We start from the raw sequence: 56,555 nt of genomic DNA on the forward strand, positions 1-56,555 counted from the left end.
CGCGTACGCAGGTACTCGGCGTCCGCGACGATCGAATCGGCCCGGAAGCACGCCAGGTACGCCGCGCCGTCCGCCGCCGGCATCGATGCCATCCGGCGCGCGCTGACCGGCGTACTGCGACCGGTGCCGCGCTGATCCATCAGCACGACGCGATGTGTCTTGAGCGCATGGCCGACCCAGCCGACCGGCCCGAGCGGCCGCGGGCCTTTTCCACCCGGACCGCCCTGCAGGAACAGCAAGCACGGCAGATCCTCGTCCTTGCGGGCCGGATCAACGAGCTCCCGCGCGAACACCGTGATCGTCTCGGCCGGATTCGCCCAGTCCAGCGGCACCTCCGCGGTGTGCTCACGGACGTGCATGCCGGGGATGGTGTAGCTGATCATTCGGGCCTCTCTTCTGTCGGCGTTCGGCGTCTGTCAGAGGCGTGGGTCGATGGGTTCGGATTCCAGGGCCAGTACGGCGAAGACGCATTCGTGGATACGCCACAGAGGTTCGCCTCGGGCCGCTCGCTCAAGGGACTCCATGCCCAGCGCGTACTCGCGCAGCGCCAGGGACCGTTTGTGACCGAGGTTCCGGTCCCGGAGCCGGCTGAAGTTGGCCGGGTCGGTGTAGTCCGGGCCGTAGATCAGCCGCAGGTACTCCTGCCCGCGAACCTTCAACCCGGGCTGTGCCAACCCCTTCGCCGTACGGACCAGGTTGGCGGCCGGCTTCACCACCATGCCCTCTCCCCCGGCGCCGGTGAGCTCTTCCCACCAGGCGATCCCGGCATCCCAGTTGCCCGCGTCAACGAACAACCGTCGCGTCGGCGTCACCACCTCGGGGCCCGAGGCAACCATCCGGTCGGCGATCCCAAGATGCCAAGCATGCGGGCGATCCTGGTACGTAGCCCCCTCGGACGCCAGCACCTGGAACGGCGCCAGCCGCACCCCGTCCAGCCCGTCGGTCGGCCAGCAATACCGCCGGTACGCGTCGGTGAACCGCTCCGCATTGGCCAACCGCTGCTCCACCGAACCCAGCAGATCACCTACGTCCAGACCGGCATCAGCCGCCGACCGCAACGCAGCAGTTGCTGCAGGCAACGACATACGAGCGGCCGCTCCGACCGCGGCGTACTGGTTCCGCAGCAGGTCCTCCGCCTTCGCGCTCCACGGCAGCAGCTCGGCATCAAGCAGCACCCACGACGTGTCCAACTCATCGAACACCCCCGCCCGCTCAGCCACCGACCGCAGGCGAAGCAGCAGCTCGTCGGTCAACGACGCGTCGAAGAACGATCGCCCCGTACGCGTGTGGACGGCCCCGCGACCGGCCAGCCCGAACCGCTTCTCCGCGACATCGTCGTCCCGCGTCAGCAGCACGACCGCGCGCGAACCCATGTGCTTCTCCTCGCACACCAGCTCCGTCACGCCCTGCGCCCGGTACGCCTCGAACGCCTGCCGCGGGTGCTCCAGCAACCCCGGCTCCGGCGAGGTGGCGACCGGACTCATCGTCGGCGGCAGGTACAGCAGGAACCGCGGATCGATCGCGAACCGGCTCATCACCTCCAGCGCCGCGCCGGCCTGTTCGGCCCGGATGCTCAGCCGGCCGTGCGACGTCGTCTCGACCACCCGCCGGCCGGTCACGTCGGTCAGTTCGAGTACGTCCGGTTCGCGTGCCGGGGCGGTTGCCACATGCAACGGTTTCGCCGGCGCGTAGTACTCCTCCGCCGCCTGTACGGCGACCAGCTCGCGCTCCGGATAGCGCAGCGCGGTCAGCGATCCGCCGAACACGCAACCGGTGTCCAGACAGATCGTGTTGTTGATCCACTCCGGCTCGGGCGTCGGCGTGTGGCCGTACACGACCATGGCGCGACCGCGGTAGTCGTTCGCCCACGGGTAACGTACCGGCAGCCCGAACTCATCGGTCTCACCGGTCGTTTCGCCGTACAAGCAGAACGACCGGACGCGCCCCGACGTACGCCCGTGCATGCGCTCGACCAGGCCGGCGTGCGAAACCACCAGCTTGGCGTCGTCGAACACATAGTGCGAGATCAGGCCGTCGATGAACGTCATCACCTGCTCGCGGAACTCGGACGACTCCATCGCGAGCTGTTCGAGCGTGGTCTCCAGACCGTGGCTGATCTTCACGTTCTTCCCGCGAAGCGCCCGCAGCAGCTTGTCCTCGTGGTTGCCCGGCACGCAGTACGCATGCCCGTTCGCCACCATCCCCATCACCAGCCGCAGTACGCCCGGGCTGTCCGGGCCGCGGTCGACCAGGTCACCGACGAAGATCGCCTGCCGCGCCGGGTGTACGGCATCAATCGGCCGCCCGGCGTCGTCGCGAGTGAACGTGTACCCGAGCTCGGTGAGCAGCCGCTCCAGCTCCGGCCGGCATCCGTGGACGTCGCCGATCACGTCGAACGGGCCGGTCCGGTCGGTGAGATCGTTGTACAGCCGGGTCCGTTCGATGCTCACGGCATCGATCTCGTCGACGCCGGACAGCACGTGGACGTTGCGGAATCCCTCGCGCTTCAGACTGCGCAACCCGCGCTTCAGCTGCGACCGCTGCCGGACGATCACCTTCGACCCGAACTGCCGGTCCGCCCGCTGCGCGTTGCGTTCGACGCAAACCCGCTCCGGCGGATCGAGCACGATCGCCACCGGCAGCACGTCGTACTCCCGAGCCAGATTCACCAGTTCCTTGCGGGCGTCCGGCTGCACGTTGGTCGCGTCGATGACCGTCAGCCGCCCGGCCGCGAGCCGCTTCCCGGCGATGAAGTTGAGCACCTCGAAGGCGTCCTTGGTCGCCGCCTGATCGTTCTCGTCGTCAGACACCAGCCCACGGCAGAAGTCGCTGGAGATCACCTCGGTGCCGAGGAAGTGCTTCCGCGCGAATGTGGACTTCCCGGAGCCGCTCGCTCCGACCAGCACGATCAGCGACAGGGCGGGTACGTCGATCTTCGTCATCGTGCCTCCTCCGTACGAAACAGGGCCAGCTGGGTCGGCGCGCCGTACGCCGGGTCGACCGCACCGACGGGACGGAACTCGACCGTGTACCCGTACGTCGAGGCGACCCCGCGCGCCCACTCCTCGAACTCCGCCCGAGTCCACTCGAACCGGTGATCGGGATGCCGGAACTTCCCGGCCGGCAAGGACGGAAAGAGCACGTTGTACTCGCTGTTCGGCGTGGTCATCACCACGGCAGCAGGATGCGCCGCCTGGAACACCGACCTCGCCAACGCCGGCAGGCGCGGCGGATCGACGTGCTCGACGACCTCCATCAGTACGACCGCGTCCAGGCCCGCGAGCCGTTCGTCGGAGTACGTCACCGAGGACTGCAGGAACCGGAGCCGATCGCGTTGCCGGTCAGGCAGATCGTCGTAGCGCAGTCGCCGCTTCGCCGAGATCAGCGCCCGGGCCGACACGTCGGTCGCGATCAGTTCGCCGATCATCGGGTCCTTCAGCAGCTCACCGGCGAGTGCGCCCTCACCACAGCCGATGTCGGCGATCCGGCGGGCGCCCAGCTCGCGCAGTACGCCCGCTACCGCCGTACGCCGCTCGACCGCGAGCGACACCGAGCCTTCCTCGGCCGATTCCTCGGCAAGCTCCTGACCGTCCACTTCGGCCAGTCGCTCCAGCGCGGCATCGGCCAGGTACCGGCGGTGGGCCAGGTAGCGCCGCGAGATCAGGTCCTTCTCGGGATGCGCGCCCAGCCAGCCTTCGCCGGCCTTCACCAGCTTGTCGACCTCGTCCGATCCGACCCAGTAGTGCTTCGCGTCATCCAGTACGGGCAGCATCACGTACAGGTGGTTGAGCCCGTCGGCCAACCGAAGTACACCGGTCAGCCGCAGGTCCACGTACCGGGAATCGCCCCACGCCGGGATCTCCGGATCGAGCGGGACCGGTCGCGCGTCGACGGTCCAGCCGAGCGGCGCGAAGAACCGCTCGGCCAGGTCGGCACCGCCGTTGCACGGGAGCGCGGGGACGTGGATCTCCAGCGGCAGCGGGCGCGCCGCGAGCTCGGGGCGCGCGTCGCAGCGGCCGTTCATCGCGGTCCGGAACAGCTTGCCGAGCGCGACCGCGAGCAGGCTGGACGCGGCGTACGGGCGGTCGTTCACGTACTGCCCGAGGGTGAATCCCTCCGCGGCCTTGCCACGCCCGGAGCGGACCAGGCCGATCGGGTCGATCTCCAGCAGCACGGCCGCCGTACACCGCTCGCCGGTCGCCTCGGGGTAGAACACATGGGCCGATCCCCCGGTGATACCGATCGTCTGCGGTCGCGCCGGGTTCTTGTGCAACAGGAACCCGAAGTCGCTCGCGGGAACATCCAGTCCGGCCAGATCGGTACCAAGCGTGAGGAACACCGGAGTATTCGATCACGAACCGCAGCCACCCGACACATCGATTACCCAGGTCAGTGGCCGAATCGGGCGACCCGCGGTCAGGGACTGGCGCGTCCGGGCCCTTTGGCTCTAGCTTGGGTCAAGAAGATCAGTCGCTACAGACCGTCCTTCCCCGCTGACAGTCGGTAATTGTCCCCGGTTTGTGGCGTGACCCAGCCACGTACTACGGGGAAAGGATCATGGCCGAACTCTCTCGCCACCCGGGGTGCCGCCGGTGAAACCCCAGACGTTCGAACTCGTCCGCTACACCGACATCAGCGGGGTCTCCGGGACCGGCATCGTCGCCGAAGGATGCGTCTTCACCGACGGCTCGGTCGCGCTCCGCTGGCACGGCGCCAACCCGTCGACGGCCGTCTGGCCGGACCTCGACTCCATCCTCGCCGTCCACGGCCACCGCGGCGCCACCGTGGTCCGCTGGCTCCAGGTCTCGGCAGCCGCCTCCGCCTGACCCACCTGCGAACCCTCCACCCGAGGGGTCATCACCGCGACTGGAGGGTTGCCCCTTCGTAATTCGAGGGGGCAACCCCGCGGTTCAGGGGGCAAGGCCGGTGAGGGCGAAGAACTCGGCGCGGGAGCTGGGGTTCTGGCGCAGGGTGCCGTGCAGGGAGGACGTGACCGTACGGGAGCCGGCCGCGCGGACGCCACGCAGTGACATGCACTGGTGTTCGGCCTCGATCACCACGCCGACGCCCTTCGGGTCGAGATGATCCTGGAGCCAGTCGGCGACCTGCTTGGTCAGTCGCTCCTGCACCTGGAAGTCGCGCGCGAACAGCTCCACCACGCGGGCCAGCTTGGACAGGCCGAGGATGCGGTCACCCGGCAGGTACCCGACGTGGGCGACGCCCTGGAACGGGAGCAGGTGGTGTTCGCACAGTGACTGCACCGGGATGTCCTTGGCCAGGACCAGCTCGTCGTACCCTTCGTCGTTCGGGAAGGTGGTGAGCTCGAACTCGCGCGGCGTGAGCATCTCGGCGTACGCGTTCGCGACCCGGCGCGGGGTGTCCGCGAGATGGGCACTGTGCGGGTCGCGCCCGAGCGCGGTGAGCAGGTCCGCGACCGCACGCTGCGCGGCCGGAAGGTCGATCTCCTCCCGGCGGGCGACGATGTGAAGCGGGACGGACTCGAGGTCGGCCGAGATCGCCATCTGCAACTCCCTGAGGTTTCAGCGAAGAACCATCATACTGTTTCACCAACCCGAGTTGTCGATAGAATCATTCCGTGGACATCTCCCGGCACGCCGACGTCCAGGCGGTCGCGGTACTCGAGGAGCCGACCCGGCGCCGGCTCTACGAGTACGTGGTCGCGCACGCCGAGCCGATCAGCCGGGACGACGCCGCGAGCGCGCTCGGGATTCCGCGGACGACGGCCGCCTTCCATCTCGATCGGCTGACCGAGGAGGGCCTGCTCGAGACCTGCTACGAGCGCCGGACCGGGCGTACGGGGCCGGGCGCGGGCCGTCCCGCGAAGCTGTATCACCGCTCCGATCGGGAAATCGAGATCAGCCTGCCGGAGCGTCAGTACGCGATCGCGGGACAGCTGCTCGCGGCCGCGATCCAGGACGCGGAGGCGTACGGCATCTCGCCCCGTGAAGCCGTCAATCGAAGAGCGCGGGAGTACGGCGAGACGATCGGCCGTACCGCCGGGAAGCAGTCGGTGGAGCAGGTGCTGGCGGCACATGGATTCGAGCCGCGCGCGGAAGCGGACGGGATCGTGCTGGCGAACTGCCCGTTCCGGCGGCTGGCGAAAGAACACCCGCAACTGGTCTGCGGTATGAACCTGCACCTGATCGCCGGATTGTTGACAAGCCTCGACACCCCGCTACAGGCCGAGCTCGCGCCGACCGCGGGTCACTGTTGTGTCCGCATCACTGGCCGACCACCGGCGGACCAAGGTGACGCACTAAGGTCGGAGCGTGGCGAAGGCTAGGCAGGGCACTCCGGCGACCGTGGCGCTGGCGAAGGCGAACATCGAGTTCAGTACACATGCGTACGAGCACGATCCGGCCGCGAAGTCGTACGGACTGGAGGCGGCCGAGGCGCTCGGCCTGACGCCGGAGCAGGTGTTCAAGACCCTGCTCGTCGAGGTGGACGGCAAGCTCACGGTCGGCGTCGTACCGGTCGCGAAACAGCTTGATCTGAAGGCGATCGCGGCCGCGGCCGGCGGTAAGAAAGCGGTGATGGCCGACCCGGCCGCCGCCGAACGGGCCACCGGTTACGTCCTCGGCGGGATCAGCCCGATCGGCCAGAAGCGCGCGCTGCCCACGGTTGTCGACAACACCGCGACCGGCCACCCGACCGTGTACGTGTCGGGTGGCCGGCGCGGTTTCGACATCGGCCTCGCCCCCGCCGATCTGATCACCATCACCAAGGCACGAACGGCGGACATCGCCCGCTGAGCCTTCGGGCCGACGGATCGGCCGGCGCCGGCGCTAGCCCGTGATGCCCGGCTTTCCGGTCTCCAGGTGACCCGACAAGCGCCGCCGGTACGTGGGGTCGTTCGGCGTCGTCACCTCGACGTCGTACCAGCCGTGATCGGTCGGCCAGAAGACCGGCCGGGTCTGCTTGCCGCGCAGCTCGACGGTCACGGTCTTGCCGGCGTAACCGCGCGACTTCAGCTTCACGGTCAGCGGCTTCCGGGTGGTGTTGACGAGGTCGAGCTCCAGGGAGCCGGCCCGGTTCCCGATCCGGACGTCCAGCCCGGCCGCGGTGCCGTCGGCCGTACCGGCCACTTCGGCCCAGAACCGGTTCGGGCCCTGGATCGCGAGCTCGAACGGACCGTCGACCGGGATCGCGAGCGCGGTCGGCGTCGTGCCCGCGCCCGTGTCCCGGCCGGGGTGATGGACGTCGACATGTGTCGGCGCGGGCAGTTCCCCACCGTACGGGTAGACGGTGAAATGTGCCGACTGTGAGCCATTGTTGCTGAGGGCCAGCATCAGCTTGCCGTCAGCAACAACGCCGGAAACCTTCGGCTGGTAAGGCAACGCGCGAGCCGGGCGGCGGCCGGACTCCTGGACCGGGATCGCCTGGTCGGCCGGCGGCGCCGGGTGCCAGCGGTCGATCGGCGCTGGTACCGGTCCGGGCTGGTCCACCGATGGTTGCCGGTAGCCACGTTCGAAGTCGAACGTCGTGGTCAGGTCACCGCACACCGTCCGGCGCCAGGCACTGATGTTCGGTTCGCGGATGCCGGTCCACAGTTCGAGGAACCGCAGTACCGAGGTGTGGTCGAAGACCTGCGAGTTCACGTGACCGCCGACCGTCCACGGCGACACGACGGTCATCGGGACGCGCGGTCCGAGACCGATCGGCTTGCCCGCGTACCAGTCGTCTCCCTCACCCGACGCGGGCCGCGGCGCGACCGGCGGTGGGACATGGTCGAAGTACCCGTCGTTCTCGTCGAAGTTGATCAGCAGCACCGTCTTCGACCAGGTGTCCGGATCGGAGGCGATCGCGTCCAGTACGTCGTAGATCAGGTTCGCGCTGGCGACCGGCGTCGACGAGCTGGGGTGCTCGGAGTCGACCGAGGACGGAACGAGCCAGCTCACCTTCGGCAGCGTGCCCGCCTTGATGTCGGCGCGCAGCCGCGGCACCAGCGACTCCGGCTCGGAGCGGTACATCGCCTTGCGGAACAGCTTCTGGTCCTTGATCGGCAGCGTCTCGACCGCCGCGTCGAGCTGCTTCAGCGCGACCGCGCGATCCGCGTCGGACTTCGCGAAGAGCTTGTCGTAGAACTCCTCGGTGGTGCGATAGCCGCCCGGGACTCCTGCCAGGATGCGGCGCCCGATGTCCTTGAACGTCTTGAAGTACTCGACCGCGTTGTCGGTGAAGTTGTCCCACTCCTGGTAGATCTGCCAGGAAACACCGGCCTTCTCCAGCCGCTCCGGGTACGCGGTCCAGTCGTAGCCGGCGTGGTTGTAGTCGTACGCCGCGTTCGTGACGGCGCGTTGCTTCGTACCAGGTTCGTACCCGGTGGTGCCGGACCACAGGTAGTTGCGGTTCGGGTTGGTCGAACCGTTGACCGAGCAGTGGTACGCGTCGCAGATCGTGAACGTGTCGGCGAGCTCGTACTGCAGCGGGATGTCGCGGCGCTCGTAATGCGTCATCGAGGCGGCCGTCTTGGCCTGCACCCAGTCGTCGTTCCAGCCGCCGGCCCACGCCTGGGTGGCATCGCCGTACCCGTGCGCCAGCGCGCCCAGGTACTGGATGTCATCCAGTTTCCGGCCAGCGGCGGCAGCGGCCTTGCGGAGCGAGAACGGGAGCACCTCGCCACCACCGGTTTTCGGCTGGTGGAAGATGCTCTTGCCGTTCCGCAACCGCAGCGGCAGCCGGTCGCCGTACCCGCGGACGCCGCGCAGCGTACCGAAGTAGTGGTCGAACGATCGGTTCTCCTGCATCAGCACGATCACATGCTCGATCGCGCGCAGACCACCACGCCGGACAGGTTGCGCCATCGCGCTGTGCAGCGACGGCGGGAGCAGCGACACCGCTGCCCCACCCGCCACCGAACCGAGCACCAGACGCCGGGAGATCTCAGTCATGGTCGGGACCTTAGGGCCAGGTCTTGACCGCGGCTAGACCTCCAGATGAACAGCTATCCCCCGTCGATATCCCCGCCGCTATCCCCGGCGCGTGATCGCCGCGTCGCGGAGCTTCTCCAGTGTTTCCACGGTCGTTTCCCAACCCATGCAGGCGTCCGTGATCGACTGGCCGTACGTCAGCTCGCGCGTCGGGTCCAGCTCCTGACGCCCGGCCTGCAGGAACGACTCCAGCATCACGCCGACGATCGCCTTGTTCCCGGCCGCGACCTGCGCGCCGATCTCCGCTGCCACCACCGGCTGCCGAAGGTGATCCTTCCGGCTGTTCCCATGGCTCGCGTCGATGATCACGCGCTCCGGAAGACCAGCCGTACGCAGCAGGTCGACCGCACCGGCGACGGATTCCGCGTCGTAGTTCGGCCCGCTGTCAGACCCACGCAGTACGAGGTGACAATCCGGGTTGCCGCGCGTATGCAGGATCGCGGGCGCGCCGTCGTGGTCAATTCCGGTGAACACGTGCGGCACCGCGGCGGCCTTGATCGCGTCCACAGCGGTCCCGATCGAACCATCGGGACGGTTCTTCATCCCGATCGGCATCGACAAACCGGACGACAGCTGACGATGCACCTGGCTCTCGACGGTCCGCGCGCCGATCGCACCCCACCCGACCGTGTCGGCGATGTACTGCGGCGTGATCGGGTCCAGGAACTCACACCCGACCGGCAGGCCGAGCTCGGTCACCTGCACGAGCAGCTGCCGCGCGATCCGCAGACCACGGTTCACGTCACCGGACCCGTCCAGTCCCGGGTCGTTGATCAGGCCCTTCCAGCCCAGCGTCGAACGCGGCTTCTCGAAGTACACCCGCATCACCACGAGCAGGCCGTCGGACAGTCGCTCGGCCACCGGCGCGAGCCGTTCGGCGTACTCGAGGGCGGCCTTCGCGTCATGCACCGAACACGGGCCGACCACGACCACGAGGCGATCGTCGGCACCGTTCAGTACGTCGACGACCGCCTGCCGGCCGGATGCGACGGTCCGGGCCGCGGCGTCGCCGAGCGGGAACTCGTCGTGCAGCGCGAGCGGGGTGACCAGCGGGACGGTCTTTTCGATCCGTCGATCGACGACCGTGGATTGTTCGGTCGGTTTCGGGAGGGTGTTCATCGGGGGACCTTTCCGCCGGCCCGCCACGAAGCGCTGACAGCCGGCTGAAGATACGAGAAAAGGCAAGGACGATGTCCTTGCCTTCGAGCCGGCTCTGGTGTCTGCGGTTGGGCGTCAGCGATCGGCTGAGTCGCCCGGCACCAAGGCCGGCCACTCAAAAAATCGCCAATAGCAACGCTTCACGATCCCGAGAATAGCACCCACCGGCACTCGTACCGGACCTGGCCAGTAACCGGAAGCGGTCCGGGATCGTTGAGGGCTGCAAGTGCCGGTCGACGACGGGGAGTACAGCAAGGTGAGGCCGCGGACCTTCGAGCTGGTTCGGTATCGGGATCCGAGTGGGGTGTCAGGGACCGGCGTGGTGGCAGAGGGCTGTCAGTTCACCGACGGCTCGGTGGCGTTGCGCTGGCGGGGTGACAACCCGGCGACCGCGGTCTGGCCGAACGTCGAGTCCGTGCTCGCCGTACACGGCCACCAGGGCGCGACCGAGGTGCGCTGGATCGAGCCGGCCGGCACCCGGGCCGAGCCGCCGGAGCTCCGGGCCGGCCTCGACAACCTCTTCGACGAACTGCATCAGGTCCGCGCGCCGTCGTCCCTGTCCGAACCGCTCTCGCCGCCGCCCGGCCACCCGCGTGGATGGGCGGGGGCGCGGCATCTCCGGTAGAACATGGGCGTGATCCAGATCTACCTCGTCCGGCACGGTGAGCCGGACTACGAGCCGATCGACTCCCGGGGCTGGCCCGGGACCGCGGCCGACTCCGCCCCACTCACCGCGGTCGGGATGAAACAGGCCGAGCAGCTCGCCGACCTGCTCAGCGGTATCGGCGCGACGTACCTGGTCAGCTCGCCGTTCACCCGCGCCCTGCACAGCGCCGCGATCATCGGCCACCGGCTCGCGCTCGGCGTGAAGGTCGACCACGACCTGCGCGACTGGCTGCCGGACCACACCGGCCTGTGGCGCAGCGCCGCCGACGTCCGGGCCGCCCAGGCCGAGCTCGAGGCGTACGACGGGGAATGGCCGGAAGGCATCCAACGGCCCTGGGAACCACTGTCCCGCGTCCGCGAACGCGCCCGCGCCGCCCTGGACCGGCACACCGCCGGCACCGACGGCCCCGTACTCGCCATTACCCACGCGACCGTCATCCGCGCCCTCACCGGCATCACGGACGTAGCGCACGGCGCCCACGAGTACTACCGCTACGAGCCCCAGGCCTGACCTGCCGCGTCGAACGGAGGGTTCGTCACGCGGGGTTGGGTAAACGTTGTAAACGGGGGTGAAACGACGCCTGAGCGTCTGCACGTGCAGACGCATTTGCATCGTGAAAGTGACTCATGTCACATCAAGTGATGACGTGAACACGCTCGCCGCCTGAAAACCGCCGATCACAGGCCGCGACTGCCTGCGGTGATAACGAATGGCTCGAACTTCGAGACAACAAGGGTTGAACTCGCTGTGAGATGAGCATAGTTTTCACCGAGCGCCCGTCCGCGCTTACGGTGAGTCAAGGAGGTTGCCATGTCGAGAGGGATGCCTCGCCTACCCCGCCCGCTCATGGATCTGTGGGACTGGCAGTCACAAGCCGCATGCCGGGATGTGAACCCGGAGCTCTTCTTCTCACCCGAGTCGGAGCGTGGCGTTCGCAAACGCGCCCGCGAGATGGTGGCCAAGTCGCTGTGCGGGACCTGCCCGGTCCAGCCCGAGTGCCGGCAGCACGCGCTCTCCGTCGGCGAGCCGTACGGCGTCTGGGGCGGCACCACCGAGTCCGAACGCGACAACGACACCATCCTCCCCGAACACCGCAAGTCCGCCTGACCGCACGCCGGTCGGGCCGCCGGAAGCCGGCCGCGCTGCCGCACGTCGGTCGGGCCGCCGCACGTCGGTCGGGCCGCCGCATGTCCGACGTGGTCGCGGCGGTCTCCGCGCGGTGCGGCTCGACGACAAGGCCGAAGCTTTCGGCTCAGGCCTTGCCGTCGTCGGTTTCGTCCGGGGTGCCGGTGTCCTTCGGCTTGCGGGGGGCGTCGGTCGGTTCGTCCGGTTCCGGCGGGCGCATGGTCGTCCGCGGGTCCCGGTAGCGGTCCAGCGACTTGAGGAAGTCCGGATCGTCGTCAGGCGCCAGCGGCCGGCTGAGCGGCTGCGCCGACGGGCGTACCGGGCTGTCCTCGCGGGCGCCGCTGGATCGCGACATCAGCAGCCAGACGAGCGGCCCCGCGAACGGGACGAACACGATCAGGATGATCCACACCAGCTTCGGCAGGTGCGGTACGTCCTCGTCGGGTGTCTGGATGACGGAGAACAGCGCGTACACGGTGAGTACCAGGCTGATCAGGAACGGCAGGAATCGGACCACGTCCCAACAGTACGGCGCGGACCCACTCAGCGGGCGGACGTGGTGAGTCCGCGAGCTCGCAACACGCTGTTCTCGAGCGGCCGGAAGACCAGCAGCTCGATGCCGACGCCGACCACGAAGATCAGCACGATGCCGGCGAACACCATCGAGATGTCCGACAGCGACATGCCGTTGTGCAGGAACTGACCGAGGCCTTCGCCCAGCTCCGGTGAGGTCGCGATCAGCTCGGCAGCCATCAGCGATCGCCAGGAGAACGCCCAGCCCTGCTTGAGCCCGCCGAGGAAGCCCGGCAGCGCGGCCGGCAGCAGGATGTACCGGATGCCGCTGAGCCGGCCGGCGCCGAGTGCCTTGCCGACCCGCGGCAGGATCGGCGGCACCTGGTCGAGTCCGGACACCAGGCCGTTCGCGATCGACGGCACCGCGCCGAGCAGCACCACCCAGTAGATCGCGCGATCGTTCAGCCCGAACCACAGGATCGCGGCCGGTACCCAAGCGACCGACGGCAGGCTCTGCAGACCTGACACGAGCGGCCCGATCCCCCGGCGGACGAGCTTGCTGTTCGCGATCGCGAGCCCGAGCGGTACCGCGATCAGCAGCGAGATCGCGAACCCGATCACCGCTCGATGCACCGACACCCAGAACAACTCGGCGATCTGGCCGCTCGTCACCAGCTGCCAGATCTGCCCCCACACGTCGACCGGCGCGGGCAGCTTGAACTCGGGCCAGAACGCGGCCGCCCACAACGCCTGCCAGATCGCGACCAGGATGACGATCGCGCCGATCGGCGGGAGGACGCGCGCGCCGATCCGGCGCAGCCGCGAGCCGTCGGGCTCGATCACCGGTGTATCGAGCGCGTCCAGACCGGCTTCGACCGAGCCGGCGTCCTGAACCTCAACCGGCGGCATGGCTACTGATCACCTTCCGCAACGCGGTGTTGATCTCGTCGACGGCGCCGGGCGCGTCCCGTACGTCCCACTCCTGGACGACCCGTCCGGGCCGCGACGACAGCAGTACGACCCGCTGCCCGAGGCGCACCGCCTCGCGGACGTCGTGCGTGACGAAGAGGATCGCCGTACCGGTCGCCTGCCAGATGCGCAGCAGTTCACCTTGCAGTGCGTCGCGGGTGATCGCGTCGAGCGCGGAGAACGGCTCGTCCATCAACAACAGCGACGGCTTACCCGCATCCGTACTGTCCGTGGTGGACGCCAGCGCCCGGGCGAGCGCGACGCGCTGGCGCATGCCACCGGACAGTTCGTGCGGGCGCTTGTCACCAAGCCCGGCGAGGCGGACGAGCTCCAAGAGTTCCGCCGCCTTCGCCCGGCGCTGCGCCTTCGGTACGCCGGCCATACGCAACGGCAGCTCGACATTTCCGGCAGCCGTCAGCCACGGCATCAGCGCGGCCTCCTGGAACACCACCGCCGGACGCGACGAGTTCAGCTCGATCCGGCCACTGGTCGGCCGGTCCAGGCCGGCTACCAGGTTGAGCAGCGTGGTCTTGCCGCAGCCGGACGCGCCGAGCAGGCAGACGAACTCACCGGCACTGACCTCCAGGTCGACCCCGTCCAGCGCGACCACCGACTTCCGGCCACTCCCGAAAGCCTTGCCCACTTGGTGAAACCGGACCGGACTGATCACCTCCGGCCGGACTCGATCGGTCTCGACGATCGCGGTCATCCGTCCCCTCCTCCATCGAATCCAGCCCTGCTACCTACCTAGCCACCCGCTACCCGGCGCTGTTTCACGCCGCCCACTTCACGCCACCTACTTCGTGGCCGGTGGCGCTTTTCGTCCGGCGCTACTTGGCGTCGAGCCCAGCGGCGTCGACGGCCGGTTTGCCTGCCTTGGCGAGTACCTCGTTCAGCGGGCCGAGGTCGGCGAACCCGGCCACCGCCGGCGCGGTCTTCGCGATCCCCGCCGTGACCTGGTCCTTCGCCAGCTGCGGGAACGTCGCCGCGATCGGGTCCGCGGTGATCTGAATGTGCTCGAAGGCCCGATCGATCACAGCCGGCTTCAGCGCCTTCCCGGTCGCCTGCTTCAGCTGGTCGTTCACCACGGTCTTCGCGTCCGCGGTGTTCGAGTTGCTGAAGTCGATCGCCGCCACCAACCCGGTGAGCAGCGCCTTCACCGTCTCCGGGTGTTCCTGCAGGAACTGGGTCCGCACGATCAGCACAGTGGTCGGGAACTTCCCGCCCGGCCACAGCGATGCCTCGTCGAGCAGCACCTTCGCGCCCGCGTCCAGCACCAGCCGCGACGACCACGGCTCGGGCAGCCAGGCCGCGTCCACGTCACCCTTCTTGAAGGCGTCGAGGGTCTGCGCGTTCTCCAGGTTGGTGACCTTGACCTTGCCGGTCAGGTTCTTCTCGGCCAGCCACTTCTTCAGCGACACGTCCTGCGTGTTGCCGAGCTGCGGTGTCACGACGGTCTTGCCGATCAGGTCCTCCGGCTTGCTGATCGTTGGCTTCACCACCAATTGCGCGCCGCCGGAGGTCGCCCGGCGATCAGCCGAACCGCTTCACCATTGGATTTCGCGTACGCGTTGATCGCCGGCCCGGAACCGATGAACGACGCATCGAGCGATCCACCGAGCAGCGCGCCGACCGCTTCCGGGCCGGCGTTGAACTTGGTCGGCACCAGTTTCGTACTGCCGAGCTCCTTGCTGAACAGGTCCTTGCCGAGCCCGACCAGCGCGGCGGCATGCGTGACGTTCGGGAAGTAGCCGAGCCGCAGCTCGGTGGCCGGGCCTTTGCCGGTGGCCGCGGCGGCCTGGGTGTCGTTGCGGTCGGCGCGCGAGCAGCCCGCGGCGGCGACGGTCAGCGCGAGGGTCGCGGCGAGGAAGCGGGCAGGACGGAAGGCGGAGAGACGCACTGGAACACCTTTGTCAGAAGGAGAAAGTCAGGAAGCTGGTTCGAGTTCGCGGTCCGGCTGCTCGGCGACCGTGCGGCGGGCCGCGGCGCGGATGCCGTACGCGACGATGCCGGCCCAGCCGAGGACGAGGCCGGCGTACGCGACGTACCGCAGGCTGGTGGTGACGTCGAGACCGTTCAGCAGGGTGCGGGCGTTGGTCAGGATCAGCACCAGACCGACGCCGACGCCGAGCCAGCGGGTCGCGAGCCGCGACACCAGCCAGGCGGCCAGCGGTGCCGCGAGGACACCGCCCACCAGCAGTGCGGCGACGATGCCGAACGGCAGGTGCTTTCCACCGAGCCCGAACAGGAAGCCGATGCTCGCGGCGACCGACACCAGGAACTCGGCCGCGTTGACCGAACCGACCGCGCGCCGGGGCGCCAGCTTGCCGCTGGTCAGCAACGCGGAGTTCGCGACCGGGCCCCAGCCGCCACCGCCGGTGGCGTCGATGAAGCCGGCCACCAGACCGAGCGGGCCGAGGAACTTCCCGGCCGGGCGGCCCTCGATCACCGCCCGGACCTTCCCGGTCCCGAACCGGACCAGGATGTAGACACCGAGCAGGAGCAGCAGACCGGCGACCCAGACCGAGGCCGATTCGGTCGACAGGCTGGACAGGAACGTCGCGCCGGCGAACGCGCCGACCGCACCCGGTGCCCCGATCAGCGCGACCACGCGCCAGTCGACGTTGCCGAAGCGCCAGTGCGACAGGCCCGAAGCGAGCGTGGTGCCGACCTCGGCGAGATGCACCGAGGCGGAGGCGACGGCCGGGGTGATCCCGGTGATCAGCAGGGCGGTACTGGCGGTGACGCCGTACGCCATACCGAGGGTGCCGTCGACGAGCTGGGCGATCGAGCCGAGCAGCGCGATCAGGATGAGACGACGCACAGGACTGCTCCTACGGGTGGCCGAGGTGGCACGGAGACGGGCGGAGGAGGTACGCCGGCCGTCAACACCCCGCGGAGTTCACGCGCAGCAGATCCACGTGCCGGCGCCGGGTGAGGACCTCACCGGGTGCGTTCGCGACGATCTGCATACGTCTATGAAAGCGGACAAAGTCAAGCAAGATGCTCAGGTTTCACGATGTGGACCGGTGACCGGTAGTGGTCAGGGTGTTGCTGGGGCTCGGACCGGTTACCTAGGGTCGGGCGAGGTGTGTCCAGCTTGTCTGCCCAGACCTAGGAGCTGCCTGATGCCAGTACTGCCGGACGGTTGGACGCCTGGTGGTCCGCTGATCCCCCGATCGCTGCAGACCGAGTACGCCGCCCGGCCGCTCGGTGTCGACGTGGCGCGGCCGCGGTTCAGCTGGATCGCGGCGGCTCCTGGGTACGGCGCGACGCAGTCGGCGTACCGGGTCCTGGTCGCGTCCGCGCCCGAGCTGTTGACGCCCGACGCCGCGGATGTGTGGGACTCCGGGAAGGTCGAGTCGGCGCGGACCTTCGGCGTCGAGTACGAAGGGCCGTCGGCCGCCCGCACGCGGTACCACTGGACCGTACAACTCTGGGACGGGCTCGATCGCGAAGGTGTGTGGGCCGAACCGGAATGGTTCGAGACCGGTCTGCTCGGCGAGGGCTTCGGCGCGGCGCGATGGATCGGCGGCCGGACCGACAGCGCTCCCCTGCTCCGGCGCGCGTTCACGATCGACGGAACGGTCCGGCGCGCCCGCCTGTACGCGAGCGGTCTCGGCTACGCGGACCTCCGGCTGAACGGGCAGCCGGTCACGGACGCCGTGCTCGATCCCGGCTTCACCGCGTACGACCATACCGTACTGTATGGTACGCACGATGTGACCGTGCTCCTCGCGACCGGGGAGAACGTGGTCGGCGCCGAGCTCGGGCGCGGCTTCTTCGGGCTGACCACGGCGAACATCTGGCGCTGGCACGAAGCACCGTGGACCGCCGATCCGCGACTGATCGCACGGCTGGTGGTCGAGTACGACGATGGCCGGATCACGGAGATCGGCACGGACGAGTCGTGGCGGATCACCGGCGGCCCGACGCTGTCCGACTCCCTGTACGCCGGCGAGACGTACGACGGCCGGCGCGCGCTGCCCGGCTGGGACTCGGCCGGCTTCGACGCCTCGTCCTGGACCACTGCCGCGATTGCCGAAGCACCGAAGGGCAAGCTGACCGCCCAGGCGCACGAGCCGATCCGGGTCATCGAGACCGTCGATCCGGTCGAGGTCACCGAGGTCCGGCCGGGCGTGTGGATCGCCGACTTCGGGCGTACGGTCGCCGGCTGGACGCGGTTGTCGGTGACCGCGCCGGCCGGTACGACGATCAGCCTGACCCACGGCGAAACGGTTGCCAACGGCAACGTCGAGGCGAAGAACATCCATGTCGAAGGCGATCGCATCCAGCGCGACGAGTACATCGCCGCCGGGCACGGCGCCGAGACCTGGGAACCACGGTTCTCCTACAAGGGCTTCCGGTACGTACAGATCGAGGGCGCGCGAGCCGACGTACAGCTCCGGGTCGCGAACTCCGATGTCCGCGGCGTCACCCGGTTCACGTCGACGCAGTCCGCGTACGAACAGTACGAGCGCGCGATGCGCCGGACCGTACTGAGCAACCTGCACGGGATTCCCACCGACACCCCGTGCTACGAGAAGAACGGCTGGACCGGTGACGCGCAGGTCGGCGCGCCGACGATGCTCGCGACACTCGACCTGGCCCGGTTCTTCACCAAGTGGCTCGGCGACATCCGGGACAGTCAGGCGGACTCCGGTCAGCTGCCGGTGATCGTACCGTCGAGTGGATGGGGTTTCACCGAGCTCTCCCCCGCCACCGAGTGGCCGACCGTGTACCCGATCCTGCTCCGCGAAATGTATCGCTGGTACGGCGACGAGCGGCTGCTCCGCGAGCACTGGGAATCGCTCGACCGTTACCTGGCCTGGGAGCTCGGCCGGGTCGAGGACGGCCTGTCGGTGAGTGTCCTCGGCGACTGGCTGCCGCCCGGGTACAGCGAGGGCCCGGCACCGGAGGACCGGCGACTGACCGGCACGGCGTACTTGTACCGTGCCGTCCTCGCCGCCGCCGAGATCGGCGAACTGATTGGCGCGCCCAACGACTACGCCAAGGCCGCGGCCGACCTCGCGGACGGGCTGAACCGGGCCTTCCTCGATCGTGACGCGGCCCGGTACCGGTCGGCCGACGACCCGGACTACCGGCAGACCTCGAACGCCGTACCGCTTGCCTTCGGCATCGTTCCGGCGGACCTGGTCGAGCGGGTCGCGGCCGGGCTGGCGGCGGATGTCGAAGCGCGCGGCTTCCATCTCAACACCGGCTGCCTCGGCGTCGGTGTCCTGCTGCCGGTGCTGACCGCACACGGATACGGTGACGTGGCAACGAAGGTCGCGCTGCAACGGGACTACCCGAGCTGGGGGTACTGGTTCGGCCTCGGCGCGGACACGATGTGGGAGATGTGGGAAGAGAACTCGCGATCCCGCAACCACTACTTCCAGGGCACGGTCGTGCAGTGGATCTTCGAGAACGTCGCCGGACTGCGCGTACTCGGCGCGGGCTGCGAGCAGATCCTGGTCCGGCCGGACGCGCGTACGGAGGTGGACTCGGCGAGCATCCGGACCGAGACGATCCGCGGGCGGGTGGCGGTCAGCTGGATGAAGACCAGCCGGGTGCTGTCGCTGGAAGTGCAGGTGCCGGTGGGTACGACGGCCGAGGTGCAGGTGCCGTCGGCGGCGGCCGCGGACGTGACCGCCGTACCGCATGCGTTCGCGGGCGAACCGACGTACGCCGGCGGGTACACGATCTACACCGTGCCGGCCGGGCAGTGGCACTTCACGAGCCGGTCGGCATGACCTTCGGAGCCGGCGTCGGCGTGACCTTCGTGTAGATGAGGTCGCGGACCTCGCGGCCTTCGGCTTGCGCCCGGGACTCGAACTTGGTGACCGGGCGCCATTCGGGTCGCGGGGCCCAGCCGTCGTACTGGTTGCGCAGTGCCGGCTCCGCCTCGCAGACCGCCAGCATCCGCTCGGCGTAGTGCTCCCAGTCCGTTGCCAAGTGCAACGTACCGCCCGGCTGCAGGCGGGCCGCGATCAGCCCGACGAACGGCGGCGTGATCAGCCGGCGCTTGTGGTGCCGCTTCTTCGGCCACGGGTCCGGGAAGAAGACGCGGACGCCGGCCAGCGCGTCCGGCGCGACGTTGTCCCGGAGGAAGTCCAGCGCGTCGCCCTGGAACAGGCGGACGTTCGCCAGATCGTACTTCTCCACCCACAACATCAGTTGCCCAAGGCCCGCCGGATAGACCTCGGCGGCAAGGTGGTTCACCTCGGGCGCGGCGACGGCGAGTTGCGCGGTCGCCTCGCCCATCCCGGAGCCGATCTCCAGCACGGTCGGCGCCGTCCGCCCGAACCACTCGGCGAGGTCGAGCTCGCCCGCGGGCAGTTCCTCCTGCGTACGCCCGAGCTCGGACCAGCGCGTCTCCCAGACCCGCTTCTGCCCGACCGTCATCCGTACGCTCCGGCGAACGGTGCTGAACACACCCGTCTGCCGCACCTGATCCGTCGCTCCCACCAGGTCAATTGTATTAGTCGTCCCAGAAGAGGTGGGCGACGGTGTTGTGGGCACGGCGGGTGGTGCGGAGGTAGTCGTCGGCGAAGCGGCCGGACTCGCCTTGTGGGTAGCCGCAGATCTGGGCGACCGCGGCCAGGTCGCGGGGGTCCTGCGGCAGCGAGTCGCCCGGCCGGCCGCGGACCAGCATGATCGCGTTCCGGATCCGGCTGGCCAGCTCCCACGCGGCGCTCAGCGTGTCCGCCTCGGTCGGGTCGACGAGATGAGCGTCCACGGCGGCCCGCAACGCCGTGAGCGTACGCGTCGTCCGCAGGCTCGGGATGCGATGCGCCTCGCGCAACTGGATCAGCTGGACGGTCCACTCGATGTCGGCCAGCCCGCCACGACCAAGCTTCGTGTGCGTACTCGGGTCAGCGCCGCGCGGCAACCGCTCCGCGTCGACGCGCGCCTTGATCCGGCGAATCTCCATCACTTCGCGCTCACTGACCCCGTTCTCCGGGTAACGCAGCGGGTCGATCAGATCCCGGAACGACTGACAAAGGTCGGCGTCGCCGCAGAGCGGATCGGCCCGCAGCAGCGCTTGCGCTTCCCACACCGCCGACCACCGCGCGTAGTACGACGCGTACGACGCCAGCGTCCGTACGAGCGGTCCTTGCCGTCCTTCCGGCCGCAGGTCCGCGTCGATTGCGACCGCGGGATCTGCACCCGGCAGCGACAGCAACCGCCGTAGCTCGGTCGCCGCCTGGGTCGCGAAGTCGGTCGCCTTCTTCTCGTCCGCGCCCGGCAGCGGGTCGTGGACGAACATCACGTCGGCGTCGCTGCCGTACCCGAGCTCGTGACCGCCGAAGCGGCCCATCGCGACGATCGCCATCCGCGTCGGCTCCGGCTCGCCCTTCGCGACCGCTCGGCGCGCGACCTCGAGCGCGGCCGTCAACGTCCCGGCCGCGATCGTGGTGAGCGCCTCACCGACGGCCTCCACGTCCAGCACGCCGGACAGGTCGGCGGCCGCGATCCGGAACAGCTCGCGCCGCCGAACCGCCCGGATCGCGGCGACCGCGGCCTCGGGTACGTCCTGCCGGCGCGCGGCCGCGAACATCTCGGTCAGGAGCGCCTCCGGCGTACGCGGTGCCAGCTCCCGCTCGTCGGCCAGCATCGCGGTCGCTTCGGGCGCGCGCTGCAACAGATCGACGGCGTACCGTCCGCTGGCCAGCAGATGCGCCAGCCGCTGCGCCGACGCACCCTCGTCGCGCAGCTGGCGCAAGTACCAGGGCGTGGAGCCGAGCGCGTCCGAGATGGTCCGGAACGCGAGCAGCCCGGCGTCCGGGGCAGGCGACTCGGCGAACCACCCGAGCATCGCCGGCAGCAGCGCCTTCTGGATCGACGACCGCCGCGAAACACCTCCGGACAGTGCCTCGATGTGGCGCAGCGCGGACGCCGGGTCGACGTACCCGAGTGCCGTCAGCCGTTGCTTCGCTGCCTCTGGCGTCAGTCGTACCTCGTCGCCAGGGATCCGCGCGACCGCGGCGAGCAGCGGACGGTAGAACAGCTTCTCGTGCAGCCGGCGCACTTCGAGCGCATGCTTCTTCCAGGCCGCGGTCAGGTCCGTGACCGGGTTCTTGGTGAAGCCGAGCGAGCGGCCGAGGCGGCGCAGATCCGCCTCGTCGTCCGGGACCTGATGCGTACGCCGGAGGCGGTACAGCTGGATGCGGTGCTCCATCGAGCGGAGAAACCGGTACGCGTCCGCAAGCACGGCACCGTCCGTACGCCCGACGTACCCGTTCGTCGTCAGCTCCTCCAGCGCGACCAGCGTCGTCCCGGAGCGAACCGTTTCGTCACTGCGGCCGTGTACGAGCTGCAGCAACTGCACGGCGAACTCGACGTCCCGCAAACCACCAGGACCGAGTTTGAGCTGCCGATCCACGTCCGCCGCCGGAATGTGGTCGATGACGCGCCGGCGCATCGCCTGCACGTCGTTGACGAAGCCCTCCCGATCAGCCGCCGACCACGCCAGCTGACCGACCTTCTCGGTGTACTCGCGGCCGAGCTCCGCGTCACCCGCGACCGGACGCGCCTTGAGCAGTGCCTGGAACTCCCACGTCTTCGCCCAGCGCTGGTAGTACGCGAGATGGCTGTCGAGCGTACGGACCAGCGGACCGGACTTGCCCTCCGGGCGGAGCGCCGCGTCGACCGGCCAGAGCGTGCCTTCGCCGGTGTGCGCCGAACAGATCCGCATCGCCGCGGCCGCGAGGTTCGTCGCGGTCTTCAGGGCCGGTGCCTCGGGTTCACCGTCGAGTGGTTCGGCGACGAAGAGGACGTCCACATCGCTGACATAGTTGAGCTCCCGGCCGCCACACTTGCCCATGGCAATCACCGCGAGGCGGCAGCCGGCCGCGCCCGGGTGCGCCGCGAAGTACTCGTTGCGGGCGATGTGCAGCGCGGTTTCCAGCGCGCCGCCGGCCAGGTCCGCGAGTACCGCGGCGACCTCGTCGACGAGCAGTCCTTCGGCCAGGTCACGGGCCGCGAGCCGGATCAGCAGCCGCCGGTACTCGATCCGCAACGCGTCGACCGGGTTCTCCGCGTCGACCGCGGTCGCGAGCTTCGCCGCGACGTCCTCCACCGAGGGCCGCGATCCGGCCAGCGCCGGGTCGGCGAGGTCGTACCAGTGCCGCGGGTGGACGGCGAGATGGCGGCCGAGCGCCTCGCTCGCCCCGAGCACGAACACCAGCCGGCGGCGGAAGTCGGCGTCCAGCTCCAGCGTCCGCGCGAACGCGGCCAGATCGTAGTCATGCCGATGCAGCGACTCGGCCATCCCGCACAGACTCAGCAGCGCGAGATCCGGATCGGCGGACTCCGACAGCGTCGTGATCAGTTGCTCGGTCGCCAGCGGACTGTGCGAGTCCAGCGCGTCCAGTCCCTCGAGCATCCCTGCCGCCCGCCGCGGATCCTCGAACCCAAGCCGAACCAGCCGCCCCTCCCACGACCCTCTCCGCCCATCAGCCACCCCCGCAGGCTACCCAAACCCCGACCTTGAGAAGCCACCGCGTACTCTTCGGGCGCCGGAACGCGCGGTGGGTTCACAAAGTTGCGGCTGGATCGCGGGGAGCGCGCGCGGGGCGCGCGGTGGGAGCGCGGGGAGGTTGCGGTGGGTACGCGGTGTCGTGTGGCGGATTCGGTGCGTAGTCGGCATGATGGGGGTTCATGGTGATGATGACGGGGTCGCTCGCCGTGCACGGCACGGTGCTCTGGCTGACACCCCAGCAGGGCGGGCGCGTGTCCGGGCCGCCGGATCCGGATTACGACTACGACTACACGGCGACCGCTTATCTGCCGCCGCGGACCCCGGAGGACGGTCAGGCCGGTCTCGCGCTGCGGCGGTTCGCGCCGGGTGCGTGGCGGACGCCGGCGGAGGGGATTCTCGTACCCGGGCAGGGGAATCGGGCCCAGCAGGTCGTACCCGGCTGCCTGATCGTGATCACCGAAGGAGTCCGTCCGGTCGGGTTCTTCACGGTCGAAGAGGTACACGCCCTGGCAGAAGACGGCACCCCGGTCGTTGCCGCTGCCCCCATTCCCGTTCCGGCTCTTGAGGTCGCACCACCCGAGGTCGCGGTTCCCACGGAGAGCGTGGTCCCGGACGAGCCTCCGTACCGGCATTCGACCGCGGCGGCGCGGTGGGCTTCGAAGCACGGTTCGGATGACGTACCCGCCGAACCCGCCAACGTCTGAGCACACTCTGTTGCAACTCCTGCACTGAGTGTTACCTTCAGAATCATGCGTCTCTGGAAACGGATTGTCGCTGTCCTCGTCGTCGCCGCGTTGGCGCTGCTGGTCGAAGGCCTGGTCGCCCGCGCCCAGGCCGGCCCGCCGCAGTTCGGCGCCGTTCGGCTGATTGAGTGTTTTTGCTCAGGCACCGGGGCCGGAGTTCCATGACGATTCCGGTATGACGAAAAAGATTCAGCCTCAGCAGACCGCCGCGTTCTACGCGCAGGCCGTTGCCTCGTTCGGCCTGTCCGTGTCCGCGATGATCATCGCGCTCGCGTACCTGCCGGCCCAGCCCTGGGTACGCGCGTTCCTCGCCCTCGGCCTCTTGTACGCGATCACGTCGACCGTCGTGCTCTGCAAGGTGGTGCGCGACCGCCAGGAGATCACCGACGTGACCAGCCGGGTGGATCAGGCCCGGCTGGACAAGCTCCTGACCGAGCATGACCCGTTCCGGGTCGAAACCTGACGGGTTACAGAACCGGCAGCAGCGTGTTGAGCTCGAACGGCGTCACCTGGCGGCGGTACTCCTGCCACTCGGCGCGCTTGTTCCGGAGGAAGAAGTCGAAGACGTGTTCGCCGAGGGTTTCGGCGACGAGCTCGCTGTCTTCCATCACGCCGATGGCTTCGGCGAGGCTGCTCGGCAGCGGCTTGATCCCGAGCGCCTTGCGTTCGCGGGGCGTCAGGGACCAGATGTCCTCCTCGACCTCGGCCGGCAGTTCGTACCCTTCCTCGATGCCCTTCAGTCCGGCGGCGAGCATCAGCGCGAACGCCAGGTACGGATTGGTGGCCGAGTCGAGCGACCGGAACTCGACCCGGCTGGACTGGCCCTTGTGCGGCTTGTACATCGGCACGCGGACGAGCGCCGAGCGGTTGTTGTGACCCCACGAGATGAACGACGGTGCCTCGTCGCCGACCGCGAGCCGCTTGTACGAGTTGACCCACTGGTTGGTCACCGCGGTGATCTCGGCGGCGTGGTGCAGCAGCCCGGCGATGAACGCCCGGCCGGTCTTGGACAGCTGGTACTGCGCGCCGCCCTCGAAGAACGCGTTCCGGTCGCCCTCGAACAGCGACATGTGCGTGTGCATGCCCGACCCGGGATGGCCCGACAGCGGCTTCGGCATGAACGACGCGTAGATCCCCTGCGACAGCGCCACCTCCTTCACCACCACCCGGAAGGTCATGATGTTGTCGGCGGTGGACAGCGCGTCCGCGTACCGCAGGTCGATCTCCTGCTGACCCGGACCGCCCTCGTGATGGCTGAACTCGACCGAGATGCCCATCGATTCGAGCATCGTGATCGCCTCGCGGCGGAAGTCGTTGCCGATGCCCTGCGGCGTGTGGTCGAAGTACCCGGACGAGTCGACCGGCTCCGGGGTGGTCCCGGGCGCGCCGCTGAGCGACTTGAACAGGTAGAACTCGATCTCCGGGTGCGTGTAGAAGGTGAAGCCCAGATCGGCCGCCTTCGAGAGGGTCCGCTTCAGTACGTGCCGCGGGTCGGCGAAGGACGCCGAGCCGTCCGGCATGTTGATGTCGCAGAACATCCGCGCCGTACCCATCGTCTCGCCCCGCCAGGGCAGGATCTGGAACGTCGACGGGTCCGGTTTGGCAAGCATGTCCGCCTCGGTCACCCGGGCGAACCCCTCGATCGCCGACCCGTCGAACCCGAGGCCTTCGGCGAACGCGTTCTCGAGCTCGGCCGGCGCGACCGCGACCGACTTCAGGAACCCGAGTACATCGGTGAACCAGAGCCGCACGAAGCGTACGTCGCGCTCTTCCAGCGCGCGCAGCACGAACTCCTGCTGCTTGTCCATCAGTCCACCTCTCACCCGGTCCGCGTCGCCGCTCTCGGTGTCTGCCACGGCCATCTCACAGTGTGCCCCGCCGTTGTTAAGCACAAGTTACGTGCCGGAGCAGACAGAGCCACGATCAGGGCCTAGCGTGTCCCTTTGTGCAGACGATCTTCCATGCCGCGCTGATCGTGGCCGCGGTGCTCTGTCTGAGTGACCTGATCGTCAGCACCGCCCGGTTCGTGCAGTCGGTACGGCGCAAACGGCCGGCCGAGCGGGACGTACTGGGCCGTCGCTGGCTGCCGGTGCCGGAGCTCGGGTTCGGGATGTGCGCGTTCTGCTGCCCGGGCCTGGTCACGCTCGGGCTGACCCATCACGACGCGGACAACCTGCCGACCCCGCAGATCCTGCTGTCGGCACTGGTCTTCGGGTACGCCGGCGCGGTGCTCTCCCGGGTGGTGCGTACGCCCGGGCCGGGCGGGCGCCGGTTCAAGCTACGCGCCGGCCTGCTGCTCGGCCTGCCGGCCCTGTTCGGCCTGGTGTTCGGCCTTTCGGGTATCGCCACCTGAACGTGCCGCCCGGCGCGACCGGTACCAGGGAACGACTCGCTCCAGCGGCGCGAACGCGAGCCAGCAGACGACCGTCGGCAGGAAGTGGATCAGCAGGATCGCCGTGTTCGCGGCGTGGAAGCCGAGGAAGAACAGCGCGCCGAGCAACTGCCAGCGGCCCTTCAGCCACAGGATCACCGGGGACAGGAACTCGCCGATGATGCCGACCCACTGCATCACGTGCAGCATCCACGGGTGCTGCAGCAGCCATTCCCCGACCGGGTGCGGCCGCCGGACGATCGCCCAGGTCAGGATCGCGCTGCCGGGCCAGGTCAGCGCCCAGCCGGCACTGCGCAGTTTCGCGATCGCGGACAGGAAGTACGTCGCGATCACGCAGATCTGTACGCACCGGATCGCCCAGCCGGCGGCTTCCGACTTCCGCTGATCCCCGTACGACGCGAGGCCGCGGCTGCCCGCCTTGACGGTTGGGAGGACCCACAGCGCGATCACCAGCGCGAGGTGGTCGTGGTCGACCTTGCCGTCGCTCATCCCGATCAGCACCCACCAGGTGAACGCCGGTGCGACGATCCAGCCGGCGACGCGGGGGAAGTAGTTCGTGGCCGCGATCAGGCAGGCGACGATCAGGACGATGTACAGGGCGGTGGTGTTGGCGACCGATGGTTTCGGCAGGTCGAGGAGCCGGGCCAGGAGCAACGGCTGGTACAGGCCGGGGTGCTCGCCCTTGTCGCGGGTGTCGCGGACGAACGCGTGCATGTCCAGGATGACGAACAAGTACAGGACCGTACGCAGCCAGGCGATCCGGGCCAGCGCGATCGTCGGCGTGAACCAGTTGATCGCCTTCATCGCTTCACCTGCCAGGTCGCGAGGATCTGTGAAGTGGGCGGTCCTTCGACCCGTCCCTTGACGAGTTGCGTGGTGTCCCGGATCAGCTCGAGTTTCACGTACTTCGGTTTGTCCGGGTGTTTGCGCGCCCAGCCGTCGGCGACCTGCTGGAGCAGCGAAGGATTGTTGACAATCTCCCCGGCGCGCGCCTCGATCTCGGCCCGCGCGACCCCGGCGCCTTCGATGTTGAGCGGTACGTCGACCGTCGTACCGGCGTCCGTGACCGCGCTGATCCGGGTGTAGTCGATCCTGGCGTCGCCCGGCACCGTCATCGCGTACTGCGACATCGGACCGAACGGCCAGGCGTCGTCACTGGCCCGGACCGAACCGTTGATCAGCAGGCCGATCCCGGCCACCGCCACGAGAACCCGCAAACCCTTACCGAACCGCCCCAGTTTCGCGGGGTCCTGCACACCCTGTGTCACCACGTCATTAGATCATTCCGGTTTGGACCCCTCGTTCGTAGGGAATTTTCTGTGGTATGACCGCCCCAGAAAATTTCCAACGCCTCGGCCTGTCCAGGCGTACGCTCCTCGGCGCGACCGCCGGCGGCGTACTGCTCGGTGGCGTCGCCGCGGCCACCGTGCCCACCGCAGCCCACGCCGCCCCGGCGCCACGCTGCTACACGCGCGCCGAATGGTCGGCGCGCCCGCCCAAGTCCGCCACCCAGGTGATCGCCAAGCCCGATCACATCGTCATCCATCACACCGCGAGCCCGAACGTGACCGACTACTCGCTGGCCGCGGCGTACAAGGTGCAGCACTGGATTCAGGACCTGCACATGGACACCAACGGCTGGATCGACATCGGCAACCAGTTGACGATCAGCCGCGGCGGCTACCTGATGGAGGGCCGCAGCAAGTCATTGTCTGCAATCAACAACCGGCAAAACGTGCTCGGCGCGCAGACGCTGAACAACAACAGCCACACGATCGGCATCGAGCACGAGGGCATCTACACCAGCGAGAACCCGACGACCGCGCTGTTCGACATGTCCGTACTGACCTGCGCATGGCTGTGTACGCAGTACGGGCTCGATCCGCACGTGGCGATCGTCGGGCACCGCGACTACAACAGCACGCAGTGCCCGGGTGACGTGTTCTACTCGCGACTACCGGAGCTGCGCGACCGAGTAGCCGCGGTGCTCTGAGCCGGGCCGCTCTGAGTTGCTGTTTTCAGGTAGGTGATCCGGCGGATCAGCAGCTCGAACGGGCCGCGGTAGTTCACCCGGCGCATCCGGTCGGCGAGCAGTACGGTCGCCAGCCAGGTCGCCACCGCGAGCAGCGCTGTCGTGGTCGTGGTGAGGGTGTCCGACAGATCCAGCAGGTACGGCGTGAACACCACGGTCCACACCACGGACTGGGCGAGGTAGCACGTCAACGATCGTTGTCCGACGGCGGCGATCGCCAGGGTGATTCCTTGGCGATCGCCGCCTTTGCCATGCGGTTGCTTCCCGCTCAGCCGGTGCGCGATCAGTACGATCAGCGCCGCGTACCCGAAGCCGCCGAAGACACCGGCTGCGGCATGCAACGGACCGATGATGCTCAGCGTGTGGCCGCTCGGCATGGCCAGGACGCCGCCGACGACGAGTGAGACCGGGAGGGCGCCGGCGATCGCGATGGTGAGGCCGAGCAGCGCGGTCGTACGCAGCAGGGCGAGATGTTCGGCGGGGCGTTCGAGGATCCGCCGGCGGCCGGCCCACAGACCGATCAGGAACGGCGTGACGAACCCGATCCAGGCCACTCCGGCGACAAACGGCTGCGCCGAGATCCGGTCAGCAAGTTGTGCACCGATGCCGGCCGGCAGCATCGTCGGGTCAGGACCCTCGGTGAAGCTGTCGAGCAGGTCGTCGCTGGGCAACGCGATCAGGACCAGGACGAGCCCGGCGACGATGAACAACCAGCGGTCCTTCCAGCGGAGCGCCCAGACACCGAGGAACAGCAGCACCCCGTACGCGGCGAGGATGTCACCGATGTAGAGCAGCATCGCGTGCAGGAAGCCGAGCACCACCAGCACCAGGCTCCGGCGCCAGAGCAACTTCCGGATCGGCCACCATTCACGTCCCGCCTCCCGTTGCCGGCGGACGATCTGCGCGACCCCGTACCCGAAAAGCACCCCGAACATCGGAAACGCCCGCCCGTCCACGAACGTCGAGATCAGCATCCCGACGGCGCGATCGGCCGCCGACCCATCGGCCGGGAACCCCGCGAAGTACCGCCCGCCAGTCACGAAATAGTGCGAGTTCGCCAGCGCGATGAACAGCAACATGAACCCTCGGGCCAAGTCCGGCCCCAGCGCCCGCTCCCCCAGCCCAGTGGGCCCACCCCGAGTACTCATACCCCCTACCCAACCCAACCGGCAGCCCGCGAACATCCACCGAAAGTCCCCCGCCGGCCAACCTTCGTCGCTCTCCGCCGAGCGGGTCCGCACATTCGGCGTTGGTAAGAGGTGGGAGACGGGCGTGGGGCCGAGCGGGACGAACCAGTAATGTGCTCCCGTGCCTCAACTTCGCGTAGCGCTTGCTCAGCTCAACGTGACCGTCGGTGATGTCGACGGGAACGCGGACAAGATCGTGGCGTGGACGCGGAACGCGGTCGAGCGGGGCGCGCACGTGGTGGCGTTTCCGGAACTGGCGCTGACCGGATATCCGGTCGAGGATCTGGCGCTGCGAGCGTCGTTCGTTGACGCGTCACAGGCCCGGATACACGATCTCGCCCAGCGGCTCGCGGACGAAGGACTCGGCGACATCGTCGTCGTCTGCGGGTACCTCGACCGCGCCAACGGTTCGGCGATGGGCGTCGACCGGCTCGGCCGGCCGAAGGGCTCCCCGACCAACTCGGCCGCGGTCATCCACCAGGGCCGTGTCGTCACCAGCGCGGTGAAACACCACCTGCCGAACTACGGCGTCTTCGACGAGTTCCGGCACTTCGTACCGGGCAACACCCTGCAGGTGATCCGGATTCACGGCGTCGACGTCGCGCTGGTGATCTGCGAGGACCTCTGGCAGGACGGCGGCCCGGTCGCCGTCACCCACGAGGCCGGCGCGGGGCTGCTGCTGGTCGTCAACAGTTCGCCGTACGAGGCCAACAAGGACGACATTCGCGGTGACCTGGTCCGTGATCGCGCCCGCGAAGCCGGCTGCGCCCTCGCGTACGTGAACCTGGTCGGCGGGCAGGACGAGCTCGTCTTCGACGGCGACTCACTGATCGCGGACGCCGAAGGTACGGTGATCGCCCGCGCCCCGCAGTTCGAGCAGGGCAGCATGATCGTCGACCTGGAACTACCAGCCGCGACAGGTACGCCGTCCGGTACGCACGAAGGCATCGAGATCGTCCACACCGTGCTGCACGAGGACGCCGTCGACGCGTACGAACCGATGCCGGCGAGCGTCGCGCCCCGGCTCTCCGACGAGGCCGAGATGTACGGCGCGATCGTCACCGGGCTACGCGACTACGTCCAGAAGAACGGTTTCAAGTCCGTCCTGCTCGGACTGTCCGGCGGCATCGACTCCTCGCTCGTCGCCGCGATCGCCTGTGACGCGATCGGCCCGGAGAACGTGTTCGGGATCTCGAATCCGAGCGTGTACTCCAGCGACCATTCCAAGGACGACGCCGCCGAGCTGGCCGCGCGGACCGGACTGAACTACCGGGTGATCCCGATCCAGCCGATGGTGCAGCCGTTCCTGGACACGCTCGGACTGACCGGTCTCGCCGAGGAGAACCTGCAGGCGCGGGTCCGGGCGGTGATCTGGATGGGTCTGTCCAACGCCGACGGCCACCTGGTGCTTGCCTGCGGCAACAAATCGGAGCTGTCCGTCGGCTACTCCACCATCTACGGCGACGCGGTCGGCGGGTACGCGCCGCTGAAGGACGTACCCAAGACCGTGGTCTGGCGGCTGGCCAAGTGGCGGAACGAGGACGCCAAGGGCCGCGGCCAGCAACCACCGATCCCGGCGAACTCGATCGCCAAACCCCCGTCCGCCGAGCTTCGCCCGGGGCAGCAGGACACCGATTCGCTGCCGCCGTACGACCTGCTCGACGACATGCTCGACGACTATGTCGAACAGGACCGCGGCAGCGCCGAACTGGTCGCCGCCGGATTCGAGACCGAGTTGGTCAGCAAGGTGATCCAGCTGGTCGATCGCGCGGAGTACAAGCGCCGGCAGTACCCACCGGGCCCGAAGATCACCCACAAGGCCTTCGGCCGGGACCGCCGGTTGCCGATCACCAATGCATGGCGTGAGGACGCACGAAAGGCAGCCGAGCACTGAGCGACTCCTGGCGGTACCGCCCATCCACCGACAACCCCTGGCTCCCGCCGGAGGGTCCGTCCGAGCTGCCCAGCGACGATGTGAGCGATCGCTCACCGGCAGCCGGTAGCGCTCACCCTCCGCATCGGTGGGACGATGAAGGAATGGTTGACAATTTCCTGTCGGCCGGTACCCAGGGCGACGACGAGGAGCTCCCGTCGCCGTACGGGACCGGACCGAAGAACCGCGCAACCGAGGAGCACCGTCGCTCGGACCACGACGGCGACACCTGGCGGGACCGGGGCTCGGACCTCGGCCTCGACCCGTCACCGTCACTGCCGAACGCGCCCCGGATGTACGAACGCGGCCCAGTACCGCAGCAGCCGTATGTACCGAAGCCGCCCTTCCTGCCCAGCGCGCCGCCGCCTCCGCAGCAGCAACAGCCGCGCGCGCCGGAGCAACCGGAGTACTACGGCGATCCCGGGCAGCAGGGTTACCCGGAGCAGAACCCGTTCCGGTCGTCGCCGTCCGCGCCGGGGCAGCCGCCGCAAGGCCGGCCTAGCCCGTTCGGTCCTGGCAGCAGCGGAAGCAATGGCGTACCTGGGGGCCGTGCGGGTGGGCCGCCTTCGCAGCACAATCCGCCACCGAACAGTCCGCAGAGCAACCAGCCGTCGAGGCCGCCTGCACCTCCGCAGTCGCCGGCGCAGTCCCAGTCGCATTCGAGCAACGGGCTGAGCCACCGGCCGCCGCAGCCCTCCAACGGCAACAGCAACTGGAGCAGCCCGGCACCACAGCCGTCCACTCCACCGCCGGCGCCTCCCGCACAACCGCCTGCCTCACAACCGCCGTCGTCGCACTCGCCCTCGTCGCATTCGCCGGCGCAGCCGCCGAGTCAGAGCAATGGGTTGCCGCCGGGGTCCGGGAGCAACGGGTCGGCGTACGGGTCGAGTAACGGGCTGGCGTACGGGTCGAGCAATGGACTGAGTAACGGGCTGCCGCCGGGGTCCGGGAGCAATGGGCTGAGTAACGGGTTGGCCCCGCAGCAGCCGAATCCGCATCCTTCGACGCCGTCGGATCCGAGCGCGGAGTACGAGGGCAGCGCGCCGGTCGCCGAAGGTGATGCCCGGCCGAGACCGGTTGGTGCGCGCCGACGGGCAGGCGTGCAGCAGGATGCGCCGAGTCAGGTGCCGTCCGAGCAGTTCTCCTCGCACCGGGCCGCGCGACGAGCACAAGCGGCCGGGGATGCCGCGCCCGGCACGGACGGCCTGTCGGCCGAGACAACTCACCCAACTGACGCAGGACAGGCGGCCGACGCCGTGCAGTCAGACAGTGCGGGGCAATCGGCTGGTGCCGGGTTGTCGGGTGGTGTTGGGCAGGCGGGTGACGCGGTGAAGCGGCCTCGGCGGTATCGGGTGCATCATTTGCGCGACTTCAAGAACCGTGGCGAGAAGTGGGCCATGCTGACCGCGTATGACCAGTACACGGCGGAGATCTTCGACCAGGCCGGGATTCCGGTGCTCCTGGTCGGCGACTCGGCCGCGAACAACGTGTACGGGCACGAGACCACGCTCCGCGTCACGGTCGACGAACTGATCCCGCTGGCGCGGGCGGTCGCGGGCGCGGTGGAACGTGCACTCGTCGTCGCGGACCTGCCGTTCGGTTCGTACCAGGCGTCGCCGGAGCAGGCGTTCCACACCGCGGTCCGGTTCATGAAAGAGGCCGGCGTCCACGCGGTGAAGCTCGAAGGCGGCCGGAACATGGTGCCGATGGTCGAGAAGCTGACCCAGTCCGGCATCCCGGTGATGGCGCACATCGGCTTCACCCCGCAGAGCGAGCACAGCATCGGCGGGTACCGGGTGCAGGGTCGTGGCGATCAGGCGGCGACGCTGATCGACGACGCGGTCGCGCTCGCCAAGGCCGGTGCCTTCTCGGTCGTACTCGAGATGGTGCCCGGTGATGTCGCCGCCGAGATCACCAAGCGCGTACCGATCCCGACCATCGGCATCGGCGCGGGCCGTGACACCGACGCGCAGGTGCTGGTCTGGCAGGACATGGCCGGTCTGCGTTCCGGTGCGATGCCACGCTTCGTCAAGCAGTACGCGGATCTGCGCGGCATCCTCACCAGCGCGGCCGCCACGTACGCGGCCGAGGTCGCCTCCGGGGTGTTCCCGGCGGACGAGCACACCTTCTAGGTCAGATCCACTGCCTAGTCAGATCCACGGCAGGGCCGAGCGTTCGGTCCAGTACTCGTCGGGCTGCTGAACGAACTCGTTCAGCGGCCCGTCGAGGCGGTACGCGAGGTTGCTGTCGAGCTGTTCCTTCGTGGTCGCGCCGCTCAGCACCACATCGGCCCACGGCTGCGCGACGGCCGCGCCGATTGCCAGCGCGTCCGGCGTACTCCCGTGCTGCCGCGCGAACTCGTTGAACGGAGTCTCACCAGCGCGCGAAGTCAGCCGCCCGTTCGCGACCGCTTCCTTGACGACGACGAACCAACCCGCCGCATGCGCCTCGGCGAGCGCCGGACCGGCTGAGGTTTCCAGCACGTTCCACGTCGCTTGTACGGCCGTGAACGGCGTACCCGCTGCCATCGCCTTGCGGAGCGTCGCGGCCTGATGCGGACCGCTCGTGGACAGCCCGACGCGGACCCCGGTGTCGGCGATCGCACGCAACCGGTCCATCAGTCGTTTGTCCGCCAGCGCCGGGCTGTCCGCCGTCAGGCTGTGCACCAGGTAGAAGTCCGGTGGTCCACCCAACGACTGCAACGTCTCCGGCCACTGCCGCTCGAACGTCGCGAGACCGTGGTCCTTCACCTCGTGCGTCTCCGCGTCGTGCCGCCAGTCCGCGACGTACGTGTAACCCCATTTCGAGCCGATCGTCAGCTGCGTACGGCGCTCCGGCGTCAGCCACTCCCCCAGGAACAGCTCGGCAAAACCGTACGAACGCGCGGCATCGAAGTACCGAACACCGGCCTGCCAGGCCTGCTCCAGCAACTCGTGCGTACGCGCGCGCAAGTCGTCGACCTCCCGACCGAGCGACAGGTCCTCGTCGTGACCGAGGTTGATGTAACCAGGACGCCCCAGCGCCGCGAGACCCAGTCCGATGCTTGCCATGCCCCGATCGTAGATGTCGGCAGCAACCATTGTGAGACGCGCCGCAACGGACGCGCGAAGCCCATGATGTCGTTTAGCGTTTTGTGGTGTGAGCGAAGCTGAGCTGCCACCGATCCGGCGCCGGACGACGGCCCGCGTACTGCCGGTGCGCCCGGACGGCAAGGTGCTGTTGCTGCACGGATGGGATCCGCTGAAGCCGCAGACGCCGTACTGGTTCACGATCGGCGGCGGCGTCGAAGCCGGCGAGACGGTGCTCGAAGCGGCCAGTCGCGAGCTGCGCGAAGAGGTCGGCATGGTGTTGCCGGGTGACGCGCTCGGTGCGCCCGTGGCGACGAACCAGATCGAGTACGAGTGGGGTGGGTACCGGATCGTCCAGCACCAGACCTTCTTCGCGGTCGCGGTGGACAGCGTCGAGGTCACGTTCGCGAATCAGGAGGAGCTGGAGCTGCAGACGATCAGCGAGCACGGCTGGTGGTACGGCGACGATCTGGAGGCGACCGGTCAGGCCGCGCACGTCACGATTCCCGGCCTGCTCCGGCAGGCCACCGACGCGATCACCCTGCGCCGCGCGTCCTGAATCCCGCTTCGGGCGGCCGGCGCGGCTTCGGCTGGGCGCACGGACTCGGTTCAGCGGGCGGCTTCGGTTCAGCGGGCGCGGGCGGCTTTGAGGACCTTCTTCGGGATCTTCTTGTCCACCTTGTAGTGCACCCGGTCGATCCGCTCGGCGCAGCCCTCCTTGGACAGGCGCAGCAGCACCACCGGGCACTTCTTGCACCTCGGCTTGTCCTTGCAGCACTTCTTCTTCGCGGTCATCGACGGCACCCGGCGAGTGTAGGTGAGGCATACCTAACCGTCCAGGGGTGCACTGCCTGATCGTGGCCGACGTCACGCCAGCTGTCCGCTGAGCAGTTCGCGCGCTTCGACCAGTGACGGCCCGTACCAGGTCAGATGCCGACCGGAAACACAGCGCGCGGGTTTCGCGAACTCCTCCGGACCATCATCCGGTGAAAACGGATAAGGCTCGTCCGGCAGTACCACGACGTCGTACTCGGGTAACGCGTCGACGTCGATCCGCGGATAGCGTTCGGTGGATTCTCTCAGCACGTTGTCGATGCCAATCCGCGAGAGCAGATCACCAGCGAACGTATCCCGTCCCAACGCCATCCACGGCCGCCGCCAGATCGGTATCACCGCACGCCGGCGCATTCCTTCGTACGGCGCACTCCACACTGCTCGTGCGTCGGGCAACCACGGTGGTACGTCACCGACGATCGCCGACAGCATGCGTTCGAGTGAGTCGAATGCATCCGGCACCGTCGCCGGCGCGGTGGTCCAGACCGCGATCCCGGTCGATCGCAACGCATCGAGATCGACCGCGCGGTTCTCTTCCGCGTTCGCGACGACGACGTCCGGCGCGAGTTCACGGATGCGTTCGAGATCAGGATTCTTGGTACCGCGAACGCGGATCACGTCGAGGTTCGCGGGGTGCGTACACCAGTCGGTCGCACCAACGATCAGGTCCGCGCGCGTACTCGCTATCGACTCCGTCAACGACGGCACGATGCTGACCACGCGACGCACTTCGGAAGGTAGTTCGACGACGTTGCCGAGGTCGTCGCGCGCACTGTTCATCGGTCCGTTGTACCTCGCTTCATCGGGCGTTCGCACGTTGCGTACAGAGGACGTTGCCATCGACAACACTCGCGGATCCGGCCGGTTCGGGCCGGATTCGTGCGCGTGTCGCCAAGAAATATTCCGGCCGATCCGGCATGCTCTTGGCGCGGTGGAATCCCTTCTGCACAAGGATTCTCGGCATTTGCCCACTGCTATGCGACGAGTTCGCCTTAACCTGCGCGCGTTTCGGGTGCTTTACGTAGCGCACACTTGTTGTCATCATCGTGACGACGAGGAATCCACCGTGGTTTTCCTCAGCCGCACCAAGGAGGCAGAGTGCCAGCCAAGAAGGCAGCCGCAGGGAAGGCGACAGCCAAAAAGGCTTCTCCCGCCAAGAAGACTGTCGCGAAGAAGGCCAGCGCCGCGAAGACGACAACCGCGCGCAAGGTCAGCGCAGCAAAGAAGACCGCGACGAAGAAGGCGCCGGCGAAGCGCGTCAGTGCGGCCAAGAAGACCGCTGCCACGAAGACGGTGGCGAAGAAGGCGACCGCCAAGAAGGCCACTGCCAAGAAGACCGTCGCGAAGAAGGCGACCGCCAAGAAGGCCACTGCCAAGAAGACCGTCGCGAAGAAGGCACCGGCGAAGAAGGCAACGGCCCGCAAGACGGTTGCGAAGAAGGCGCCGGCGAAGCGCGTCAGCGCGGCCAAGAAGACCACGGCCGCGAAGCGGACCACCGCCGCGAAGAAGGCGACGACCGCTAAGAAGACCGTGGCCAAGAAGGCGCCGGCGAAGAAGACAGCAGCCAAGAAGACGGTAGCGAAGAAGGCGACCGCCAAGAAGGCCACTGCCAAGAAGACCGTCGCGAAGAAGGCACCGGCACGCAAGGTCGCCGCCAAGAAGGCGCCCGCGAAGAAGACCGCTGCCAGGAAGGCTCCGGCCAAGCGCGTCGCGGCGAAGAAGAGCGCGGTGAAGACCGCCGCCAAGAAGACCGTGGCCCGGAAGACGGCCGCGAAGAAGGCACCGGCGCGTAAGGCACCGGCCCGGAAGACGGCGGCCCGGCGGGTGGCCCGCTGATCCGTACGCCCGCTGATCAAGCGACGTACGGCCGTGAAAACCTGAAGGGCACCACCGGACGCGGTGGTGCCCTTCGGCCTGTCAGCACACCATCAGCACATCGTCAGCACACTCTCAGCGCCTGCCGGCTCGGCGTCGGCTGACGGTTACGCGGTTTGCCGTGCCGGGTTGATTCAGTCGTCGTTCCATTTCGGGTCGTCGTCCCAGGATTCGTTGCGTTCCTGGACCTTCTCCAACGCCCGCGCGGCCTCCTCCGGCGAGCCGTACGGCCCGAGCCGGTCACCCGACTTCGCGCCCTGGTACGGCTCGACCTTGCCGGTCTTGGTGTTGTAGTACCACTCGTTGCTGTGATCGTCGCTCATCCGGCTGACCACCTCCTGAGGTCTTTGCACAACTCTTTAGAATGATCTCACCATGTCGATCCTCACTGCTGGGCGCATTTCGCCGCGCCGCGACGTTCCCGCATCCATTCCGCGCCCGGAGTACGTCGGCAAGCCGGCCCCGGCGCCGTACGACGGTTCGTACGTGACGTCGCCCGGCCTTGTCGAGAAGATGCGGGTCGCGAGCAAACTGGCAGCGCGGGCGTTGCAGGCGGCCGGCGCGGCCGCGAAGCCGGGCGTGACCACCGACGAGCTGGACGCGATCGGGCATGAGTACCTGGTGGAGCGTGGCGCGTACCCGTCGACGCTCGGCTACCGCGGGTACCCGAAGTCGCTGTGTACGTCGGTGAACGAGGTGATCTGCCACGGCATCCCCGACGATCGTCCGCTGGAGAACGGTGACATCGTCAACGTCGACATCACCGCGTACCTGGACGGTGTGCACGGCGACACGAACGCGACGTTCCTGGTCGGCGACGTCGACGAGGAAAGCCGGCTGCTCGTCGAGCGCACGCGGGAGGCGCTGAACCGCGGGATCAAGGCGGTCAAGCCCGGCCGGCAGGTGAGCATCATCGGGCGGGTGATCGAGTCGTACGCCAAACGTTTCGGGTACGGCGTCGTCCGTGACTTCACCGGCCACGGCATCGCCACGTCGTTCCACTCCGGCCTGATCATCCCGCACTACGACGACGAACGCTTCGACGACGTGATCGAGCCCGGCATGACGTTCACGATCGAACCGATGCTGACCCTGGGCTCGTACGACTACGACCTGTGGGACGACGGCTGGACCGCCACCACCAAGGACAAGTCCCGCACCGCCCAGTTCGAACACACCCTCCTGGTCACCGACACCGGCGCCGAAGTCCTCACCTTGCCCTGAACCCCAGGCTCACTGGTTGGTGGCCGTGGCGATGAAGGCGCCCAGGTCGGCGGCCTGCTGGATACGGGATTGTTCGTGGACGTACATCATGTGGCCGGCCGGGTAGTACCTGGTTTGGATGTTGGGGGTCAGTTCGGCGGGGATGGGGAGGCGGGCGAGGGTGTGTTCGGTGGCGAAGTACGGGGTGGCGCCGTCGTAGTGCCCGGAACCCACGTACACCTGCAGATGGGGGTTCATCCGCATCGCCTCGGCGAGCTTCTCCGCGACGGTGATCTGCTGACCCTCGAACTCCTTGAACGACCATTTCCCGGCCGCGTCCGCGTTGATGATCTCGTACGGGAGATCGTTCTCGTAGCCGAGTTCGACGCGTACGTAATGATTCAGCGCCGCCGAGTACGGCCCGGTGATCGCGTTCATCGACGGATCGCGATCGGGCGTTTCCGACCCGTAGTCCGCGTTCCATCCGGTGAACCGCCCGTCCAGCCGGCCGACCGTCTGCCGGCGCGAACGCAACAACTCACCGAAGAACCGCAGGTGCTCGATCCGCAGGTTCACCCGGTCGATGTAGTCCTCGCTGAGACCGGTCAGTTCCGCCAGCCGGGTGACCACCTCGGCGCGGTAGTCCGCCGGGATTCGGTTGCCCTGGGCAAGCGCATTCGGGTACCGCCCGGCCGCGAACCGCTCCGCGTCGGCGAGCAGCTCCTCGAGTGAACGATCCGGAATCAGCCCGTGGTAGTGCGCGATCGCCGCGTACGTCGGCAGGAACAGCGTGTACGGAAGATCGTTCCCCGGCGTGAAATCGAGGGTCCCGAACTCCAGCACCACCGAAATCAGCATCACGCCGTTCAGGTACATCCCGTACCGCTTCTGCAGATGCCACGCGAGCCCGGCCGCGCGCGTCGTCCCGTACGACTCGCCGGCCAGGAACTTCGGCGACATCCACCGCCCGTTCCGCGACGTCCACAGCCGGATCACCTCGCCGACCGACTCCAGATCCCGGGTGAACCCGTGGTAGTCCCCCGGCTTCTCCCCTTCGGCCGCCCGTGAGTACCCGGTCGAAACCGGGTCGATGAACACCACGTCGCTGTACTTCAGCAACGTCTCCGCGTTGTCGGCGATCGCGTACGGCGGCGCGGCCAGCTCGCCCACGTCCCCCGACACCACCCGGCGCGGACCGAGCAGCCCGAGGTGCAGCCACAGACTCGACGACCCCGGCCCACCGTTGAACGCGAACGTCACCGGCCGCTCCGCCGCCTCCGCGTCGTCCAGCGTGTACGCCGTGACGAAAACCTCCGCCTTCGGCTTCAGCCCATCGAACTTCCCGTCGGTGTACACCTCCTCGCGAAGCACGATCCGCCCGGTGGTCGCCGTGTACCGCAGTTCCGCGCCGTCGATCGTCAGCGTGTGCCGCGTCGTGACCAGGTCGTCCACCGGCGTGGCCGGCTTCGTCGTCGTCCCGGCCTCTGTCGTCCCGGCCTCTGTCGTCCCGGGCTTTGCCGTACCGGCCTGGACCTCACCGCGCTCCTCGTTCACCATGCCGAGCACCCTAATCCACCCGCGCTGACCGGCAAGAGATCGGCAGTTCGACAGGTAGTACACCGGCGAGACACCGTACACAGGAATGCGATCACGCTCAGGTGCACTAGGTGCTCACCGAGACCTCCTGTCGAACTGCCGATCGAGGGCACTAGCTTTGGTTCATGGCGACCATCTTTCACATCGCTTTCACCGAGCAGTGGGCGGCGGCGCGGGCGGCCGGCTGTTACCGCTGGTCGACCCGCGGCAAGAGCCTCGACGACGGCGCGACGTTCATCCACGCCTCCCGTCCGGAACAGGTCGCGCTGGTGGCCAACTTCGCGTACGACGACGTGACCGAGCCACTGTGCTTGCTGGTGATCGACACCGCCCGGCTGGTGTCCGCGTTGTGCGACGAAGACCTGGAAGGTACCGGGATGAGCTTTCCGCACATCTACGGTCCGTTGAACCTGGACGCGGTGGTCGACGTACGCCCGTACGCCCGGGGTGTGGACGGCCTGTGGCCGGAGGTGACCGCCGAGGCCGTATCCTGAATCATGGAACGGGTCGGTCGGGCGATCGCGTCGGCCTGGCAACAGGCCGCCGAGGAAAGTCCGGACTCCACAGGGCAGCGTGGTGGGTAACGCCCACCCGGGGCAACCCGCGGGACAGTGCCACAGAAAACAAACCGCCAGCGGCTCCAATGAACCCCGTGGTTCACTGGAGTGCGGGTAAGGGTGAAACGGTGGTGTAAGAGACCACCAGCTCCGCAGGTGACTGCGGAGGCTAGGTAAACCCCACGTGGAGCAAGGCCAAGAAAGGCAGTGGGCAACCACTCGCCGGCGCGAGCGACTGAGGGCGGCCCGCCCGAGCTCGCGGGTAGGCCGCAAGAGGTGCCCGGCAACGGCCACCGTAGATGGATGATCGCCGACCACAGAATCCGGCTTACAGACCGACCCGTTCCACCCTCACACTTGCGAGCCCCGCTCCGTAGGCAGGGCTGGCGTCTCAGAGCAGTCGATCGACCAAGTTGTCTACGTAGGTTGGCGTGAGCGGGCCCGCGTTGAAGAGGACTCGGATGTACAGGGGCGCCAGAACATGGTCCAGTACGTCGTCGATCGGGGGTGTGGTTTCGCCGCGTTCCTGGGCGCGGTCCAGCATGGACTGGAGTTGCTGGGAGCGGTCGGCGAGGAGGTTGTCTCGGGCGCGGATGCCTTGTTCGCCGGCGCTGTGCAGTGCGAGCAGCAGTTGCAGGAGGGCCGGTCCGTCGGGGCCGGTGATTTCGCGCGCGACGGCGGCCGCGTACGCGCGTAGGTCCCCGGCGATGCTCCCGGTGTCCGGCATCGGCGAGCGCGCGTTCAGCCGCGTGAGCATCACGTCGGTCAGGAGCGCTTCCAAGCTCCCCCACCGGCGATAGACGCTGCTGTCGGCCACCCCGGCGCGCGCCGCGACCTCCCCGACGGTGAAGTTCCCGTACCCACGCTCGCCGACCAGACCGGTGACCGCTTCGTGCACCGCCGCCTGTACGCGCGCGCTCCGCCCACCTGGCCGCCGGGCTCGTCTCTCATCCACGCCTCCACCTTAACGCAGTTACCACTTGCGTTTACCGCGACCCGGTCATACAGTCACTAACGCAGTCACGGACTGCATTTAGCGATGAGAGGACCGCGTTGACCGCGTACGAGAAGACCGCAGCACCCAGCATCACGCACAACACCCGCAACCGAGCAGCACTCCTGACCCTGACCTGCCTGGGACAGTTCATGGTGCTGCTGGACAACACGATCGTCGGCGCGGCACTGCCAGATATGCAGCATCGGCTGCACGTCGACCTGACCGGCCTGCAATGGATCGTCGACGCGTACGTACTGCTCGTCGCGATGCTGCTCTTGTCCGGCGGCGTCTTCGCGGACCGCTTCGGCCGCAAACGCCTGTACCTGATCGGCGTCGCGATCTTCACCGTCGCGTCCGCGTTGTGTTCGCTCGCCCCCTCGCTCGGCTGGCTGATCGCGGGCCGCGCGCTCCAAGGCATCGGCGCCGCGGCGCTCTCCCCCGCCTCGCTGGCGCTACTCGCCGTCGCGTACCCGCGCCCCGAGGAACGGGTCAAGGCGATCGGTCTCTGGGCCGGCTTCAGCGGCATCGGTCTCGCCGCCGGGCCGCTGGCCGGTGGCGTACTGACGGACACCTTCGGCTGGCCCGCCATCTTCCTCGTGAACCTTCCGATCGGCGTCGTACTGCTGCTGGCCGGTCGTCGCGTACTGGGTGAGTCCCGCAGCCCGAACGCTCCCGCGATCGACATCCCGGGAACGTGGCTGTCCGTACTCGCGGTCGGAGCACTCACGTACGGGCTGATCGAAGGCGGCGCGAGCGGCTGGACCTCACCGGTGATCCTCAGCGCCTTCGCGGCGGGCACCGTACTCCTCGTCGCCTTCCTCGTCGTCGAACACCGTCGAGCCGCACCGATGCTGCCGTTGCGGTTGTTCCGGCAGCGGCTGTTCACGGTTTCCAACACGGCGATGGTCGTTGTTGGTTTCGCGCTGATGGGGTCGTCGTTCTTCTTCTCGCAGTTCTTCGTGTCGGTGCAGGGCAGCTCGCTTCTGCGCGCGGCTCTGCAGACGCTTCCGGTTTCGCTGACGATGGTGATCGTCAGCCCGTACGCCGGCCGACTCGCTGCCCGGTACGGGTTCCGGATCGTCGTCACTGCCGGGTTGGCGCTGGCCGGGGTTGGGCTGGTTGCGCTCGGCCTTGTGCATGCGGACACCGGGTACGGGAATGTTTGGTGGCGGTTGGCGATCGCCGGCGCCGGGTTCGCGTTGACGATGTCACCGTTGACCGGCGCCGCGATTCAGGCAGTCAATCCGCAGGAAGGCGGTCTCGCGTCGGGAATCAGCAGCACTACCCGGCAGATCGGTGCAGTCCTTGGCGTGGCGGTGCTCGGGGCGATAGTCCGTACGCGCGAATCCAACGGAGCAACCTTCGAAGCAGGCCTCAACACCGCCTTCACCACAGCCGGCATCATCACCCTGACCACCGCCATCTTCACCGCCCTCTGGCTGACAAAAGACAAAACTCCGCGATAGGACTCCGCGCGCTACCTTCGTCGTTGCGCTCCTCACCGCCCGGGGCTCGTGCTTCTCGCGCGGGGTTGGTGATTGCCGTGGTGTCGTGTAGTTGCCGGTAACAAGGATCTGTCCCGGGCCGCTGGTTGTTGGTCTGGATCATTTCTACGACATGTTCCCGTCCGACTGGGCCGGACATCCGCGCGGACCTGGGCCAGGATTCTGGCAGGACGTGGTGCTGGACCAGGACGGGAAGCCCTGCATTGTCACGCATTACGGTGCTGCCGGGGTCCGGCTGCTCGCCGGCATGCGCGCGTCCGTACTCGCCCTGCTGAACACCGGAAACGACATCATCCTTGACGAGATGCCGGTCGACAAGACGGTCATGCCGGCCTGGCGTGAAGTGCTTGCTGGCTATGACGCGTACTGGGTGGCGCTGCGGGCACCGCTCGACGTGATCGAACAACGCGAGGACGAACGGAACCACGGGCGCCACATCGGCAATGCGCGCGGGCATGAAGGGCATGGGATGGATGGACGGTTCGACCTCGTGCTGGACACTGCTGAGCTGTCGCCGGACGCTCGCGCAATCGCCATCATCGATGCCTTTAGCAACCAAGCGCGGGGGTCTTCCGGTAGGTGACGGCCGTTGGGTGGAGGTAACCGGCAGGCGGCGGGCGGAGGGGTTCACCTCTTAAGTGGACGGCTCATCCCTCGTATGCCGGGCAGTAACCGACCAGCTGAGAGGTGAACCTGTGGGATGGGCCGGTGACGCGCACGGGTGAGAGGTGAATGGGAGGTCGGCGGCTGGATCGCCGGCGGTTGGTCCGGCAGGAAGCCCGCGTGGTTCCATCACCAGCATCCATCAGGCCGAACGCACCGGCATTGGTAGTAACCCCGCGTAGCAAGCGCAGGTCGCGCACTGGGCTGACGGCCACCGTGCCGCCAAGGTCGCGCCGCTGGGCGCGCTGTCCAGGGCGGCAACCCCGCAAACCCCCAGCGGCAGCCGCGAAAGACCAGGCGACAGCCCCATCCCGGCGACAGCCGCGGAAGAGCAGGCGACAAGCCACGTCCTGGCGAGAGCACCGCAGACCTGGCGACAGCTCGGAAATCCGGCGACAGCCGGAGAACCCGACGGAGGCGGGCAAGTCCGGCTCCACAGCGAACCGCCGTACCAGCGGGCGGCTCGCGTACGTGGACGCCGGTGAATGCACCGGCGCTAGGCCTGGACGGGTGGGAGCGCGAGTAGCAGGCGCGAGAGGAGCGGAGCGACGGAGCACCGGCGGAGCGGGGGCGGGTGGGTGGTTGTTAGTGGCAGGGGGTTTCTTCTGTGGGGGGTTTGGGGGTGCGGCCGGATGGTTTCTCCCAGGGTTCTTGGCGGCCGAGGGGGGTTAGGTCGAGGGCGGTGACTGTGAAGGTCATGGCGTCTGGGCCGCGGCCGTAGGTGGAGTAGGTGTGGTAGATCTGCTCGCCGTCTTGCAGGAAGCAGCTCATGCCGTGTAGGTCGAAGGGTTGCGGGCTTTGGGTGAACTCGTTGTCGGGCTGTACGTCCCAGTCGGCTTTCGAGCGGTAGTTGTATTCGAACGGCACCCGCGACTCGTCCAGGGTGACGTGGAAGTCGTAGTTGAAGTCCGTGTCGCCTGATGAGTACCACGGGTATTCCCAGCCGCGCGTTTCCCGGTACGCGGCGAGTTTCTCGTACGGTGCGCGTGACACCAGCGCGAAGGACGTGTTCGCCTCGTGCAGGCTGTTCTGTGTACCGATGTCGTCCACCAGCCACGTGCAGTTCGAGCAGCCCGCGTCCCACTCGGGCTGGAACATGAAATGGTATACCAAAAGTTGCGGGCGGCCTTCGAAGAGATCGAGGAGGCTGGCCGGGCCGGCGGCGCCGGTGAAGGTGTAGGGCTTGTCGAGGCGCACCATCGGGAGTTCGCGGCGGCGGGTGTTCAGTGCGTCGCGTTGTTTGGTGAACGCCTTCTCCTCGGCCAGCAGCGCGCGGCGCGCGGTCAGCCATTCGTCGCGGGACACGATCTCCGGCAGGTTCATTCGAGCTCCTCAAGTACGCAAAACGACAACGAATCAGCACCGATCACCTGGTACGTCGGAGCGGACGTACCGGGTTCGACACGACCTGGATGCGAAACTTGGGAGCATGCGCAGACGGGTACGCACCAGCATCGTGATCCTGATTCTGGTCGTGCTTCTCGGCGGGGCCGGGTACGTCGGGTGGGTGCTGGTGCAGCGCTCGGAGCCGGTGTCGTTGCCGGAGCCGACCGGGAACTTCCAGGTCGGGCGCAGGACGTTCGAGTGGACGGATACGCCGCGGCGCGATCCGTACGCGGATGGTCCGCGCAAGCTGGCTGTCTGGCTTTGGTATCCCGTCGCGAAACAGACCACCGGGCACCGTGTCGAGTACGCGCCCGGACTGTGGAGTGGTCTGCACCTGAAAGCGCCACTCTCGTTGCTGCAGGGGCCGTTCGACACGCTGCAGGATCGCGCGCTGGACCGGGCGGCGATCGCGCCGGGGCGGTTCCCGGTGGTTGTGCTGATGCCGGGGATGGGCCTATCGGCGCCGATGTACGCGGCGCTGGCCGAGGATCTCGCGAGTCACGGGTACCTGGTCGCGGGCGTCACCCCGACGTACTCCGCGAACCTCACCGTGCTCGCCGGCCAGAGTGTCGAGAGCAAACCGGCCGCGAACCCGTCGAACCTCGGCGACAGCAACGAGGCCGCGCGACAGACCGGCGATCAACTGGTGAACGTCTGGGCCGCCGACGCGCGGTTCGCGGCCGGCATGGTCGCGAAGCAAGTCCCTGGTTCGGTCGACAACGCGGTCGGGCCCTCGTACGTCGGCCACTCGTTCGGCGGCGCCGCGTCGCTCGAAGCGTGCCGGCAGGACTCGCGGTGTACGGCGGCGGTCGACCTGGACGGCGCGCAGTTCGGCGACGTGGTGCAGAAGGGCGTCAAGGCACCGATGCTGCTGCTCGGTGCCGACGACTCGTGCATCACCAGCGTCTGCGGCCCGGACGCCAAGAACGACGACAGCCGGGACCGCGCCCTCTCGTTGCTCAAGGCAAGCACTGGTACGTCGTGGTGCGCGACCGTCCCGGGCAGCAGGCACTTCAACTTCACCGACTACGGCGTGTACTACCTCGCGTACCCGCTGCGCAAGTTCCTCCCGCTCGGCAGCGTCGACCCGCGGCACGCGCTGACGGTCCAGAACGGGTACATCACCACGTTCCTCTCCCACGTCATCCACGGAACCGCCGCGCCCGGCGCCCCGACCTGCCAGAAATAAGGAACCTACAGGTCCAATTCGTAGGTCTGGCCAAGGAGTTTGTCTCCCCACAGCTCGTGCGGCTCGGAGGCGGTGAGACGGAACCCGCGGTTCAGATAGATGTGCCGGGCCGCGGCCAGCGGATCGTTGGTCCACAGCACCATCCGCTTGTACCCGGCGTCGCGGGCGAAGGCGAGGCAGGTGTCGACCAGCTCGGCACCAAGCTTCAGGCCGCGCGCGGCCGGGGTGACCAGCAGCAGCCGGAGTTGCGCGGTCGTCTCGTCCGGGCCACGGACGCAGAAGATGCTGCCGGCCCGCTCGCCGTCGACCTCGGCGATCCACGCCGCTTCACGGACCTCGTCGTGCTCGGTCGCGTACGCCGCCACGAGCTGCGCGATCAGCGTTTCGTACGCGACTCCCCAGCCGTACTCGGCCGCGTACACCTCCGCGTGCGACTGCACCACCCAGCCGAGATCGCCCGGTTTGCCCAGCTTCCTGATCAGTTTCGTCATCAACCCACACCCGATCTACTGACACGACTGTTTCAGTACGCAATACTAGCCCCGTGCCGACCACCAAGGAAGCCCCTTCCGCCCGGGAGCAGGAGCTGCTGGAACGCGCCTACGCGTACTCGCTGACGCACGGCCTGGGCGACCTGTCGCTGCGCCCGCTGGCGACCGCGATCGGGTCGAGCCCGCGGGTGCTGCTGTTCCTGTTCGGCAGCAAGGACGGCCTGATCCGGGCCCTGCTCGCCCGCGGGCGCGCCGACCAGCTGGAGCTCCTGCGCCGGACCGAGCAGCAGTACGACGAGCCGCCCGGCCTGACCGTGGTCGCGCACGAACTGTGGACCTGGCTGGCCGCGCCGGAACGCCGGCCGCTCATGACGTTCTGGGTCGAGGCGTACGGGCGGTCGCTGGTCTCACCCGAAGGACCGTGGGCCGACTTCGCGCGCTCCACGGTCGACGACTGGCTCGAACTGCTCAAGACAAGCGCGCCGGACGAGACGGAAGCGCGGCGTACGGGCGTACTCGCGATGCTCCGCGGAGCGCTGATCGACCTACTCGCGACCAACGACCTCGCCCGCACCACAGCCGCCCTCGACGACTACCTGGCCGGCACGAAAACTCCTTAGTGGAGCAGCTCGAAGGCGATCGTGCGTTTGGCGATGTCGGCCTCCACGAGCCGTACGCGGGCCTGCCGGCCGAGCGGCAGCGCGGTACCGGTGACCCGGCCCTCGATCGCGATCTTGGTCAGCGCGACGACGCCGCGACCGTTCTCCCGCTCGTCGACCTCGGTGATCACCCCGTCGAACTCCGCGCCGACCTGATCCGCGACCAGCCCGGCCTCGACCATGCTGACGATCGCCCGTTCGTACGCGTGCGCCCGCCGGTCCGCCTCGTCCATCATCTTCGGGATTTCGTCCATCGACTCGCGCACCCACGCCGGTACCTCGGTGCCCGCGGACAGCGCGACGCAGATCTCGCTCGTCCACCGGTCCACCAGCCGCCGCAGCGGCGCGGTCGCATGCGCGTACTCCGCCTTCATCGCCGCGTGCTGCGGCTGCTCCGGCACGCTCCCGTCGAACGCGCTGTAGCCGGCGCCGCGGAACAGTACGGTGCAGGCCGCGAGCATCGCCGCGTTCGCCGGAACCTTCGGGTCCAGGCCGTGGATGAACTGCGCGTACGGTGTCGCGTCCGGCCATTCGATGCCGAGCGCCTTCGCGGTGTTGCCGAGTTTGCGGCGCAGATCGTCATGCGATTCGGGCAAGGTACGCAGGATGCCGATCTTGCCTTTCATCATCAGCTCGGCCGCGGCCATGCCGGTGAGCAGGGAGATCTGCGCGTTCCAGCCCTCGACCGGCAGCGGCGCGCGGAACTCCAGGCCCCACCCGTGGTTCGAGGTGACGACCTCCTGATCCGGGATCGGCAGGTTGACGCCGCCACGGTCGAGCTCGCGCTGCTCGCGGAGCTTGCCGACCTCACGCAGCAGTTGCAGCGGCTCCGGTGCCGTACCCGCGTCCAGATCCTTCTGTACGCCGGCGTAGTTCAGCTTGGCGCGTGACTTCATCAGAGCACGTTCGCACGTGACGGCCGTACCTTCGCCGGTCGCGTCGAGTGTCATCGTCCAGAGGACGGCCGGGCGGATCTGGCCGGGCAGGAGGGACGCGGCCGCCTCGGAAAGCTCCGGCGGGTGCAGCGGGGTTCGCTTGTCCGGCGCGTACAGGGTTTCGCCGCGCCGGCGGGCCTCGAGGTCGATCGGGTCGCCGGGTTGTACGTACGCGGCGACGTCGGCGATCGCGTAGTACACCGTGTAGCCGGTGCTGGTTCGCTCGATGTGTACGGCTTGGTCGAGATCCATCGAGTCCGGTGGGTCGATGGTGACGAACGGGAGATCGGTCCGGTCGAGCTCCGGCAGCCGCGCGTTCCCGGCCGCCGCGAGCGCCGCCGCGGTCACCTCGGGCGGGAAGGCAGCCGGCACCTCCAGCTCCCGCCGGATGTCCTGCAACGACGCCCGAAACACCTCAGGCACGTCCTCAGCAAACCGAACCTTCTGCAGCGGCATGCAGTCAGACTAGGGCACACCACAATCCACCACGGCCAGGTACGCCGGGTGGGTGGTGGTCAGGGCTGGACGTTGAACGAGCGGAGAGAGGCCAGGCCGTCGGCGTACCAGTTGACTTCGGTGAGAGTGGCGGGGCGGAGTTCCATGCGGAACATCGCGCTCATGGGGGCCTGTAGCACCGATCGGACCATCAGCTTGATCGGGGTCACGTGGGTGACCACGACGACTGTCTTGCCCGGGTACCGGGAGAGCAGGCCGTCTCGCGCGGAGCGTGCCCGTCGCGCGCAGCTGTCGAACGATTCACCGCCCGGCGGCGCGACGCTGGTCGACTCGAGCCAGGCGTTCAACGCATCCGGCCACTTCTTCTGTACTTCGGCGAACGTATGCCCGTCCCAATCCCCGAACGAACACTCCACCCAACCGTCGTCCACCACCACGCTCAACCCGAGCCGCTCCGCCACCACCGAAGCAGTCTCCCGGGCCCGCCGCATCGGCGAACTCACCACCGCATCAATCGCGCCGGCGTTGAGCAGGTACGCGGCGGCGGCCGTGGCTTGATCGCGGCCGTTCTCGCTGAGTGACGGGTCGTCGCCACCCGAACCCGAGAAGCGTTTTTCAGCAGTGTGCGGGGTTTCGCCATGCCGCAGGAAGATCAACCTGGTCGGCGGCTCACTCGGCGCCCCCCAACCACGCATCGCCTTCTGCTGATCCGACGCCGCCGGCACCGCACTCGCCGCGGCACCAGCCGGCGCCGGCCGCAGTGGGATCGGGACCCCGTCCAAGGCATTGTTCGCCAGCGCGTCAGCGGCAGCGTTCTTCGCGCGTGGCACCCAGGTCCACTCGGTCCCGAACGGTGCCAGCCCCTGCGCCTTGATCGCCAGCGGCTGCAGGTCCGGGTGCTTGATCTTCCATCGCCCGGCCATCTGCTCGATCACCAGCTTGGAGTCCATCCGCACCTCGATCGAGGCATCCGGCGCGTACTCCGCCGCCAGCTCGAGCCCGGCCACCAACCCCGAGTACTCGGCGACGTTGTTGGTGGCGATCCCCAACGTCCGCCCCTGCTGCGCGATCACCTGCCCAGAGACGGGATCGCGTACCAACGCCCCGTACGCGGCCGGACCCGGGTTCCCGCGCGACCCACCGTCAGCCTCGACGATGACATGGTCAGCACTCATCCACGTCCTCGCTTCGCTCCGGGCGCGGATGAGGCACGAAATGCGCTGTGCTCGACGGTGAGCTCGCTTCGCTCGCTCACGCGGCGCTCTCCGACGTACGGACCAGGATCCGCCCGCACTCCTCGCAGCGCAGCACCGCGTCGGCGGGCGCGGCCTTGATCGTGTTCAGGTCCGACGGCGAGAGCTCCATCCGGCAGCCCATACAGCGCTTGCCGACGAGCGGCGCGGCGCCGATCCCGCCGTTGTGCTCACGAAGCCGCTGGTACTGCGTGACCAGCTGCTCCGGCAACTCCGCGACCACCTTGGCGCGCTGATCCGCGATACCCGCTCGCTGCTCGTCGAGCTCCTTGAGCGTCGAGTCCCGCGTCGTCTCCAGCTCGGACTGCCGGCCGGCGAACGCCTCCGCCCGGGTACGCAGACCGGACTGCACCACCTCGGCGGCTTCGAGCTTTTCCATCACCTCGAGCTCGGAGTCCTCCAGGTCGGAGATCCGCCGGTCCAGCGAACCGATCTCGTGCTGCAGGTTCTCCAGGTCGCGTGGCGAGGTGACCTGACCGGAGTCGAGCCGCTGCTGGTTCCGCGCGCGGCGCTGGCGGACCTGCTCGACGTCACTGTCGGCCTTCTTCTGCTCACGCTGCAGATCGCTGACCTCGGTGTCCGCCGTGACCAGCTCACGATCGACCACCGACTTCTCGGCGGCCAGGTCCTTCAGCGCCTTGTGCTCGGGCAACGACGCGCGCTTGTGCGCGACCTGATCCAGCTGCAGGTCGAGATCCTGCAGGTCCAGCAACCGGCGTTGGACGGCGGGCTCGGCGTTCAGAGTCGGCTCCTTCAACTTGTGGCGGCGTACTCAGATCCGCAGCGTCCAGGCGTCCGTGCAGAGGGTTGAGATGTGAGTGTCCACGGTACTGCCTTGGGCCGCCAGACCCTCTACCAGGAGGCGTTCCGCGTCCGCGAGCCACGGCCATTCGCTGGCCCAGTGCGCGACGTCGACCAGCGCCGGGTCGCCGTACGCCCGGGCCTCGGTCGCGGGGTGATGCCGAAGGTCGGCGGTCAGGTACGCGTCGACGCCGGCCGCGCGGACCCGGTCGAACTCCGAGTCCCCCGCTCCCCCGACCACCGCGACCGTCCGGATCATCCGGTCCAGCTCGCCGGACACGCGTACGCCGTGCTCGGTGCGCGGCAGGCGCTCCCCGACCAGTCGCGCGAACTCGGTCAGCGGAAGCGCCTCCGCGAGTACGCCGATCCGCCCGCCGCCGCGGTTGCTCGGCAACTCGGCCAGCTCGTACACGTCGTACGCGGGCTCTTCGTACGAGTGCGCGGCGATCAGTGCTTCGACGACCGCGCGGCGCTTCCGGCGCGGGAGGATCATCTCGAGCCGATGCTCGGGTACGACCTCGATGTCGCCGACCCGGCCGATGGTCGGGTTCGCGCCGGCCAGCGGACGGAATGTGCCTTCGCCGGTAGCGCTCCAGGCGGCCCGTTCGTAGTCGCCGATCTGACCGGCGCCGGCCTTCGCCAGCGCGTCCAGCATCGCCTGGGTCTCGGCGACCGGGACGAACACGACCACCTTGTCCATCGGCTCGGCCGGCATCGCCTTCAACGGCCGGGTGTCACGCAGGCCGATCGCGGCGGCGAGCGCGTCGCTGACCCCTGGGTTGGCGTTGTCCGCGTTCGTGTGACACACGTGCAGCGCGACGCCGGCGCGGATCAGGTCGTGGACGACCCTGCCCTTCGGGGTGTTCGCCGCCACGCTGTTCACACCGCGCAGCAACAGCGGGTGATGCGTGACCAGCAGGTCGTACCCGCCCGCGATCGCCTCGTCCACCACTGCCCGGATCGGATCGACGGCGAACAGCACCCGGCGTACCTCTTGATCCGGATCGCCCGTGACCAGGCCGACCGCGTCCCAGGACTCCGCCCAGGCAGGGTCGTACAGCCGGTCGAGAATTGAGATCACGTCAGCAAGTGTCGTCACGGGCATATCCTGACATTTGCGGTTTTCTGCTGGATTGTGACGGGGGCAGCCGCCCGGTGCCCCCGCCACAACCAGTTCCGCCGGTGCGGGTGCTGGTGTGGTGGAGCGACCGCCCCGCCGCGTCCACCACCACACCCGCTCCGACGGGTCGCTCCGGCCACAGGGGGAGTGCCGTCTCGGGACGGCCGGACCGGAGCGAGTTCTTGAGGCCTAGATCAGCCAGGCCGTTGTGTCACCGGGGAGCTTGTCCCCGTCGAGCGGTCCGCTGGACAGGACGACCGCGGCGTCCGGCAGCTCCACCGGAGCGACGCCGAAGTTCGTCACGCACTGCCAGCCGCCGGGCCGGGTGAAGTGCATGACCGAGTCCGACTCGTCCACCCAGGTCAGCGAGTTGCCGGTCCGCAGCCCGCGCCGTACCGCCAGGGCCTTGCGGTACAGGCTCAGCGTCGACTCCACGTCGGCCTGCTGCGCCTCGACCGAGTACGCCCCGAACCACTTCGGCTGGACCAGGTGCGAACCGCCCGAACCGAAGCCGAAGGACAGCCCTTCGACGGTCCACGGGATCGGCACCCGGCAGCCGTCGCGGCCCTTCTCGGCACCCTTCGAGCGGAAGTACGCCGGGTCCTGCAGGTTCGCGGCCGGCAGCTCGCCGACCTCCTGCAGGCCGAGTTCCTCGCCCTGGTACAGGTACGCCGAGCCGGGCAGCGCGAGCATCAGCAGCGTCGCGGCGCGCGCCCGGCGGAGACCGAGGGCCACGTCGACGGTCGGCTCGGTGCCGTTGCTGAGCAGCCAGTCCTTACCGTCCTGCCAGCCGCCCTTCGGGTTCTTCGGCAGGCCGTACCGGGTCGCGTGGCGGACCACGTCGTGGTTGGAGAACACCCAGGTCGACGACGAGCCGTTCTCGTCCGCGAGAGCGAGGTTGGCCTCGATCACCTGGCGGAACTTCTCGTACTCGAAGTCGGCCTGCAGCAGGTCGAAGTTGAACGCCTGCCCGAGCCCGTCGGCGCTCGCGTACCGGGCCCGGCGGGAGGCCGGTACGAACGCCTCGGCGACCGCCGAACGCGGCGGGTCGTACGTGTTCAGCAGCTTGCGCCAGTCCTTGTAGATCTCGTGCACGCCGTCCTGGTCCCAGAGCGGGTGCTTGCCGTACGACTCCGACTGCCTCGGCAGCGCGGCCTGCGACGGGAACGGCTCGGACAGGTCCTTCACCAGCGCGTGCGCGACGTCGACGCGGAAGCCGTCCACGCCACGGTCGGACCAGAACTTCAGCGTGTCCAGGAAGTCCGAGCGGACCTCCGGGTGCTGCCAGTTCAGGTCGGGCTGCTCGGCGGCGAACATGTGCAGGTACCACTGGCCGTCGTCGGTCTGCGCCCAGGCGGACCCACCGAAGACCGAGTCCCAGTCCGACGGCGGCTGGTCGGGGGCGCCGTCGAGGCCGTCCCGGAAGATGTACCGATCGCGGGCCGGGTGCCCCTTGGCCGCCGCCAGCGCCTCGACGAACCACTCGTGCCGGTTCGACGTGTGGTTCGGAACGATGTCGACGATCAGCTTGATGCCCTCGACGTGCAGCGCCTCGACCAGCTGGTCGAAGTCCTCCAGCGTGCCCAGTCGCGGGTCGACGTTGCGGTAGTCGTCCACGTCGTACCCACCGTCGGCCAGCGCGGACGGGTAGAACGGGCTCAGCCACACCGCATCGATGCCCAGCGCCACCAGGTACGGGACTCGACTGATGATGCCCGGCAGGTCACCGACGCCGTCGCCGTTGGCGTCGGCGAAGCTGCGCGGGTAGATCTGGTACACGACTGCCTGCCGCCACCAGTCGGGATCGGTCGTCTGCGGACCAGTCACGATCGCCTCACTCGGAATCTGTTGGTAACCCAGGGTTTATATATAGGCTCTAAATTTAGAATCTGCATGTATTCTGCGGGCGAGACGACGACCAGGTCAAGGGGCTTTGATGGCGAAACCACCGGCTACCCCGCCAACGGCCACTCCGACGATGTTGCGCCGGGTGAACGCGGGCAAGGTGCTCGGCGTGCTCAACCGCGCGCAAGTGATGACGGGAACCGGCCTGATCGAGGCCACCGGTCTCACCCGGGCCACCGTGCACGCGGTCTGCAACGACCTGATCTCGATGGGCTGGGTGGTCGAACTCGACCCGGGCCGGACCACGGTCGGCCGGCCCTCGCGCCGGTTCGAGTTCAACGGCCGCGCCGGGTACGTGCTCGGTATCGACATCGGTGCCGCCAAGACGACCGTACTGGTCTCGGATCTGCGCGGCGAAACGGTGGCGAAGGCCGGCCGGTCCGCGGCCGGGGTGAAGACGGCCGGCGAACGGACCGGGATCGTGCACGCGACGGTGGTCGAGGCACTGACGTCCGCGGGGGTGTCCGACGCCGAGGTGCTCGCCGCCGGAGCCGGCGTGGCGGCACCGGTCGACCGGGACGGAAACATCCTGGTCGACGACGAGTTCTGGCGGCGGTTCGACAGCGGCCTGGCGGCACGGCTGACCGAGTTGCACGGCTGGCCTGTCCTGCTGGAGAACGACGCCAACCTGGCCACCCTCGGCGAGCACTGGCGCGGCGAGGCCCGCAACGTCGACGACCTGGTGGTTCTGCTGGCCGGGGAACGGTTCGGGTCCGGGCTGATGGACTCGGGGCGCCTGCTGCACGGCAGTCGCGGCGGCGCGGGCGAGATGGTGTTCCTCAAACTGCTCGAGGGCGTTGGCGACACCCACGGTATCGCCCGGATCGCCCGCGAGGAGGGCACTCGGGCCGTCGCCGATCCGTCCGTACGGACCGCGCTGAGCGAGCTGGCGACCGACGGCGAGGTGACCGCCGAGCAGGTCTTCAGCGCGGCCGAGGCCGGCGACAAGGTTGCCCTGGGCATCCTTCAGGATATCGCCGCCCGGACCGCGCGAGTCGTCGCCACCCTAGGCATCCTGTTCAACCCGGAGCTGGTCGTCCTCGGCGGCGCGGTCGCCGACGCCGCCTCCGCCCTGCTCCCCGACCTGGACAAACAACTGGCCGGGTACACCAGCACGCCTCCCCGGGTCGCCGTCTCGTCGCTGGGCGACGCGATAGTGTCCGTCGGCGCCGTGCGGCACGCTCTCAACTACGTCGAGCAGAACGCCCTGGATCTGGAGCTAGGTTGCCGGTTGGGCTGATCGGCAGCTCGACAGGAGGTGTCGGCCGGTGGCCGCCTCGTGGGGGTTCGGCTGAGCGTGGAACGTGCGGCGGGCGGCGGACACCTCCTGTCGAGCTGCCGACTTTCAGCTGCCGGTCAGTGTGCGGGCGACAGCTTCCAGGACGACCAGGTTGCGGCCGGACGTGGTCGCGGACGGGATGCCGGCCGGCACCAGCGCCTGGTCCTCGGGGATGCCGGTGCAGAGGACGAACACGTTGTCCGGGTGGCCCGCGATCAGGTGGTTGAGGGTTTCGCGCATCCACGGCGTACGGATCGCGTCCTGGACGGCGATCACCAACGGGCGGCCCTGAGCGGCCTGGGCTGCCTTGGCAATGACGTCGGTGGCAGGCTCGGCGTTCTCGGTCAGGTGGTGTTCGCCGCGCAGGACGACTCCGTCGGCATCAGGCGACACCCGGGTGAAGATCTCCGGAAGCCCCGCGAAATAAGGGTTCCAGGCCGGGTGCAGGCCCTGGGTCAGGTCTACCACGTACGGCGCGGGGCCCAGCGCGGGGAAGGTCTGACGCGCGATCACCCGGGCCGCTACCTCGCGGATCGGTGCGCCGTTGAGGCCGGAGTGCCGGCCGCGCTGACCGAGTGACGCGGCAAGGGCGCGGACCCTGGCGGCCGCGTCGGCCACGCGTTCGGCGGGCACGGTTCCGTGGCGTACGGACTCGGCCACCTGCGCCGTCAGCGCCTGCGGATCGGCGGTACCGACCGCGATCATGGCCAGGTCGGCGCCCGCGGCGATCGACGCGACCGCGGCGTCCTCGATCGAGCGGTGCCTGGTGATCGCCTGCATCTCGAGCGCGTCGGTGGTGATCACGCCGGTGAAGCCGAGTTGCTCACGGAGCAGCCCGGTCAGGATTCGGTGCGAAAGGGTGGCCGGCTGGTCGTCGTACGCGGAGAACACGATGTGGGCGCTCATCACCACGTCGGCGCCGGCGGCGATGGTGGCCCGGAACGGCGCGAGCTCGACGGCCTCGACCGCCGCGGCCGAACGGTCCACCCGGGGCAGGTCGGTGTGCGAGTCGACGGCGACGTCGCCGTGACCCGGGAAGTGCTTCGGGCAGGCCGCGATCCCGGCGTCGTGGACTCCCCGGACGAAGGCAACGCCGTGCCGGGACACCACCTCCGCGGTCCGGCCGAACGAGCGGGTGGAGATGATCGGGTTCGCCGGGTTGCTGTTCACGTCCACCGACGGCGCGAGCATCAGGTCGATGCCGAGCGCCGCCAGCGTCGCGGCCGCATCGCGCGCCGAGGCGCGGGTCAGCTCGACGTCGTCGAGGTCGCCCAGTACGCGTGGGCTGGCCAGCGGCCACGGATTCGCCGGGGCGAGGTGGCTGAACTCGCCGCCTTCGTGGTCGATGGCGACGATCAGGTCCGGGCGCTCGGCCCGCAATGCCGCCGTCAGCGCGGCCACCTGGTCGGCGTCCACCACGTTCCGGGTGAACAGGATGACCGCGCCGAGGCCGCCCGCCACCGCGCGGCGAAGCTCGTCGGGGGCGGTCGTCCCGGTGAAACCGACCACCAGCGAGCCGGCCGCGTCACGCTCCAGTTGATCACTCATCCGCCAACCCTCTCAGCCCCGCACCGGCTCGCGCCAGCCCGGCCACGCCGTCACTGACAGCTAATAATTAGCTGCCGAAAA

General features: G+C 68.5%; 56 protein-coding genes and 1 other RNA gene (1 of these 57 running past the window's edge). 24 read left to right on the forward strand and 33 right to left on the reverse strand.

Annotated features, from left to right (window positions below; translation table 11 throughout):
• The 3 genes in view from HDA44_RS13090 to HDA44_RS13100 are tightly spaced (at most 33 nt apart) and all read right to left on the reverse strand, a layout consistent with a single transcriptional unit that may run on beyond the window.
• Positions 1 to 383: the start of an alpha/beta fold hydrolase gene (locus HDA44_RS13090; protein ID WP_184834192.1), read on the reverse strand. The gene continues 895 nt to the left of window position 1, outside the view; 383 of the gene's 1,278 nt are visible here — the first part of the coding sequence; its start codon is at positions 381 to 383; the stop codon falls past the left edge of the window.
• Between the two features lie 33 nt (positions 384 to 416).
• Positions 417 to 2,942, reverse strand: coding sequence for a polynucleotide kinase-phosphatase (locus HDA44_RS13095; RefSeq protein ID WP_184834194.1), 2,526 nt, complete (start codon positions 2,940 to 2,942; stop codon positions 417 to 419).
• Positions 2,939 to 4,339, reverse strand: coding sequence for a 3' terminal RNA ribose 2'-O-methyltransferase Hen1 (locus HDA44_RS13100; RefSeq protein WP_184834196.1), 1,401 nt, complete (start codon positions 4,337 to 4,339; stop codon positions 2,939 to 2,941). The genes HDA44_RS13095 and HDA44_RS13100 overlap by 4 nt, the downstream gene beginning before the upstream one ends.
• 253 nt (positions 4,340 to 4,592) lie before the next feature.
• On the opposite strand from HDA44_RS13100, the gene HDA44_RS13105 reads away from it, so the two are divergent.
• Positions 4,593 to 4,826: a hypothetical protein gene (locus tag HDA44_RS13105; RefSeq protein WP_184834198.1), complete on the forward strand. Its 234-nt coding sequence runs from the start codon at positions 4,593 to 4,595 to the stop codon at positions 4,824 to 4,826.
• A gap of 84 nt (positions 4,827 to 4,910) precedes the next feature.
• Here HDA44_RS13105 and folE read toward each other — a convergent pair whose 3' ends face one another.
• Positions 4,911 to 5,522, reverse strand: coding sequence for a GTP cyclohydrolase I FolE (gene folE / locus HDA44_RS13110; protein ID WP_184834200.1), 612 nt, complete (start codon positions 5,520 to 5,522; stop codon positions 4,911 to 4,913).
• Positions 5,523 to 5,596: 74 nt separating this feature from the next.
• Between folE and HDA44_RS13115 the strand changes: the two genes are divergently transcribed.
• Positions 5,597 to 6,304: a helix-turn-helix transcriptional regulator gene (locus HDA44_RS13115; protein ID WP_184834202.1), complete on the forward strand. Its 708-nt coding sequence runs from the start codon at positions 5,597 to 5,599 to the stop codon at positions 6,302 to 6,304.
• Positions 6,291 to 6,773 carry a Cys-tRNA(Pro) deacylase gene (gene ybaK / locus HDA44_RS13120; protein ID WP_184834204.1) on the forward strand — a complete coding sequence of 161 codons (483 nt, stop codon included), beginning with the start codon at positions 6,291 to 6,293 and terminating at the stop codon, positions 6,771 to 6,773. The genes HDA44_RS13115 and ybaK overlap by 14 nt, the downstream gene beginning before the upstream one ends.
• A 33-nt stretch (positions 6,774 to 6,806) precedes the next feature.
• Here the strand turns inward: ybaK and HDA44_RS13125 are convergent, their stop codons facing one another.
• Both HDA44_RS13125 and HDA44_RS13130 read right to left on the reverse strand, forming a co-directional pair.
• Positions 6,807 to 8,912, reverse strand: coding sequence for a phosphocholine-specific phospholipase C (locus HDA44_RS13125; protein WP_184834206.1), 2,106 nt, complete (start codon positions 8,910 to 8,912; stop codon positions 6,807 to 6,809).
• A 78-nt stretch (positions 8,913 to 8,990) separates the two neighbouring features.
• The gene (locus HDA44_RS13130) at positions 8,991 to 10,070 is read right to left on the reverse strand and encodes a 3-deoxy-7-phosphoheptulonate synthase (RefSeq protein WP_184834208.1); all 1,080 of its coding nucleotides are present in this window, start codon (positions 10,068 to 10,070) and stop codon (positions 8,991 to 8,993) included.
• 361 nt (positions 10,071 to 10,431) lie between these two features.
• Here HDA44_RS13130 and HDA44_RS13135 point away from each other — a divergent pair, with 361 nt between their 5' ends.
• From HDA44_RS13135 to HDA44_RS13145, 3 genes are all read left to right on the forward strand, one after another.
• Positions 10,432 to 10,734, forward strand: coding sequence for a hypothetical protein (locus tag HDA44_RS13135; protein ID WP_337905931.1), 303 nt, complete (start codon positions 10,432 to 10,434; stop codon positions 10,732 to 10,734).
• A 9-nt stretch (positions 10,735 to 10,743) separates the two neighbouring features.
• Positions 10,744 to 11,286, forward strand: a complete 543-nt coding sequence (locus HDA44_RS13140) for a histidine phosphatase family protein (protein ID WP_184834212.1) — start codon at positions 10,744 to 10,746, stop codon at positions 11,284 to 11,286.
• Between the two features lie 336 nt (positions 11,287 to 11,622).
• Complete coding sequence (locus tag HDA44_RS13145; protein WP_272956415.1) at positions 11,623 to 11,883, forward strand: WhiB family transcriptional regulator; 261 nt, start codon at positions 11,623 to 11,625, stop codon at positions 11,881 to 11,883.
• Between the two features lie 145 nt (positions 11,884 to 12,028).
• Here the strand turns inward: HDA44_RS13145 and HDA44_RS13150 are convergent, their stop codons facing one another.
• From HDA44_RS13150 to HDA44_RS38880, 7 genes are all read right to left on the reverse strand, one after another.
• Positions 12,029 to 12,418: a PLDc N-terminal domain-containing protein gene (locus HDA44_RS13150; RefSeq protein WP_184834214.1), complete on the reverse strand. Its 390-nt coding sequence runs from the start codon at positions 12,416 to 12,418 to the stop codon at positions 12,029 to 12,031.
• Positions 12,419 to 12,444: 26 nt separating this feature from the next.
• Complete coding sequence (locus HDA44_RS13155) at positions 12,445 to 13,323, reverse strand: ABC transporter permease (protein WP_184834216.1); 879 nt, start codon at positions 13,321 to 13,323, stop codon at positions 12,445 to 12,447.
• Entirely contained in the window at positions 13,310 to 14,092 is a 783-nt protein-coding gene (locus tag HDA44_RS13160; RefSeq protein WP_184834218.1) for an ABC transporter ATP-binding protein, read from the reverse strand. The genes HDA44_RS13155 and HDA44_RS13160 overlap by 14 nt, the downstream gene beginning before the upstream one ends.
• Positions 14,093 to 14,213: 121 nt before the next feature.
• A complete protein-coding gene (locus tag HDA44_RS13165; RefSeq protein WP_337905932.1) occupies positions 14,214 to 14,882 on the reverse strand; it encodes an ABC transporter substrate-binding protein in 669 nt (222 codons plus the stop codon).
• Entirely contained in the window at positions 14,879 to 15,283 is a 405-nt protein-coding gene (locus HDA44_RS38510) for an ABC transporter substrate-binding protein (protein ID WP_337905933.1), read from the reverse strand. The genes HDA44_RS13165 and HDA44_RS38510 overlap by 4 nt, the downstream gene beginning before the upstream one ends.
• 27 nt (positions 15,284 to 15,310) lie before the next feature.
• Positions 15,311 to 16,207 carry a TSUP family transporter gene (locus tag HDA44_RS13170; protein ID WP_184834220.1) on the reverse strand — a complete coding sequence of 299 codons (897 nt, stop codon included), beginning with the start codon at positions 16,205 to 16,207 and terminating at the stop codon, positions 15,311 to 15,313.
• A 61-nt stretch (positions 16,208 to 16,268) separates the two neighbouring features.
• A complete protein-coding gene (locus HDA44_RS38880; RefSeq protein WP_408954222.1) occupies positions 16,269 to 16,355 on the reverse strand; it encodes a putative leader peptide in 87 nt (28 codons plus the stop codon).
• 156 nt (positions 16,356 to 16,511) lie between these two features.
• Here HDA44_RS38880 and HDA44_RS13175 point away from each other — a divergent pair, with 156 nt between their 5' ends.
• Positions 16,512 to 19,136, forward strand: coding sequence for a family 78 glycoside hydrolase catalytic domain (locus HDA44_RS13175; RefSeq protein WP_184834222.1), 2,625 nt, complete (start codon positions 16,512 to 16,514; stop codon positions 19,134 to 19,136).
• On the opposite strand, the gene trmB is transcribed toward HDA44_RS13175, so the two are convergent.
• Together trmB and HDA44_RS13185 are read right to left on the reverse strand one after the other, a co-directional pair.
• Positions 19,117 to 19,851, reverse strand: a complete 735-nt coding sequence (gene trmB, locus HDA44_RS13180) for a tRNA (guanosine(46)-N7)-methyltransferase TrmB (RefSeq protein ID WP_337905936.1) — start codon at positions 19,849 to 19,851, stop codon at positions 19,117 to 19,119. The genes HDA44_RS13175 and trmB overlap by 20 nt on opposite strands.
• Before the next feature lie 13 nt (positions 19,852 to 19,864).
• Positions 19,865 to 22,849 (reverse strand): bifunctional [glutamine synthetase] adenylyltransferase/[glutamine synthetase]-adenylyl-L-tyrosine phosphorylase, encoded by a 2,985-nt coding sequence (locus HDA44_RS13185; RefSeq protein ID WP_184834224.1) that lies wholly within the window; start codon positions 22,847 to 22,849, stop codon positions 19,865 to 19,867.
• A gap of 197 nt (positions 22,850 to 23,046) precedes the next feature.
• Between HDA44_RS13185 and HDA44_RS13190 the strand changes: the two genes are divergently transcribed.
• From HDA44_RS13190 to HDA44_RS13200, 3 genes are read left to right on the forward strand one after another with little or no spacing between them, the layout of a single operon-like run.
• Entirely contained in the window at positions 23,047 to 23,571 is a 525-nt protein-coding gene (locus HDA44_RS13190) for a hypothetical protein (protein WP_184834226.1), read from the forward strand.
• 45 nt (positions 23,572 to 23,616) lie between these two features.
• A complete protein-coding gene (locus tag HDA44_RS13195) occupies positions 23,617 to 23,775 on the forward strand; it encodes a hypothetical protein (protein WP_184834228.1) in 159 nt (52 codons plus the stop codon).
• Positions 23,776 to 23,785: 10 nt separating this feature from the next.
• Complete coding sequence (locus HDA44_RS13200; protein WP_184834230.1) at positions 23,786 to 24,073, forward strand: YiaA/YiaB family inner membrane protein; 288 nt, start codon at positions 23,786 to 23,788, stop codon at positions 24,071 to 24,073.
• Between the two features lie 4 nt (positions 24,074 to 24,077).
• Here the strand turns inward: HDA44_RS13200 and HDA44_RS13205 are convergent, their stop codons facing one another.
• Positions 24,078 to 25,418, reverse strand: a complete 1,341-nt coding sequence (locus HDA44_RS13205; protein ID WP_184834232.1) for a glutamine synthetase family protein — start codon at positions 25,416 to 25,418, stop codon at positions 24,078 to 24,080.
• 137 nt (positions 25,419 to 25,555) lie between these two features.
• Here HDA44_RS13205 and HDA44_RS13210 point away from each other — a divergent pair, with 137 nt between their 5' ends.
• Positions 25,556 to 25,963, forward strand: a complete 408-nt coding sequence (locus HDA44_RS13210; RefSeq protein ID WP_184834234.1) for a hypothetical protein — start codon at positions 25,556 to 25,558, stop codon at positions 25,961 to 25,963.
• Here HDA44_RS13210 and HDA44_RS13215 read toward each other — a convergent pair.
• Both HDA44_RS13215 and HDA44_RS13220 read right to left on the reverse strand, forming a co-directional pair.
• Positions 25,889 to 26,806: an HTTM domain-containing protein gene (locus tag HDA44_RS13215; RefSeq protein ID WP_184834236.1), complete on the reverse strand. Its 918-nt coding sequence runs from the start codon at positions 26,804 to 26,806 to the stop codon at positions 25,889 to 25,891. The genes HDA44_RS13210 and HDA44_RS13215 overlap by 75 nt on opposite strands.
• Positions 26,803 to 27,219 carry a hypothetical protein gene (locus HDA44_RS13220; RefSeq protein WP_238352437.1) on the reverse strand — a complete coding sequence of 139 codons (417 nt, stop codon included), beginning with the start codon at positions 27,217 to 27,219 and terminating at the stop codon, positions 26,803 to 26,805. The genes HDA44_RS13215 and HDA44_RS13220 overlap by 4 nt, the downstream gene beginning before the upstream one ends.
• A gap of 107 nt (positions 27,220 to 27,326) precedes the next feature.
• On the opposite strand from HDA44_RS13220, the gene HDA44_RS13225 reads away from it, so the two are divergent.
• On the forward strand, positions 27,327 to 27,995 hold the full coding sequence (locus HDA44_RS13225) for a peptidoglycan recognition protein family protein (protein WP_184834240.1): 669 nt from the start codon (positions 27,327 to 27,329) through the stop codon (positions 27,993 to 27,995).
• On the opposite strand, the gene HDA44_RS13230 is transcribed toward HDA44_RS13225, so the two are convergent.
• Positions 27,947 to 29,182, reverse strand: coding sequence for a DUF418 domain-containing protein (locus tag HDA44_RS13230; protein ID WP_184834242.1), 1,236 nt, complete (start codon positions 29,180 to 29,182; stop codon positions 27,947 to 27,949). The two genes, HDA44_RS13225 and HDA44_RS13230, sit on opposite strands and share 49 nt — an antisense overlap.
• A 160-nt stretch (positions 29,183 to 29,342) precedes the next feature.
• Here HDA44_RS13230 and HDA44_RS13235 point away from each other — a divergent pair, with 160 nt between their 5' ends.
• Positions 29,343 to 31,115: an NAD+ synthase gene (locus HDA44_RS13235; protein ID WP_184834244.1), complete on the forward strand. Its 1,773-nt coding sequence runs from the start codon at positions 29,343 to 29,345 to the stop codon at positions 31,113 to 31,115.
• Between the two features lie 143 nt (positions 31,116 to 31,258).
• Positions 31,259 to 33,286, forward strand: coding sequence for a 3-methyl-2-oxobutanoate hydroxymethyltransferase (gene panB / locus HDA44_RS37180; RefSeq protein WP_238352438.1), 2,028 nt, complete (start codon positions 31,259 to 31,261; stop codon positions 33,284 to 33,286).
• An 18-nt stretch (positions 33,287 to 33,304) separates the two neighbouring features.
• Here the strand turns inward: panB and HDA44_RS13245 are convergent, their stop codons facing one another.
• A complete protein-coding gene (locus HDA44_RS13245; RefSeq protein ID WP_184834246.1) occupies positions 33,305 to 34,204 on the reverse strand; it encodes an aldo/keto reductase in 900 nt (299 codons plus the stop codon).
• An 88-nt stretch (positions 34,205 to 34,292) separates the two neighbouring features.
• Here HDA44_RS13245 and HDA44_RS13250 point away from each other — a divergent pair, with 88 nt between their 5' ends.
• Complete coding sequence (locus HDA44_RS13250; protein WP_184834248.1) at positions 34,293 to 34,781, forward strand: NUDIX hydrolase; 489 nt, start codon at positions 34,293 to 34,295, stop codon at positions 34,779 to 34,781.
• Positions 34,782 to 34,849: 68 nt separating this feature from the next.
• On the opposite strand, the gene HDA44_RS13255 is transcribed toward HDA44_RS13250, so the two are convergent.
• A complete protein-coding gene (locus HDA44_RS13255) occupies positions 34,850 to 35,026 on the reverse strand; it encodes a hypothetical protein (RefSeq protein WP_184844899.1) in 177 nt (58 codons plus the stop codon).
• Positions 35,027 to 35,089: 63 nt separating this feature from the next.
• Positions 35,090 to 35,836: a helical backbone metal receptor gene (locus HDA44_RS13260; protein ID WP_184834250.1), complete on the reverse strand. Its 747-nt coding sequence runs from the start codon at positions 35,834 to 35,836 to the stop codon at positions 35,090 to 35,092.
• 318 nt (positions 35,837 to 36,154) lie between these two features.
• Between HDA44_RS13260 and HDA44_RS13265 the strand changes: the two genes are divergently transcribed.
• Positions 36,155 to 36,892 carry a histone H1-like repetitive region-containing protein gene (locus HDA44_RS13265; RefSeq protein WP_184834252.1) on the forward strand — a complete coding sequence of 246 codons (738 nt, stop codon included), beginning with the start codon at positions 36,155 to 36,157 and terminating at the stop codon, positions 36,890 to 36,892.
• A gap of 173 nt (positions 36,893 to 37,065) precedes the next feature.
• Here the strand turns inward: HDA44_RS13265 and HDA44_RS13270 are convergent, their stop codons facing one another.
• Positions 37,066 to 37,254 (reverse strand): hypothetical protein, encoded by a 189-nt coding sequence (locus HDA44_RS13270; RefSeq protein ID WP_184834254.1) that lies wholly within the window; start codon positions 37,252 to 37,254, stop codon positions 37,066 to 37,068.
• 52 nt (positions 37,255 to 37,306) lie between these two features.
• On the opposite strand from HDA44_RS13270, the gene map reads away from it, so the two are divergent.
• Positions 37,307 to 38,155, forward strand: a complete 849-nt coding sequence (gene map, locus HDA44_RS13275; RefSeq protein WP_184834256.1) for a type I methionyl aminopeptidase — start codon at positions 37,307 to 37,309, stop codon at positions 38,153 to 38,155.
• A 9-nt stretch (positions 38,156 to 38,164) separates the two neighbouring features.
• Here map and HDA44_RS13280 read toward each other — a convergent pair whose 3' ends face one another.
• On the reverse strand, positions 38,165 to 39,691 hold the full coding sequence (locus HDA44_RS13280; protein ID WP_184834258.1) for a S10 family peptidase: 1,527 nt from the start codon (positions 39,689 to 39,691) through the stop codon (positions 38,165 to 38,167).
• Between the two features lie 164 nt (positions 39,692 to 39,855).
• On the opposite strand from HDA44_RS13280, the gene HDA44_RS13285 reads away from it, so the two are divergent.
• Complete coding sequence (locus HDA44_RS13285) at positions 39,856 to 40,224, forward strand: DUF952 domain-containing protein (protein WP_184834259.1); 369 nt, start codon at positions 39,856 to 39,858, stop codon at positions 40,222 to 40,224.
• Between the two features lie 9 nt (positions 40,225 to 40,233).
• Positions 40,234 to 40,634, forward strand: an RNA gene (gene rnpB / locus HDA44_RS13290) — RNase P RNA component class A.
• Positions 40,635 to 40,678: 44 nt separating this feature from the next.
• On the opposite strand, the gene HDA44_RS13295 is transcribed toward rnpB, so the two are convergent.
• Positions 40,679 to 41,242: a TetR/AcrR family transcriptional regulator gene (locus tag HDA44_RS13295; protein WP_184834261.1), complete on the reverse strand. Its 564-nt coding sequence runs from the start codon at positions 41,240 to 41,242 to the stop codon at positions 40,679 to 40,681.
• Positions 41,243 to 41,340: 98 nt separating this feature from the next.
• Here HDA44_RS13295 and HDA44_RS13300 point away from each other — a divergent pair, with 98 nt between their 5' ends.
• Positions 41,341 to 42,750, forward strand: coding sequence for an MFS transporter (locus HDA44_RS13300; RefSeq protein ID WP_202887347.1), 1,410 nt, complete (start codon positions 41,341 to 41,343; stop codon positions 42,748 to 42,750).
• Between the two features lie 211 nt (positions 42,751 to 42,961).
• Positions 42,962 to 43,372, forward strand: coding sequence for a phosphotransferase-like protein (locus tag HDA44_RS13305; protein ID WP_184834264.1), 411 nt, complete (start codon positions 42,962 to 42,964; stop codon positions 43,370 to 43,372).
• Between the two features lie 665 nt (positions 43,373 to 44,037).
• On the opposite strand, the gene HDA44_RS13310 is transcribed toward HDA44_RS13305, so the two are convergent.
• On the reverse strand, positions 44,038 to 44,775 hold the full coding sequence (locus tag HDA44_RS13310; RefSeq protein WP_184834266.1) for a DUF899 domain-containing protein: 738 nt from the start codon (positions 44,773 to 44,775) through the stop codon (positions 44,038 to 44,040).
• 106 nt (positions 44,776 to 44,881) lie between these two features.
• Between HDA44_RS13310 and HDA44_RS13315 the strand changes: the two genes are divergently transcribed.
• Complete coding sequence (locus HDA44_RS13315; RefSeq protein ID WP_184834268.1) at positions 44,882 to 46,027, forward strand: alpha/beta hydrolase family protein; 1,146 nt, start codon at positions 44,882 to 44,884, stop codon at positions 46,025 to 46,027.
• Between the two features lie 5 nt (positions 46,028 to 46,032).
• On the opposite strand, the gene HDA44_RS13320 is transcribed toward HDA44_RS13315, so the two are convergent.
• Positions 46,033 to 46,518: a GNAT family N-acetyltransferase gene (locus tag HDA44_RS13320; RefSeq protein WP_184834270.1), complete on the reverse strand. Its 486-nt coding sequence runs from the start codon at positions 46,516 to 46,518 to the stop codon at positions 46,033 to 46,035.
• 53 nt (positions 46,519 to 46,571) lie between these two features.
• Between HDA44_RS13320 and HDA44_RS13325 the strand changes: the two genes are divergently transcribed.
• On the forward strand, positions 46,572 to 47,138 hold the full coding sequence (locus tag HDA44_RS13325; RefSeq protein ID WP_184834272.1) for a TetR/AcrR family transcriptional regulator: 567 nt from the start codon (positions 46,572 to 46,574) through the stop codon (positions 47,136 to 47,138).
• Here HDA44_RS13325 and HDA44_RS13330 read toward each other — a convergent pair.
• From HDA44_RS13330 to HDA44_RS13350, 5 genes are all read right to left on the reverse strand, one after another.
• Positions 47,135 to 48,568 (reverse strand): RNB domain-containing ribonuclease, encoded by a 1,434-nt coding sequence (locus HDA44_RS13330; protein ID WP_184834274.1) that lies wholly within the window; start codon positions 48,566 to 48,568, stop codon positions 47,135 to 47,137. The genes HDA44_RS13325 and HDA44_RS13330 overlap by 4 nt on opposite strands.
• Before the next feature lie 59 nt (positions 48,569 to 48,627).
• Positions 48,628 to 49,743, reverse strand: a complete 1,116-nt coding sequence (locus HDA44_RS13335; RefSeq protein WP_184834276.1) for a bifunctional RNase H/acid phosphatase — start codon at positions 49,741 to 49,743, stop codon at positions 48,628 to 48,630.
• Positions 49,744 to 49,819: 76 nt separating this feature from the next.
• Positions 49,820 to 50,578 (reverse strand): zinc ribbon domain-containing protein, encoded by a 759-nt coding sequence (locus HDA44_RS13340; RefSeq protein ID WP_238352439.1) that lies wholly within the window; start codon positions 50,576 to 50,578, stop codon positions 49,820 to 49,822.
• Positions 50,579 to 50,593: 15 nt separating this feature from the next.
• Positions 50,594 to 51,727 carry a Nif3-like dinuclear metal center hexameric protein gene (locus HDA44_RS13345; RefSeq protein ID WP_184834278.1) on the reverse strand — a complete coding sequence of 378 codons (1,134 nt, stop codon included), beginning with the start codon at positions 51,725 to 51,727 and terminating at the stop codon, positions 50,594 to 50,596.
• Positions 51,728 to 51,931: 204 nt separating this feature from the next.
• Complete coding sequence (locus tag HDA44_RS13350) at positions 51,932 to 53,569, reverse strand: glycoside hydrolase family 13 protein (RefSeq protein ID WP_337905942.1); 1,638 nt, start codon at positions 53,567 to 53,569, stop codon at positions 51,932 to 51,934.
• A 109-nt stretch (positions 53,570 to 53,678) separates the two neighbouring features.
• Here HDA44_RS13350 and HDA44_RS13355 point away from each other — a divergent pair, with 109 nt between their 5' ends.
• Positions 53,679 to 54,887 (forward strand): ROK family transcriptional regulator, encoded by a 1,209-nt coding sequence (locus HDA44_RS13355; RefSeq protein WP_184834280.1) that lies wholly within the window; start codon positions 53,679 to 53,681, stop codon positions 54,885 to 54,887.
• Between the two features lie 105 nt (positions 54,888 to 54,992).
• Here HDA44_RS13355 and nagZ read toward each other — a convergent pair whose 3' ends face one another.
• Entirely contained in the window at positions 54,993 to 56,474 is a 1,482-nt protein-coding gene (nagZ, locus tag HDA44_RS13360; protein WP_184834282.1) for a beta-N-acetylhexosaminidase, read from the reverse strand.
• Between the last annotated feature and the right edge of the window lie 81 nt (positions 56,475 to 56,555).

Origin of the sequence: Kribbella solani (assembly GCF_014205295.1) — a bacterium.
Lineage (GTDB): Bacteria > Actinomycetota > Actinomycetes > Propionibacteriales > Kribbellaceae > Kribbella > Kribbella solani.

Coding starts and splice junctions, on each gene's coding strand:
- HDA44_RS13355 (WP_184834280.1), top strand. CDS start 53,679: ATGGCGAAACCACCGGCTACCCCGCCAACGGCCACTCCGACGATGTTG.
- HDA44_RS13310 (WP_184834266.1), bottom strand. CDS start 44,775: ATGAACCTGCCGGAGATCGTGTCCCGCGACGAATGGCTGACCGCGCGC.
- HDA44_RS13190 (WP_184834226.1), top strand. CDS start 23,047: ATGGTGATGATGACGGGGTCGCTCGCCGTGCACGGCACGGTGCTCTGG.
- HDA44_RS13280 (WP_184834258.1), bottom strand. CDS start 39,691: ATGGTGAACGAGGAGCGCGGTGAGGTCCAGGCCGGTACGGCAAAGCCC.
- HDA44_RS13230 (WP_184834242.1), bottom strand. CDS start 29,182: ATGAGTACTCGGGGTGGGCCCACTGGGCTGGGGGAGCGGGCGCTGGGG.
- HDA44_RS13130 (WP_184834208.1), bottom strand. CDS start 10,070: ATGAACACCCTCCCGAAACCGACCGAACAATCCACGGTCGTCGATCGA.
- HDA44_RS13330 (WP_184834274.1), bottom strand. CDS start 48,568: ATGCCGCTGCAGAAGGTTCGGTTTGCTGAGGACGTGCCTGAGGTGTTT.
- HDA44_RS13125 (WP_184834206.1), bottom strand. CDS start 8,912: ATGACTGAGATCTCCCGGCGTCTGGTGCTCGGTTCGGTGGCGGGTGGG.
- HDA44_RS13285 (WP_184834259.1), top strand. CDS start 39,856: ATGGCGACCATCTTTCACATCGCTTTCACCGAGCAGTGGGCGGCGGCG.
- HDA44_RS13335 (WP_184834276.1), bottom strand. CDS start 49,743: ATGAGTGCTGACCATGTCATCGTCGAGGCTGACGGTGGGTCGCGCGGG.
- HDA44_RS13315 (WP_184834268.1), top strand. CDS start 44,882: ATGCGCAGACGGGTACGCACCAGCATCGTGATCCTGATTCTGGTCGTG.
- HDA44_RS13095 (WP_184834194.1), bottom strand. CDS start 2,942: ATGACGAAGATCGACGTACCCGCCCTGTCGCTGATCGTGCTGGTCGGA.
- HDA44_RS13155 (WP_184834216.1), bottom strand. CDS start 13,323: ATGCCGCCGGTTGAGGTTCAGGACGCCGGCTCGGTCGAAGCCGGTCTG.
- panB (WP_238352438.1), top strand. CDS start 31,259: ATGGTTGACAATTTCCTGTCGGCCGGTACCCAGGGCGACGACGAGGAG.
- HDA44_RS13320 (WP_184834270.1), bottom strand. CDS start 46,518: ATGACGAAACTGATCAGGAAGCTGGGCAAACCGGGCGATCTCGGCTGG.
- HDA44_RS13260 (WP_184834250.1), bottom strand. CDS start 35,836: ATGAACAGTGCGCGCGACGACCTCGGCAACGTCGTCGAACTACCTTCC.
- folE (WP_184834200.1), bottom strand. CDS start 5,522: ATGGCGATCTCGGCCGACCTCGAGTCCGTCCCGCTTCACATCGTCGCC.
- HDA44_RS13345 (WP_184834278.1), bottom strand. CDS start 51,727: ATGCCCGTGACGACACTTGCTGACGTGATCTCAATTCTCGACCGGCTG.
- HDA44_RS13215 (WP_184834236.1), bottom strand. CDS start 26,806: ATGAAGGCGATCAACTGGTTCACGCCGACGATCGCGCTGGCCCGGATC.
- map (WP_184834256.1), top strand. CDS start 37,307: ATGTCGATCCTCACTGCTGGGCGCATTTCGCCGCGCCGCGACGTTCCC.
- HDA44_RS13225 (WP_184834240.1), top strand. CDS start 27,327: ATGACCGCCCCAGAAAATTTCCAACGCCTCGGCCTGTCCAGGCGTACG.
- HDA44_RS13145 (WP_272956415.1), top strand. CDS start 11,623: ATGGATCTGTGGGACTGGCAGTCACAAGCCGCATGCCGGGATGTGAAC.
- HDA44_RS13200 (WP_184834230.1), top strand. CDS start 23,786: ATGACGAAAAAGATTCAGCCTCAGCAGACCGCCGCGTTCTACGCGCAG.
- HDA44_RS13205 (WP_184834232.1), bottom strand. CDS start 25,418: ATGGACAAGCAGCAGGAGTTCGTGCTGCGCGCGCTGGAAGAGCGCGAC.
- HDA44_RS13175 (WP_184834222.1), top strand. CDS start 16,512: ATGCCAGTACTGCCGGACGGTTGGACGCCTGGTGGTCCGCTGATCCCC.
- nagZ (WP_184834282.1), bottom strand. CDS start 56,474: ATGAGTGATCAACTGGAGCGTGACGCGGCCGGCTCGCTGGTGGTCGGT.
- HDA44_RS13195 (WP_184834228.1), top strand. CDS start 23,617: ATGCGTCTCTGGAAACGGATTGTCGCTGTCCTCGTCGTCGCCGCGTTG.
- HDA44_RS38880 (WP_408954222.1), bottom strand. CDS start 16,355: ATGCAGATCGTCGCGAACGCACCCGGTGAGGTCCTCACCCGGCGCCGG.
- HDA44_RS13270 (WP_184834254.1), bottom strand. CDS start 37,254: ATGAGCGACGATCACAGCAACGAGTGGTACTACAACACCAAGACCGGC.
- HDA44_RS13245 (WP_184834246.1), bottom strand. CDS start 34,204: ATGGCAAGCATCGGACTGGGTCTCGCGGCGCTGGGGCGTCCTGGTTAC.
- HDA44_RS13160 (WP_184834218.1), bottom strand. CDS start 14,092: ATGACCGCGATCGTCGAGACCGATCGAGTCCGGCCGGAGGTGATCAGT.